The organism is Streptomyces sp. NPDC005141 (assembly GCF_053599975.1).
The window spans coordinates 1-55,367 of record NZ_JBSFYW010000053.1; the positions used below are offsets into that span (position 1 = coordinate 1).

General features: G+C 70.7%; 53 protein-coding genes and 6 pseudogenes (1 of these 59 running past the window's edge). 27 read left to right on the top strand and 32 right to left on the bottom strand.

The genetic code is table 11. The annotated features are described in order from the left end of the window. Nucleotides 1–934: pseudogene (locus tag ACWD68_RS31575) on the bottom strand (M4 family metallopeptidase); the annotation flags it as partial. A 349-nt stretch (nt 935–1,283) separates the two neighbouring features. After that, a complete protein-coding gene (locus ACWD68_RS31580; protein ID WP_451809872.1) occupies nt 1,284–2,135 on the bottom strand; it encodes an SMP-30/gluconolactonase/LRE family protein in 852 nt (283 codons plus the stop codon). Between the two features lie 201 nt (nt 2,136–2,336). Between ACWD68_RS31580 and ACWD68_RS31585 the strand changes: the two genes are divergently transcribed. Then, entirely contained in the window at nt 2,337–4,619 is a 2,283-nt protein-coding gene (locus tag ACWD68_RS31585; RefSeq protein WP_451809923.1) for an MMPL family transporter, read from the top strand. Nucleotides 4,620–4,776: 157 nt separating this feature from the next. Here ACWD68_RS31585 and ACWD68_RS31590 read toward each other — a convergent pair whose 3' ends face one another. After that, on the bottom strand, nt 4,777–5,328 hold the full coding sequence (locus tag ACWD68_RS31590) for a GlcG/HbpS family heme-binding protein (RefSeq protein ID WP_451809873.1): 552 nt from the start codon (nt 5,326–5,328) through the stop codon (nt 4,777–4,779). Between the two features lie 41 nt (nt 5,329–5,369). On the opposite strand from ACWD68_RS31590, the pseudogene ACWD68_RS31595 reads away from it, so the two are divergent. Together ACWD68_RS31595 and ACWD68_RS31600 are read left to right on the top strand one after the other, a co-directional pair. After that, nucleotides 5,370–5,940: pseudogene (locus ACWD68_RS31595) on the top strand (LuxR C-terminal-related transcriptional regulator). Nucleotides 5,941–5,988: 48 nt separating this feature from the next. Continuing rightward, the gene (locus tag ACWD68_RS31600; RefSeq protein ID WP_451809874.1) at nt 5,989–6,531 is read left to right on the top strand and encodes a GNAT family N-acetyltransferase; all 543 of its coding nucleotides are present in this window, start codon (nt 5,989–5,991) and stop codon (nt 6,529–6,531) included. Here ACWD68_RS31600 and ACWD68_RS31605 read toward each other — a convergent pair. Further along, a complete protein-coding gene (locus ACWD68_RS31605; RefSeq protein ID WP_451809875.1) occupies nt 6,503–6,739 on the bottom strand; it encodes a DUF6296 family protein in 237 nt (78 codons plus the stop codon). The two genes, ACWD68_RS31600 and ACWD68_RS31605, sit on opposite strands and share 29 nt — an antisense overlap. Nucleotides 6,740–6,923: 184 nt before the next feature. Between ACWD68_RS31605 and ACWD68_RS31610 the strand changes: the two genes are divergently transcribed. Continuing rightward, nucleotides 6,924–9,656: a SpoIIE family protein phosphatase gene (locus ACWD68_RS31610; protein WP_451809876.1), complete on the top strand. Its 2,733-nt coding sequence runs from the start codon at nt 6,924–6,926 to the stop codon at nt 9,654–9,656. A 340-nt stretch (nt 9,657–9,996) separates the two neighbouring features. Here ACWD68_RS31610 and ACWD68_RS31615 read toward each other — a convergent pair whose 3' ends face one another. From ACWD68_RS31615 to ACWD68_RS31630, 4 genes and pseudogenes are all read right to left on the bottom strand, one after another. Continuing rightward, nucleotides 9,997–11,619, bottom strand: coding sequence for an MFS transporter (locus ACWD68_RS31615; protein ID WP_451809877.1), 1,623 nt, complete (start codon nt 11,617–11,619; stop codon nt 9,997–9,999). A 127-nt stretch (nt 11,620–11,746) separates the two neighbouring features. Further along, nucleotides 11,747–11,983, bottom strand: a pseudogene (locus tag ACWD68_RS31620) (ABC transporter permease); the annotation flags it as partial. A gap of 180 nt (nt 11,984–12,163) precedes the next feature. After that, nucleotides 12,164–12,436, bottom strand: a pseudogene (locus tag ACWD68_RS31625) (DUF2252 family protein); the annotation flags it as partial. Between the two features lie 214 nt (nt 12,437–12,650). After that, entirely contained in the window at nt 12,651–13,139 is a 489-nt protein-coding gene (locus ACWD68_RS31630) for an SRPBCC family protein (RefSeq protein ID WP_451809878.1), read from the bottom strand. Between the two features lie 651 nt (nt 13,140–13,790). Here ACWD68_RS31630 and ACWD68_RS31635 point away from each other — a divergent pair. Continuing rightward, nucleotides 13,791–16,142 carry an arylsulfatase gene (locus ACWD68_RS31635; protein WP_451809879.1) on the top strand — a complete coding sequence of 784 codons (2,352 nt, stop codon included), beginning with the start codon at nt 13,791–13,793 and terminating at the stop codon, nt 16,140–16,142. Nucleotides 16,143–16,502: 360 nt separating this feature from the next. Here ACWD68_RS31635 and ACWD68_RS31640 read toward each other — a convergent pair whose 3' ends face one another. The 4 genes and pseudogenes from ACWD68_RS31640 to ACWD68_RS31655 form a co-directional block, all read right to left on the bottom strand. Next, complete coding sequence (locus ACWD68_RS31640; RefSeq protein WP_451809880.1) at nt 16,503–16,949, bottom strand: DUF6325 family protein; 447 nt, start codon at nt 16,947–16,949, stop codon at nt 16,503–16,505. A gap of 149 nt (nt 16,950–17,098) precedes the next feature. Continuing rightward, nucleotides 17,099–17,608 carry a DUF1269 domain-containing protein gene (locus ACWD68_RS31645; protein ID WP_451809881.1) on the bottom strand — a complete coding sequence of 170 codons (510 nt, stop codon included), beginning with the start codon at nt 17,606–17,608 and terminating at the stop codon, nt 17,099–17,101. Nucleotides 17,609–18,281: 673 nt separating this feature from the next. Further along, nucleotides 18,282–18,896: pseudogene (locus ACWD68_RS31650) on the bottom strand (ATP-binding cassette domain-containing protein); the annotation flags it as partial. Between the two features lie 119 nt (nt 18,897–19,015). Next, nucleotides 19,016–19,476 (bottom strand): annotated as a pseudogene (locus ACWD68_RS31655) (MarR family winged helix-turn-helix transcriptional regulator). 307 nt (nt 19,477–19,783) lie between these two features. Between ACWD68_RS31655 and ACWD68_RS31660 the strand changes: the two are divergent. Further along, nucleotides 19,784–20,140: an STAS domain-containing protein gene (locus ACWD68_RS31660; protein WP_451809882.1), complete on the top strand. Its 357-nt coding sequence runs from the start codon at nt 19,784–19,786 to the stop codon at nt 20,138–20,140. A 274-nt stretch (nt 20,141–20,414) separates the two neighbouring features. Here the strand turns inward: ACWD68_RS31660 and ACWD68_RS31665 are convergent, their stop codons facing one another. Next, nucleotides 20,415–20,846 (bottom strand): MarR family winged helix-turn-helix transcriptional regulator, encoded by a 432-nt coding sequence (locus tag ACWD68_RS31665; protein WP_451809883.1) that lies wholly within the window; start codon nt 20,844–20,846, stop codon nt 20,415–20,417. A gap of 197 nt (nt 20,847–21,043) precedes the next feature. Between ACWD68_RS31665 and ACWD68_RS31670 the strand changes: the two genes are divergently transcribed. The 6 genes from ACWD68_RS31670 to ACWD68_RS31695 all read left to right on the top strand — a co-directional run bounded on the left by ACWD68_RS31670 (nt 21,044) and on the right by ACWD68_RS31695 (nt 26,989). After that, nucleotides 21,044–22,216 (top strand): PP2C family protein-serine/threonine phosphatase, encoded by a 1,173-nt coding sequence (locus tag ACWD68_RS31670; protein WP_451809884.1) that lies wholly within the window; start codon nt 21,044–21,046, stop codon nt 22,214–22,216. Between the two features lie 187 nt (nt 22,217–22,403). After that, nucleotides 22,404–23,303: an STAS domain-containing protein gene (locus ACWD68_RS31675; protein ID WP_451809885.1), complete on the top strand. Its 900-nt coding sequence runs from the start codon at nt 22,404–22,406 to the stop codon at nt 23,301–23,303. Continuing rightward, the gene (locus ACWD68_RS31680; protein ID WP_451809886.1) at nt 23,300–23,719 is read left to right on the top strand and encodes an STAS domain-containing protein; all 420 of its coding nucleotides are present in this window, start codon (nt 23,300–23,302) and stop codon (nt 23,717–23,719) included. The genes ACWD68_RS31675 and ACWD68_RS31680 overlap by 4 nt, the downstream gene beginning before the upstream one ends. Before the next feature lie 47 nt (nt 23,720–23,766). Next, nucleotides 23,767–24,162 carry an anti-sigma regulatory factor gene (locus ACWD68_RS31685; RefSeq protein WP_451809924.1) on the top strand — a complete coding sequence of 132 codons (396 nt, stop codon included), beginning with the start codon at nt 23,767–23,769 and terminating at the stop codon, nt 24,160–24,162. Then, nucleotides 24,159–25,232 (top strand): SpoIIE family protein phosphatase, encoded by a 1,074-nt coding sequence (locus ACWD68_RS31690; protein WP_451809887.1) that lies wholly within the window; start codon nt 24,159–24,161, stop codon nt 25,230–25,232. The genes ACWD68_RS31685 and ACWD68_RS31690 overlap by 4 nt, the downstream gene beginning before the upstream one ends. Further along, nucleotides 25,229–26,989: a PP2C family protein-serine/threonine phosphatase gene (locus ACWD68_RS31695; protein ID WP_451809888.1), complete on the top strand. Its 1,761-nt coding sequence runs from the start codon at nt 25,229–25,231 to the stop codon at nt 26,987–26,989. Before ACWD68_RS31690 ends, ACWD68_RS31695 begins: the two co-directional genes overlap by 4 nt. Nucleotides 26,990–27,033: 44 nt before the next feature. On the opposite strand, the gene ACWD68_RS31700 is transcribed toward ACWD68_RS31695, so the two are convergent. Both ACWD68_RS31700 and ACWD68_RS31705 read right to left on the bottom strand, forming a co-directional pair. Next, complete coding sequence (locus tag ACWD68_RS31700) at nt 27,034–27,510, bottom strand: MarR family winged helix-turn-helix transcriptional regulator (RefSeq protein ID WP_451809889.1); 477 nt, start codon at nt 27,508–27,510, stop codon at nt 27,034–27,036. A 200-nt stretch (nt 27,511–27,710) separates the two neighbouring features. Continuing rightward, nucleotides 27,711–28,121, bottom strand: a complete 411-nt coding sequence (locus ACWD68_RS31705; RefSeq protein ID WP_451809890.1) for an ATP-binding protein — start codon at nt 28,119–28,121, stop codon at nt 27,711–27,713. Nucleotides 28,122–28,642: 521 nt separating this feature from the next. Here ACWD68_RS31705 and ACWD68_RS31710 point away from each other — a divergent pair. Continuing rightward, nucleotides 28,643–29,857 (top strand): phospholipase D-like domain-containing protein, encoded by a 1,215-nt coding sequence (locus ACWD68_RS31710; RefSeq protein ID WP_451809891.1) that lies wholly within the window; start codon nt 28,643–28,645, stop codon nt 29,855–29,857. A 55-nt stretch (nt 29,858–29,912) separates the two neighbouring features. On the opposite strand, the gene ACWD68_RS31715 is transcribed toward ACWD68_RS31710, so the two are convergent. Further along, nucleotides 29,913–30,617, bottom strand: a complete 705-nt coding sequence (locus tag ACWD68_RS31715) for a GAF and ANTAR domain-containing protein (protein WP_451809892.1) — start codon at nt 30,615–30,617, stop codon at nt 29,913–29,915. Nucleotides 30,618–30,882: 265 nt separating this feature from the next. Here ACWD68_RS31715 and ACWD68_RS31720 point away from each other — a divergent pair, with 265 nt between their 5' ends. The 4 genes from ACWD68_RS31720 to ACWD68_RS31735 all read left to right on the top strand — a co-directional run bounded on the left by ACWD68_RS31720 (nt 30,883) and on the right by ACWD68_RS31735 (nt 32,648). After that, nucleotides 30,883–31,143, top strand: coding sequence for a WhiB family transcriptional regulator (locus tag ACWD68_RS31720; protein WP_451809893.1), 261 nt, complete (start codon nt 30,883–30,885; stop codon nt 31,141–31,143). A gap of 112 nt (nt 31,144–31,255) precedes the next feature. Next, nucleotides 31,256–31,690 (top strand): ATP-binding protein, encoded by a 435-nt coding sequence (locus tag ACWD68_RS31725; protein WP_451809894.1) that lies wholly within the window; start codon nt 31,256–31,258, stop codon nt 31,688–31,690. 109 nt (nt 31,691–31,799) lie between these two features. Then, nucleotides 31,800–32,120: a hypothetical protein gene (locus ACWD68_RS31730; RefSeq protein WP_451809895.1), complete on the top strand. Its 321-nt coding sequence runs from the start codon at nt 31,800–31,802 to the stop codon at nt 32,118–32,120. A 168-nt stretch (nt 32,121–32,288) separates the two neighbouring features. Continuing rightward, nucleotides 32,289–32,648, top strand: a complete 360-nt coding sequence (locus tag ACWD68_RS31735) for a hypothetical protein (RefSeq protein WP_451809925.1) — start codon at nt 32,289–32,291, stop codon at nt 32,646–32,648. Between the two features lie 202 nt (nt 32,649–32,850). On the opposite strand, the gene ACWD68_RS31740 is transcribed toward ACWD68_RS31735, so the two are convergent. The 3 genes from ACWD68_RS31740 to ACWD68_RS31750 all read right to left on the bottom strand — a co-directional run bounded on the left by ACWD68_RS31740 (nt 32,851) and on the right by ACWD68_RS31750 (nt 33,980). Next, a complete protein-coding gene (locus ACWD68_RS31740) occupies nt 32,851–33,306 on the bottom strand; it encodes an ATP-binding protein (protein ID WP_451809896.1) in 456 nt (151 codons plus the stop codon). Nucleotides 33,307–33,389: 83 nt separating this feature from the next. Then, entirely contained in the window at nt 33,390–33,563 is a 174-nt protein-coding gene (locus ACWD68_RS31745; RefSeq protein WP_451809897.1) for a CsbD family protein, read from the bottom strand. Nucleotides 33,564–33,713: 150 nt separating this feature from the next. Beyond that, nucleotides 33,714–33,980 (bottom strand): hypothetical protein, encoded by a 267-nt coding sequence (locus ACWD68_RS31750; RefSeq protein WP_451809898.1) that lies wholly within the window; start codon nt 33,978–33,980, stop codon nt 33,714–33,716. A gap of 187 nt (nt 33,981–34,167) precedes the next feature. Between ACWD68_RS31750 and ACWD68_RS31755 the strand changes: the two genes are divergently transcribed. The 3 genes from ACWD68_RS31755 to ACWD68_RS31765 all read left to right on the top strand — a co-directional run bounded on the left by ACWD68_RS31755 (nt 34,168) and on the right by ACWD68_RS31765 (nt 36,255). Then, nucleotides 34,168–34,548, top strand: coding sequence for a DoxX family protein (locus tag ACWD68_RS31755; RefSeq protein WP_266755077.1), 381 nt, complete (start codon nt 34,168–34,170; stop codon nt 34,546–34,548). Then, entirely contained in the window at nt 34,545–35,012 is a 468-nt protein-coding gene (locus ACWD68_RS31760) for a peroxiredoxin (RefSeq protein WP_451809899.1), read from the top strand. Before ACWD68_RS31755 ends, ACWD68_RS31760 begins: the two co-directional genes overlap by 4 nt. Nucleotides 35,013–35,307: 295 nt before the next feature. After that, nucleotides 35,308–36,255 carry a TauD/TfdA dioxygenase family protein gene (locus ACWD68_RS31765; protein ID WP_451809900.1) on the top strand — a complete coding sequence of 316 codons (948 nt, stop codon included), beginning with the start codon at nt 35,308–35,310 and terminating at the stop codon, nt 36,253–36,255. Between the two features lie 31 nt (nt 36,256–36,286). On the opposite strand, the gene ACWD68_RS31770 is transcribed toward ACWD68_RS31765, so the two are convergent. The 5 genes from ACWD68_RS31770 to ACWD68_RS31790 all read right to left on the bottom strand — a co-directional run bounded on the left by ACWD68_RS31770 (nt 36,287) and on the right by ACWD68_RS31790 (nt 41,090). Continuing rightward, complete coding sequence (locus tag ACWD68_RS31770) at nt 36,287–37,753, bottom strand: FAD-binding protein (RefSeq protein WP_451809901.1); 1,467 nt, start codon at nt 37,751–37,753, stop codon at nt 36,287–36,289. A 175-nt stretch (nt 37,754–37,928) separates the two neighbouring features. Continuing rightward, on the bottom strand, nt 37,929–39,119 hold the full coding sequence (locus tag ACWD68_RS31775; RefSeq protein ID WP_451809902.1) for an SPFH domain-containing protein: 1,191 nt from the start codon (nt 39,117–39,119) through the stop codon (nt 37,929–37,931). An 11-nt stretch (nt 39,120–39,130) separates the two neighbouring features. Then, nucleotides 39,131–39,382: a hypothetical protein gene (locus ACWD68_RS31780; RefSeq protein WP_266755082.1), complete on the bottom strand. Its 252-nt coding sequence runs from the start codon at nt 39,380–39,382 to the stop codon at nt 39,131–39,133. A gap of 128 nt (nt 39,383–39,510) precedes the next feature. Beyond that, complete coding sequence (locus ACWD68_RS31785) at nt 39,511–40,389, bottom strand: hypothetical protein (RefSeq protein ID WP_451809903.1); 879 nt, start codon at nt 40,387–40,389, stop codon at nt 39,511–39,513. A gap of 464 nt (nt 40,390–40,853) precedes the next feature. Beyond that, nucleotides 40,854–41,090 carry a chaplin gene (locus ACWD68_RS31790; protein WP_451809904.1) on the bottom strand — a complete coding sequence of 79 codons (237 nt, stop codon included), beginning with the start codon at nt 41,088–41,090 and terminating at the stop codon, nt 40,854–40,856. Between the two features lie 196 nt (nt 41,091–41,286). On the opposite strand from ACWD68_RS31790, the gene ACWD68_RS31795 reads away from it, so the two are divergent. After that, nucleotides 41,287–41,493, top strand: coding sequence for a hypothetical protein (locus ACWD68_RS31795; RefSeq protein WP_451809905.1), 207 nt, complete (start codon nt 41,287–41,289; stop codon nt 41,491–41,493). 82 nt (nt 41,494–41,575) lie between these two features. Here the strand turns inward: ACWD68_RS31795 and ACWD68_RS31800 are convergent, their stop codons facing one another. After that, the gene (locus ACWD68_RS31800; protein ID WP_451809906.1) at nt 41,576–42,226 is read right to left on the bottom strand and encodes a DUF4360 domain-containing protein; all 651 of its coding nucleotides are present in this window, start codon (nt 42,224–42,226) and stop codon (nt 41,576–41,578) included. A 682-nt stretch (nt 42,227–42,908) separates the two neighbouring features. On the opposite strand from ACWD68_RS31800, the gene ACWD68_RS31805 reads away from it, so the two are divergent. Next, the gene (locus ACWD68_RS31805) at nt 42,909–43,451 is read left to right on the top strand and encodes a hypothetical protein (protein WP_451809907.1); all 543 of its coding nucleotides are present in this window, start codon (nt 42,909–42,911) and stop codon (nt 43,449–43,451) included. Nucleotides 43,452–43,481: 30 nt separating this feature from the next. Here the strand turns inward: ACWD68_RS31805 and ACWD68_RS31810 are convergent, their stop codons facing one another. From ACWD68_RS31810 to ACWD68_RS31825, 4 genes are all read right to left on the bottom strand, one after another. Further along, the gene (locus tag ACWD68_RS31810) at nt 43,482–44,318 is read right to left on the bottom strand and encodes a hypothetical protein (protein ID WP_451809908.1); all 837 of its coding nucleotides are present in this window, start codon (nt 44,316–44,318) and stop codon (nt 43,482–43,484) included. A 126-nt stretch (nt 44,319–44,444) separates the two neighbouring features. Beyond that, nucleotides 44,445–44,960 carry a hypothetical protein gene (locus ACWD68_RS31815; protein WP_451809909.1) on the bottom strand — a complete coding sequence of 172 codons (516 nt, stop codon included), beginning with the start codon at nt 44,958–44,960 and terminating at the stop codon, nt 44,445–44,447. Between the two features lie 189 nt (nt 44,961–45,149). Beyond that, nucleotides 45,150–45,734, bottom strand: a complete 585-nt coding sequence (locus ACWD68_RS31820) for a DUF6624 domain-containing protein (RefSeq protein ID WP_451809910.1) — start codon at nt 45,732–45,734, stop codon at nt 45,150–45,152. Beyond that, nucleotides 45,731–46,528 carry an ATP-binding protein gene (locus ACWD68_RS31825; RefSeq protein WP_451809911.1) on the bottom strand — a complete coding sequence of 266 codons (798 nt, stop codon included), beginning with the start codon at nt 46,526–46,528 and terminating at the stop codon, nt 45,731–45,733. The genes ACWD68_RS31820 and ACWD68_RS31825 overlap by 4 nt, the downstream gene beginning before the upstream one ends. A 144-nt stretch (nt 46,529–46,672) precedes the next feature. On the opposite strand from ACWD68_RS31825, the gene ACWD68_RS31830 reads away from it, so the two are divergent. Beyond that, nucleotides 46,673–47,494, top strand: coding sequence for an SDR family NAD(P)-dependent oxidoreductase (locus tag ACWD68_RS31830; RefSeq protein ID WP_451809912.1), 822 nt, complete (start codon nt 46,673–46,675; stop codon nt 47,492–47,494). 73 nt (nt 47,495–47,567) lie between these two features. Here the strand turns inward: ACWD68_RS31830 and ACWD68_RS31835 are convergent, their stop codons facing one another. After that, nucleotides 47,568–48,980, bottom strand: coding sequence for a hypothetical protein (locus ACWD68_RS31835; protein WP_451809913.1), 1,413 nt, complete (start codon nt 48,978–48,980; stop codon nt 47,568–47,570). Between the two features lie 255 nt (nt 48,981–49,235). Between ACWD68_RS31835 and ACWD68_RS31840 the strand changes: the two genes are divergently transcribed. The 4 genes from ACWD68_RS31840 (at nt 49,236) to ACWD68_RS31855 (ending at nt 51,822) form a co-directional block, all read left to right on the top strand. Continuing rightward, on the top strand, nt 49,236–50,102 hold the full coding sequence (locus ACWD68_RS31840) for a helix-turn-helix domain-containing protein (protein WP_451809914.1): 867 nt from the start codon (nt 49,236–49,238) through the stop codon (nt 50,100–50,102). Nucleotides 50,103–50,105: 3 nt separating this feature from the next. Next, nucleotides 50,106–50,342, top strand: a complete 237-nt coding sequence (locus ACWD68_RS31845; protein ID WP_451809915.1) for a DUF397 domain-containing protein — start codon at nt 50,106–50,108, stop codon at nt 50,340–50,342. Nucleotides 50,343–50,478: 136 nt separating this feature from the next. After that, entirely contained in the window at nt 50,479–50,976 is a 498-nt protein-coding gene (locus ACWD68_RS31850; RefSeq protein WP_451809916.1) for a hypothetical protein, read from the top strand. Between the two features lie 36 nt (nt 50,977–51,012). Next, nucleotides 51,013–51,822: an SAM-dependent methyltransferase gene (locus ACWD68_RS31855; protein ID WP_451809917.1), complete on the top strand. Its 810-nt coding sequence runs from the start codon at nt 51,013–51,015 to the stop codon at nt 51,820–51,822. An 18-nt stretch (nt 51,823–51,840) separates the two neighbouring features. Here ACWD68_RS31855 and ACWD68_RS31860 read toward each other — a convergent pair whose 3' ends face one another. Together ACWD68_RS31860 and ACWD68_RS31865 are read right to left on the bottom strand one after the other, a co-directional pair. Beyond that, nucleotides 51,841–53,238 carry an FAD-binding oxidoreductase gene (locus ACWD68_RS31860; RefSeq protein WP_451809918.1) on the bottom strand — a complete coding sequence of 466 codons (1,398 nt, stop codon included), beginning with the start codon at nt 53,236–53,238 and terminating at the stop codon, nt 51,841–51,843. A gap of 172 nt (nt 53,239–53,410) precedes the next feature. Continuing rightward, nucleotides 53,411–55,367 carry the 3' portion of an ATP-binding protein gene (locus ACWD68_RS31865; RefSeq protein ID WP_451809919.1) on the bottom strand. The gene runs 644 nt beyond the window's last position, so 1,957 of the gene's 2,601 nt are visible here — the last part of the coding sequence; its start codon lies off the right edge, out of view; the stop codon is at nt 53,411–53,413.

Sequence of the window (55,367 nt, forward strand, 5' to 3'; positions counted from 1 at the left end):
TGCCGCTGCGGCCGAAGGTGTTCTTGTAGAAGTCCCAGGTCTCCGCGGCGCCGTACGCGGCGTCCGCGCCGGCCGTCTGGGTGTTGGAGCCCGCGCCGGTGCCCCAGACGTCGTCGGCGTCCGTCATCAGGGTGCCGGTGCCGGAGGTGCCGTTGTTCAGCGAGTACGTCTTGTGGCTGCCGCGGGTGGAGTCGGTCAGCTGGTACGTCGAACCGGACAGCGTGGTGTTGAGGGTCACCGTGCCGCTGTACTGGGTGTTGCCGGTGCCGGTCTGGACGCCCTCGTACCGCGTGAGTTCCTTGCCGGTGGTGGCATCGGTGACGACGTGCAGCTTGCTCGGCGTGCCGTCGTCCTGGAAGCCGCTGATCACGGTCTCCCAGGCGAGCCGGGGTGTGCCGGTGCCGGCCCAGATGACCTTGCGGGCGCTGTCGGTGGCGGGCTTCTCCGCCTTGAGCGCCTTGGCGGCCTTGAGTGCCTGGGCCCCGGCGGCGGCCTTGGTTACCGACGCGGCGGTGCTCGCGACCTTGATGGTGTGCTTGTTGTTGAAGGTCGTGCTCACCGTGCCGGTGGCCTGCGAGGCCGGCGGGGTGTGGACGACGATGTCGCCGCCGAGCACCGGGAGGCCGGCGTAGGTGCGCTCGTAACGCGTGTGCAGGGTGCCGTCGTTGTCCTTGACGACGTCCTTGACGACCAGCTTCTCCTTCGAGCCGAGGCCGAGGGTGCCGGCGGTCGCCGTGGTCTGCTTGGATGCCTTCTTCAGCAGCGCCACGTGCTGGGCCGGGGTGAGCTCGGCCTCGAGTCCCCCTGTACGCAGGGGGGTTGTGTGGGGGGCGGGCTTGGCGGCTGCCGGGACCGTCTGTATACCGACGGCCAGGAAAGCGGCGGTGGCCACCAGGGCTCCGGCCGCGGTCGCCTGACGGGGGATACGTCTCACTCGTACTCCTACTGCTTCGGCCGCGGTCGGCGGCCGGCGACAGACCGGGCAGACGGGATGTGCTGTCCGGGACGAGCTGAGCAGGGGCGTGCGGGAACGCGACCGCGGGCAGGCCGTGCGCGACCTGCCCTACAGGTGGGGGAAGGATCGCACTCTTGACCTAGGCATGACATGCGCTTGCTGCCAATCGAGGGTTATCCCTACGCCCGGGTGCCGAAACACCTGCCTCGCGCCGCACCCCGGGCGACATCGCCGACAATCGGCCCACGGTCGCACCCCCGAAACGGCCTACGTGGCAAGGGAGTTCTCCGTCATGGACGGGGATCCCGCGGTCGGCCGTAGGCCGCCGTCAGGGCCGGCCCGCTCCCGGCACCTCGACCCGGATGGCGAGCACCCGCCCCGAACCGGGCGTCACCATCTCGGACTCCGTCATACCGCGCCAGTCGGCGGCCACGACGAACAGCGTCCTTCTGTCGTGGCCGCCGAGTACGCAGGCGAAGCCGCCGCGGTCGAGACCGACCCGGTCCAGCACGGCGCCGCCCTCGGCGACACGCACACAGCACCGGCCGGGGACGTCGGCGTACCAGACGGCATCGCCGGCGTCGAGGCAGATGCCGTCCGGGGTGCCCTCCCCCAGGTCGGCCCAGACGCGGCGGCCCGACAGAGCGCCGTCCGGGCCGATGTCGAAGGCGACCAGGCTGTGCCGGTAGGAGTCGGCGACGATCAGCGTGGAGCCGTCGGGTGTCACGGCCATCCCGTTGGGAAACGCGATGTCGTCGGCCACCTGGCGCACCGAGCCGTCCGGGGTGACCAGCGAGACGGTGCCCGGTCTGGACGCCTCGCCCGTCATCGGGTTGAAGTCGGCCCGGTTGACGTAGGTGTTTCCGCGGCCGTCGACCACGATGTCGTTCCAGCCCGGCCGGCCCAGGTCGGCGTACGGGGTCAGCGAGCCGTCGGGCTCCCGGCGCAGCAGCAGGCCGTCCGGGGAGGACACGATCAGCATCCGGCCATCGGGGTGCCGGTCGGTGCACAGGGGCAGCGACGCCACCCGGGCGACCACCTCGCTGTCACCCGCCACCGGATCGAGGGCGACGACCTCGCCCGCGGTCCAGTCGGAGAAGTACAGCCGATCCCCGTGCCAGCGCGGCGACTCGACCAGCCCGTGCCCTTCGAGCAGTGTCCGTACCTCGTACATCCTCATCACAGCCTTCGTTCCGGACCGGCACGACACCGGTGTCCCACCGACTGAACGAACGGGCACCGGCCGGATCGACAGGCCCCTGACCGGACGGCGGCCGAACGGCCGAGGGCTACGCCCACCTGAGGATCTCGGCAGGCCGCGATGATCGTCACATCGTTTAATGACGAAGTCGGAGGTCTCGTCTTCCAGCAGGAGCAGCGCATGTCGGCGACGCAAGCCACTCCAGAGAGCGGGCGGGACAAGCCCGGGAGACTGCGGCGGTTGGGCGAGTGGTGCGCCCGCCATTTCGTGATCGTCATCGTGGCCTGGCTCGTCGCGCTCGGCGTGCTGCAGGGGCTGAGCCGCTCGTTCGGCGGAGAGTACTCGGACAATTTCACCCTTCCCGGAGTCCAGTCCACCGAGGGGCTGGACGTGCTCAAGGAGCACGATCCGGCGGCGGGCGGCTACAGCAGCCAGGTCGTGCTGCGCGACACGCAGAAGCCCCTGACATCGCTGAGTTCCCAGATGAACGAGACGGTCGGCGATCTGCAGAAGCTGCCGCACGTCCTGTCGGCGCAGAATCCGCTGCCGCCCCCCGGGTCCCAGCCGTCCTCGGGCCAGTCCCAGCAACAGAACGTCGGGCCGCTGTCCAGCGACGGGAAGACCGGTTACATCACCGTCCGCTTCGATGTGCAGCCCTCGACCCTCGGCGACGACTACCTCCATGGTGTGGACAGCGCCGTCCAGCCACTGCGGTCGGCCGGCGTCGACGTCGAGTACGGCGGCCCGCTGGGTGAACTGGCCAGGCCCGCGCCGGACGACCGGGTCAGCGAGGCGATCGGCTTCGCGGTGGCGATCGTCGTCCTGCTCGTCGGATTCGGCAGTGTCATCGCGGCGGGTCTGCCGCTGGTGACCGCTCTGGTCAGCGTGGTGGGCGGCCTGGCCATCCTGGGCCTGCTGGCCGCCGCTTTCACCTTCGCGACGGTGTCGCCGACGCTCGCCACCATGATCGGGCTGGGCGTCGGCATCGACTACGCCCTGTTCATGGTCACCCGTCACCGGCAGAACCTCATCGACGGCGCCGATCCGGTGCGGGCGGCGGGCCGGGCCACCACCACCAGTGGCCGGGCCGTCCTCGTCTCGGGCTGCACCGTGATCATCGCCCTGGCCGGACTGTCCGTCTCCGGTGTCTCCTTCATCAGCCTGCTCGGCCTCGCGGCGGCCGTGACGGTCGTCTCGGCGGTCATCGGTGCGTTGACCCTCGTACCCGCGATGCTCGGGCTCATCGGCAAGCACATCGACCGCTATCACGTACGCAAGCCGGTCGCGGAGACGGACGCCGAGCCGGGAGCGCCCGTGCACGGCACCTGGCACCGCTACGCGCAGCGCGTCGAGAGGAACCCCTGGAAATTCCTGACCTGCGGCCTCGTCACGGTGGTCGTGCTGGCCATCCCCGTCTTCTCGATCCAGCTCGGACACATCGGTGACGGCGCGGACCCCACCTCGTTCACGGACCGGCGGGCGTTCGACATCATGTCGGACTCCTTCGGGCCGGGCTCCAACGGTCCGCTGACCGTGGTCATCGACCAGACCGATGTGCCGTCCGACAAGCGTTCCGCGCTGGCGTCGCAGGCTCAGAAGACGCTCAGCGGTGTGCAGGGGGCGGCCACGGTCACGCCGCTGACGGCCACCTCGGACGGAGACGTGCTGGTGGGCACCGTCTTCTCCAAGGTGTCCCCGCAGAACCAGGACACCACGGACCTGACGAACCGTCTGGTCGACGACACCCTGCCGCAGGCCGTGTCCGGCTACTCCGCCAAGGGCTATGTCACGGGAACCACGGCCGCGCAGGTCGACTTCCGCAACATCGTCGCGAGCCGGCTGCCCCTCATCATCGCCGTGGTGGTCGCGCTCGCCTTCCTCATCATCCTGATCGTCTTCCGCGGACTGCTCGTCGCGTTGAAGGCCGCCGTCCTCAACGTGCTGTCCATCGCCGCCTCTTACGGTGTCGTCGTCGCCGTCTTCCAGTGGGGCTGGGGCGGGCCCGCACTCGGGGTGTCGGGCAAGGTGCCCATCGAGAGCTACGTGCCGATGATGATGTTCGCGATCATCTTCGGGCTCAGCATGGACTACGAGATCTTCCTGCTGTCCCGGGTCCACGAGTTCTGGCTGCGCACCGGGGACGCGAAGGCGAGCGTCGCGCACGCCCTGGAGATCACCGCCCGGGTGATCACCTGTGCGGCCCTGATCATGGTGAGCGTCTTCGCCGCGTTCATCGTGAGCGACAACATCGTGGTCAAGATGCTCGGACTCGGACTCGCCGTGAGCGTCCTCATCGACGCGACGGTGGTACGGCTCCTGCTCGTTCCGGCGGTGATGACCCTGCTCGGGGCCCACGCCTGGTGGACACCCCGCTGGCTGGACCGGATCCTGCCGCACATCGACCCGGAGGGCGAGCAGAGCCCTGCCGCTCCCGATCCTGTACCCCCTCCGTCCGCCGGGTGACCCCGCCGGGCGCGCCGACGACCTGCTCGGAGACGCCGGAGACCGAGGTGACGGCCGAACCGCCCCATGAGGACCCCCGGACCTGGGCGCGCGGCCCCCACCGCTGCCGGAGCCGCGCCCCGGGGCCGCGCGCCGCGGCCGCGCGCCCGCCGGCGGGTCAGTGTCCCAGCGCCGCGACGCCCGCGGCGAACTTCTCGTCCAGGTCGCCCGAGGGGGCTCCGGCGACACCGATCCCGGCCACCGGGGCACCCTTGACGGCGACCGGTGTGCCGCCGGCGAGGAACAGCGTGCCGGGGATGTCCTTCAGGTTCGGCGCCTGTGCCAGACGCCTGGCGAGTTCCGAGGTGGGCGCGTTCCAGGAGACGGCCGTGTACGCCTTGCGCTGCGCGGACTCGTACGACTGCGGTCCCGCGCCGTCGCCGCGCAGGGTGACGACGGTGTTGCCGTTGCGGTCCACCACGGCGACGGTGACCTTCTGGTTCTCCTTCTCCGCGGCGTGCAGCGCGGCCTGCGCGGCCTTGGCGGCGGCGTCGACCGAGAGATGGCTGGACGTGACGGTGCTGCCGCTCTTCACGTTCGCCACGGGAGCCGCACCGGCGGAGGTGGCCGGGGAGGCGTTCGCGGACACCGTGCCGAACGTACCGGCGGCGACGGCGGCGATCACGGCACCGCCGGTGGCGATACGAGCGCGGCGGGAGAGCTTCTTCATGAGTCGACTCCAGGTCGGGGAGGGCGGTTCGCTTCTTCAGACTGCTCGCCCTGCTCGACAGCGCCCCGGACATCGAGGTCGTCGGCGAGGCCGGCACGGGTGAGGAGGCGCTCGCCCTGAGCACGAAGCTCACCCCGGACGTAGTGCTGATGGACCTCCAGCTCGGCGACGGCATCGACGGTGTCGAGACCACGCGTCGGCTGACCGCCGCTCCCGGCGAGGGCCCGCACGTGCTGGTCCTCACGACGTACCGACGCCGACATCACCCGCGCCATCGAGGCGGGAGCGACGGGCTACCTGCTGAAGGCCGAACGGCCGGAGGAACTGTTCGCCGCGATCCAGGCCGCCGCCCACGGCCGTACGGCGCTCTCGGCCCCGGTCGCCGGCCGCGTGATGGCCAGCATGCGCAGCCCGCGGCCCACCCTGACCGACCGCGAACGCGACATCCTGACCCAACTGGCCCAGGGCCTCGGGAACCGGGAGATCGCCAGGGCCCTCTTCATCAGCGAGGCGACCGTGAAGACCCACCTCGGCCGGATCTACGGCAAGCTCGGTGTCGAGACGCGAGCGAGCGCGGTGGCCGTGGCGAAGGAGCAGCGTCTTCTTCCGTGACGCGGACAAAGGGACCTGCCGGCGGAATCGGCGTCCTAGCATGGCCGGATGCCCCGACTCGAACCTCTCCGTCCCGATCACGCGCCCGCGCTGCTCGCGTTCGAGCGGGAGAACCGTGCCTACTTCGCCGCGTCGATCCCCGACCGCGGCGATGCCTATTTCGCCGGGTTCGACGCCCGCCATCGCGAACTGCTGGCCGAGCACGCGGCGGGACGGCATCTCTTCCATCTCGTGGTGGACGGAGACGGCTCGATACTGGGCCGGTTCAACCTGGTCGACGTGGCGGACGGCTCGGCGGAACTCGGGTACCGCGTCGCCGAGCGGGCCGCGGGGCGGGGTCTCGCCACGGCCGCCGTGCGGGAGGTCTGCGCCCTGGCCGCGACCTCGTACGGCCTGAGCACGCTGCGGGCCCGCACGACCGCCGACAACGCCGCTTCCCGGGCCGTCCTGGACCGCACGGGCTTCCTCGTCACGGGCGACATCGATCTGAACGGGCGTCCGGGCCTTCGTTTCGCACGGGACCTCCAGGCCGCCGGCAATGGTCCCGCCGGGGCGGACCCCGTCAGGGAATCGGTTCGACCGCGGGATTGATCGGCGACTGGTAGGCGCCGCTGGCCAGCATGCGCACCTCCCCCGCCGGGCTGATCTCGGCGCGGAGAATGCCGGTGGGATCGCTGTACACCGGGTTGCCGCCCGGCCCTTTGATACTCGTCCGTTCGACGACCACCTCGTCCGTCACCATGCTCGAATCCGGTCCGGGATGGGTGAAGGTCAGCCGGTAGCGGTCCACGGTCGTCATCAAGGCCTCCGCGCCGAAGCGACAAATGCGGGTGAAAGTACGTCTCCATGATGCGGCCGGACGCCCGCGACAGCAGCGTCGCCCACGCCGGACAGGCACCCGACCGGCCCGCGACAGCGACGGCAACCGCTCACTATGCGTGACGCCCCTCGCCACCGGACGCCGGGCAGTGTAGACATAGCACATGGTCGGACTATTGGGTCGAACCCGGGCTCAGTCGACCCGCCGCCCCAGTACAGCGCACCATCAGCGTGGGTCACACGAAGGCAAGCACAGGCAAGGCCCGTCCAACGGGCTTCGTTCCGCGCTCAGCGGGCGCAGTGTCGCCGGACAGGTGTTCGTCCTGCAGGTGGTGATCGTGCTGCTCCTGGTCGTCGCCGCGGTGGTCGCACTGGTGCTCCAGGTGCGGCACGACAGCACCCAGGAGGCCCGCAACCGCTCGCTCGCCGTCGCGGAGACGTTCGCCAACACGCCGGGCACCCGCGCGGCGCTGAGCGCCCCGAACCCCACGGCCCTGCTGCAGCCCAGCGCCGAAGCCGCCCGCAAGGCGTCGAAGGTGGACTTCATCGTCGTGCTGAACACCGACGCGATCCGCTACACGCACCCCAAGCCGGACCGGATCGGAAAGAAGTTCGTCGGGACGATCGCGCCAGTCCTGGCCGGGCACTCCATCACGGAGCAGATCAATGGGACCATCGGGCCGCTCGTCCAGGCCACGGTTCCCATCAAGGCACCCAACGGCACGGTCGTCGGCATGGTGTCGGCCGGGATCACCACGGAGAACGTGGGCGGCGCCGCCGACCGCCAGCTGCCGCTCCTGCTGAGCGCTGCCGCTGTCGCGCTCGCCCTGGCCACCGCGAGCACCGCGCTGGTGACCAGACGCCTGCTGCGCCAGACCCATGGCCTCGGCCCGTACGAGATGACCCGCATGTACGAACACCACGACGCGGTGCTGCACTCCGTCCGGGAGGGAGTGATCATCGTCGGCGCGGACGGGCAGCTGATCCTCGCCAACGACGAGGCGAACCGTCTGCTCGACCTGCCCGCGGACGCCGAGGGACGGCACGTCCAGGAACTCGGCCTCGACGCGGACACCGCCGAACTGCTGGGCTCCGGGCGCGTCGCCACGGACGAGGTGCATCTGGTCGGGGACCAGCTCCTGGGCATCAACCAGCGGCCCACGGACCTGCAGGGCGGCCCGGCCGGCAGCGTCGCCACACTCCGTGACTCGACCGAACTGCGCGCGCTCTCCGGCCGTGCCGAGATCGCCCGCGAGCGGCTCAAACTCCTGTACGACGCCGGCGTGGGCATCGGTACGAGCCTGGACGTCACGCGGACGGCCGAGGAACTGGCGGAGGTGGCGGTCCCGCGGTTCGCCGACTTCGTCACCGTGGACCTGGCCGACGCCGTACTGAACGGACAGGAGCCGGACGCGGGCGCCGACCTGCGCCGCACCGCCTCCGTCGGGGTCCGCAAGGACGCGCCGCTCTATCCGGTCGGCGAGCACATCGGGTTCATTCCCTCCACCCCCCAGGCCCACAGCCTCCGCACGGGCGAGGCCGTCGTCGAACCCGATCTCGGCGGCGCCCCGGGCTGGCTGGCCCAGGACCTCCAGCGCACCTCGCAGGTCGTCGACTACGGGATCCACTCCCTGATCACCGTCCCCCTGCGCGTCGGGCCCCTGATCATGGGCGTGGTCAACTTCTGGCGCTCCGAGAAGCCCGATCCCTTCGATGTGGAGGATCTGGCCCTCGCCGAGGAACTCGTCGCCCGCGCGGCGGTCTCCATCGACAACGCCCGCCGCTACACGCGCGAGCACACGATGGCCGTGACACTGCAGCGCAGCCTGCTGCCGCGCAATCTGCCCGAGCAGAGCGCCCTCGACCTCGCCTACCGCTACCTGCCGGCGCAGGCGGGGGTCGGCGGCGACTGGTTCGACGTGCTGCCGCTGCCCGGCGCCCGGGTCGCGGTCGTCGTGGGCGACGTCGTCGGTCACGGACTGCTGGCCGCCGCGACGATGGGGCGGCTGCGTACGGCGGTCCACAACTTCTCCGCGCTCGATCTGCCGCCCGACGAGCTGCTCGGGCTACTGGACGAGCTGGTCGGCCGTATCGACCAGGACGAGCTGCCGGAGGACAGCAGGGCCGCCGTCACCGGCGCCACCTGCCTGTACGCCGTCTACGACCCGACGACCCGGCGCTGCACCGTCGCGCGGGCCGGGCACCCGCCGCCGGCCGTGATCCGTCCGGACGGCAGCGTCGAGTTCCCCGAGGTGCCGGCCGGGCCACCGCTCGGCCTGGGCGGTCTGCCGTTCGAGACGGCCGAACTGGATCTGGCGGAGGGCAGCCGGCTGGTGCTGTACACGGACGGGCTGGTCGAGGACCGGGAGCGGGACATCGACGTCGGGCTCGAACTGCTGCGCACCGCGCTGGCCGGAGCCGACCGCTCGCCGGAGGAGACCTGCCAGGCCGTCCTCGACGCCCTCCTGCCGGCCCGGCCGAGCGACGACATCGCCCTGATCGTGGCCCGTACCCACGCCCTCGGTGCCGATCGGATCGCCACGTGGGAGGTGCCGTCCGAACCGGCCGCCGTCGGTGAGGTGCGCGCCTCGGTCAGCCGGAGGCTGGCGCAATGGGGGCTGGACGAGATGGCGTTCACCACGGAGCTGATCCTCAGTGAGCTGGTGACCAACGCGATCCGCTACGGCAATGGGCCCATCGGGGTCCGCGTGCTGCTGGACCGCACGCTGATCTGCGAGGTCTTCGACGCCAGCAGCACCTCTCCGCATCTGCGGTACGCGGCGACGATGGACGAGGGCGGGCGCGGCCTGTTCCTGGTCGCACAGCTCGCGGACCGCTGGGGCACCCGCTACACGCCCGAGGGCAAGGTCATCTGGGCGGAACAGCCCCTGCCCTGAGCCGGGCGAATCGGGCACAGGGCACAGGGCACACGGCACACGGCACACGGCACACGGCACACGGCACACGGCAGCTTCATCGGCGAGCGGTGGGCCAGGAAGCGAGTCGGAAGCAGGCAAGCGCCCGGTCGAGAGGGGGGCGAAGCCGGACCCGACTCGGGGACAGACCGTGGTTCAACTCGACCGAGGACGCGTCCGCGCCTACGCCGGACTCGACTCGCCCGAAGGCGCCCCGGCCAGGAGAGCGACGTCTCTCGACCGGACTCGACCATCAGGCAGGAACGAGGAACGGCGGGCCGGGACTTCGACCAGGCAGAAGTCGGCAGCGAACGGCCCGGGCTCAACCGGGAGGAGGCGGACCCTCCCGGGCGTCCGACTCCCCCACCGGTGCCGCGCGCGCCGACTCGCCCGCCGCGTCGTCGGATCCGTCCGCCGGGGTGAGGGAAGCGGCGCCTCCCTGGAGCCGCTCCAGGTCGGAGGGGCGCACCTGGATGACGATCAGGGCGACCAGCGCGGCGAAGACCGCGAAGATCGCGGCGGCGACGAACGCTCCCGAGATGCCGGACGTCAGCACCTGGTCGCTCCAGGGCGCCGGCAGCTGTCCCGTCCTGCGGAACTCCAGCCGCTGGGCGGGGGTCGCGGTCGACAGGAACTTCGCGACCTGGTCCGTGGCCTCGTTGCGGCTCGCCGTGCCGAAGACGGTGACCAGCACGGAGAGGCCGAGGGAACCGCCGACCTGCTGGGTGGCGTTGAGGATGCCGGAGGCGGCACCGGTGTCCTTGGGCTGGACTCCGGACACCGCCATCAGCGTCAGCGACACGAACTGCAGGCCCATGCCGAATCCGAAGACCAGGGTGGGTCCGAGGATGCTGCCGAGATACGTGCTGTCGACGTCGGTCAGGGTCAGCCAGCCGAGGCCCAGGGCGGACAGGATCGCGCCCACGGCCATGAAGGGTTTGGGACCCCACCTGGGCAGCAGGTTCGAGGCGACACCCGCGCCGACCGCGATGATCGCGCTCACCGGCAGGAAGGCGAAGCCGGCCTTGAGCGGGCTGAAGCCCAGGATGTTCTGCACGAAGAGGGTCAGGAAGAAGAACATTCCGAAGATCGCGGCGGAGAGGCTCAGCATCATCGCGTAGACACCCGAGCGATTGCGGTCGCGGAACATCCACAGCGGTGTGATGGGCTGTCTCGACCGGCGTTCGACTGCGATGAACGCGATCAGGAACACCAGCGCCGCCCCGAAGGCCGCGAGGGTGACGGAGTCGCTCCAGCCCTCCTCCGAGGCCCGGATGAAGCCGTAGACGAGCAGCACCATGCCCAGCGTCGAGGTGAGGGCGCCCAGGAAGTCGAAGTGGCCCGGGTGACGCTCGGACTCCTTGATGTAGCGGGGGGTGGCGAGCACGATCAGCAGGCCGATGGGGATGTTCACGAAGAACACCCAGCGCCAGTCGAGCCACTCGACGAGGATGCCGCCCGCGAGCAGCCCGATCGCGCTGCCGCCCGCGGAGACGGCGGCGAACACGCCGAACGCCCTGTTGCGCTCGGGCCCTTCACGGAAGGTGGTGGTGATCAGCGACAGGGCGGTGGGTGAGGCGATGGCCCCGCCGACGCCCTGCAGCGAGCGCGCCGCGAGCAACTGCCAGGATTCCTGGGAGAGTCCGCCGAGCAGCGACGCGAACACGAAGAGCAGCACACCGAACATGAAGACCCGGCGTCTGCCGAGGATGTCTCCGGAGCGTCCGCCGAGCAGCAGCAGTCCACCGAAGGTCAGCGTGTAGGCGTTGATCACCCAGGAGAGGTTCTCGGTCGAGAAGCCGAGCGAGGTCTGGATGTGCGGCAGTGCGATGTTCACGATGGTGATGTCGAGGACCACCATCAGCTGACACGAGGCGATGACAAGGAGTGCGATACCGCTGCCTCGTCCCCGCTTCGGGGATTCGGCAGACTCGGAGGATGTCATGTGATCGGCCGTCATGGGGGATGGCCCTGCATCTCGGGTCGCGGTGGACGTGGATGTCCACTCCATCGACGTTAAGCCTGACCGCTCCGCCTCACCAATCGATCAACGGGCCGGGCCCGGCCCTGTCTCACCTGGCCAGTCGGCCCAGCAGCGAGGAGGCGGACAGGATGCCGAGGGCGGCGGCCACGATCAGGACGCCGTAGTCGAGAGCCAGGTGCGCGGGCGTCCCGAGCAGCAGACCGCGCAGGGCGTCGACTTGGTGGCTCAGCGGGTTGACCCTGCTCACGGCCTGGAGCCAGCCGGGCATGACGGCCACCGGATAAAGGGCGTTGGAGCCGAAGAACAGCGGCATGGTGATGGCCTGGGTCAATGCCGGTCCACAAGGTATTCACTGTCGCCCGTTGCCCGGCAGCCAGAACTGCCAATGCATCTCAAGCGCGCACCAGCCTGCGTCCGAGGGACCACGAACGCGATCCGAACCTGCCCACCCGGTGTCAGTGCGTAGCCGGCCCGTGACTCTCCTGGATGCCGCCGTCCTCGCCCCTCAGCCCGCCTCGGCCGGAACCCGTCCGGTCCGGATGGCGTCGACCAGGGCCTGGTGGTCCTTCTCGTTCTGGTCCGCGTACAGCTCCGCGAACGTCGCCAGCGCGCGCTCGAAGGCGTCGCTGCTCCCCAGGTAGGCGGCGATCGCGATGCGGTCACCGGAGCGGGCGTGGGCACGAGCCAGCGTGGCACCGCAGAGCCGACCGAACAGAGCCATCCTCTTGGGCGACATGTTCTCGGCGGTGGCAATGCCTTTCCAGTCTCGCAACTGGCGGGCTGAATCGCGGTTCCCTGGCGCTGGACGGACTGATGCGCAGTCCACGTGCTCAGTCCATTGCGGATGCCAGTTCACGGCTTCGGCCTCGGTGAAAATCGCCGAAGACTCCCGACGGACCCGATGCGTTAACCGGTCCGACCGCTCTCAATGTCGGAAGAAATGGTCCAAGGATCCCTTCCCGGCCCACCGATCACGGCGGATGAACGAGGCGTCAGTTACTGACATGGGTACGGATGCTGTGCAGGGCGCGGCGTTTCACCAACCTGATTGCCGGGCCACTGATCCAAAGCAACGGGGTGACCAGCGGGACCGCCTCGATCGCCATCGTCCAGGTGAGCCGTGATCCGGTAGGTGTGGCCTCGACGATCCAATCCTCTGCAGCACGGCGGAGCCCAGGAGCAGAGGCCGCGAGAACACTGAACGTGTACCGATGCTCTTCTTCCCAGCGGAAGAAGCGTTCACGAACGGTGAATACTCTCAGCAGCGTGACATCGCGTACTGTCCCGACGCCGAACGGGCGCGGCGAACGCCAGCGCAGACCGGTGAACACCCGCACCCAGTGGACCAATTCCTCGCCCGTCAGAACTTCCCAGATTCGCCCTACAGATGCTCCTGTTTCCACAGAATTCGAGTAGCGGAAGGTGGTGGACGTCAGAAATTTGTCTCCGCTCTCCGCGAGTGGGTGCCAGTGCCGATCCATGGAATGCGACCTTCCCTCGCGTGCGCGAAGCACAGATCAGAGATCTTGCTTCTGGTCGCTCGAAGTCTCACACGACCTGGAAAAGAGTCGGCGACATCACCTTCACCTGTCCCAACTCTCATGATGCTCCACGGGGCTCGAACCGGCGCGGGTCGGGGCCATCTTCCCTGGGCAGCCGAAAAGCACTTCCGCGTCATTCCCGACTCCGCATCTGTGATGCAACTCGCCCGCCCCGGGTACCGGTTGGGTCGCCAGCGAACCACCGGAGCCCCAGTGGCAGCAACGGGGTCGCGAACCTAGCATGAAGAGAGTGCTGCCACGCCCAGCAGGTTACGACCGGGCTGTGCAATCGACCGTGAACCCTCTTCAGTGCATGCCGAAACGAATTCGCTTCACCGGGGAGGGGCCGCAGCAACTATTTGGAACGCACACTTTCCCGAGCAGCCCCGTACGCATCTCGCACGGGCGTAGCCGAAGAGCGTCCTAGGAGACGGACCAGCACGGTGCGCGGCGGTCGACATCGCGCATGTCAACCGGGACGCGTGCCTTCCCACCCCAGCCGATCACGAGGGAAGGCACGGGTGGATCCACCGAGCACAGGGCCATCCGCCGAACCGCCCAGAGACTCGGCGGGAAGAGAGGACACGCACGATGCCAGTCAACGAGTACAAGCCGGGGCATCCTTTTCCTGGAGTGATCGGGCGTACCACGGATCTCTCCAGCCCCGCGTGGCCCGAGCCGCCGGGAGCCCCGGCCGGCTCACCCAACGTGCTGACGATCGTGCTCGATGACACGGGTTACGGACAACTGGGCTGCTACGGCAGTCCGATGAAGACGCCGCGCCTCGACGGGCTGGCCGCCAATGGGCTGTTGTACAACAACATGCACACCACCGCGCTGTGCTCCCCTTCGCGTTCGTGCGTCATCACCGGCCGCAATCATCATGCGAACGCCATGGCGGCGATCACCGAGCTGGCCACCGGCTACCCCGGCTACAACGGCAACATCCCGTTCGAGAACGGGTTCCTCTCCGAGATGCTGCTGGGGCACGGATACAACACCTACATGCTCGGCAAGTGGCACCTGATGCCCTCGGCGCAGGAGTCCCCCGCCGGCCCCTACACCCGCTGGCCACTCGGTCGCGGCTTCGAGCGGTTCTACGGCTTCTTGGGCGGAGACACGAACCAGTGGTATCCGGAGCTCGTGTACGACAACCACCAGATCGATCCCCCCGCCTCGCCGGAAGAGGGCTACCACTTCACGACAGACCTGACGGACAATGCGATGCTCTTCGTCTCCGACGCCAAGCAGGTAGCGCCCGACAAGCCGTTCTTCCTTCACTACTGCCCCGGAGCCACCCACGCCCCGCACCACGTACCGCGGGAGTGGGCCGACCGCTACCAGGGCCAGTTCGACGACGGCTGGGACGCCTACCGCAAGGTGACGTTCGCCAACCAGAAGCGGCTCGGGGTCGTACCCGCCGACGCGGTTCTCTCGCGCCACGATCCGGACGTCCCCGAGTGGGACTCCCTGTCCCCGGACGCCCGTCGGCTCTCCGCCCGCATGATGGAGGTCTTCGCCGGCTTCCTGTCCCACACCGACTACGAAATCGGGCGATTGCTGGACTTCCTGCAGGAGATCGGGGAACTGGACAACACGCTGATCATGGTCGTCTCCGACAACGGAGCGAGCGCCGAGGGTGGCGTCACCGGGACGACCAATGAGGCGCAGTTCTTCAACAACGCTCCCGAACCGATCGAGGACAGCCTGGCGGCGATCGATGAACTCGGCGGTCCTACCACCTTCAACCACTACCCCTGGGGCTGGACGTGGGCAGGCAATACACCGTTCCGCCGCTGGAAGAGGGAGACCTACCGCGGCGGCGCCAGCGACCCGTTCATCGTGCACTGGCCGCGCGGCATCAAGGCACGCGGGGAAGTGCGCACCCAGTACGCACACCTCGTGGACATGGTCCCCACCGTGCTCGACGTCCTCGGGATCGAGCCCCCCGACACCATCAAGGGCGTTACCCAGTCGCCCCTGCACGGTGTCAGCTTCGCCCACACCTTCGACGACCCTGCTGCGCCGACACGCCACCGCACCCAGTACTTCGAGATGCTCGGACACCGTGCCATCGACCACGACGGATGGCGCGCCGTATGCCCCTGGCCGGGTCCCTCCTTCACCGAGGCCTCCCGGCCATTCGGCACGCCCATCAGCTCGGAGACGCTCTCCGAGCTGGACGCGCACGCCTGGGAGCTTTACCACATCGACGAGGACTTCGCGGAAACCCGTGACGTCGCCGCGGACCACCACGCCAAGACCATCGAGCTGATCTCCCTGTGGTACGTGGAGGCCGGCAAGTACGGCGTGCTGCCGATCGATGGCAGCGTCCTCGCAAGGATGTCCACAGAACGTCCCCACATCGGCAAGGAGCGGACCAGCTACACCTTCCGGCCCGGCACCCAGTCGCTGCCGCCCTCCGTCGCCCCTCGCGTACTCAACCGTCCGCACAGCATCACCGCCGAAGTGGAGATCCCCGCCGACGGCGCCGAAGGCGTACTGATGAGCCAGGGTTCGATGGCCGGCGGCTGGAGCTTCTTCATCAAGCACGGCAAGCTGACGTACGTTCACAACTACGTCTCGAGGGCCCTCTACATCGTGTCCTCCGAGGGCCCGGTGCCCACAGGCCGTCATGAACTGCGCTTCGAGTTCGAACCGACGGGCAAACCCGACCTCGCCGCGGGCAAGGGCACACCAGGACGTGCCGAGCTCTACGTCGACCGGCACCTGGTCGGAGCGGCCGAGTTCCCCGTGACCACACCCGTCATGTTCAACCCCGGCGGCATGACCTGCGGCGCCAACCCCGGCCAACCGGTCACGGCCGACTACCAGTCGCCGTTCCGGTTCACCGGGTCGATCCACACGGTGACCATCGACCTGTCGGGCGAGCTGATCACCGATGCGGACAGCGAGATGCGTATGCACATGGCCCGGCAGTGAACCGGCTGGGAGGAGCGCGCGCCGCCGGCTCGGCCGAGCTACCCGGCAGCTCTTCATGACCTCAGCATCTGTGCCGCCGCCCACCTTGGTCACTCGCCGGCGTGTGGCTTTACAGCGGGCAGCTCGGCTTCGTCATGTCCCTTCTCGTGCGTGTCGGGCCGACAGCGAGGCTCGGATCAGCGCCGGTCCCGGCGGTCCTCGCGTCGGTCCTCCCGGTCGTCCCGGCGGTCCTCGCGTCGGTCACTGCGGCGACCGACCCCGTGGGCGACGACAGCTGCCGTACCCGCGACAGCCGCGGTGCGAGCAACGGGGGCGCCGATGACCCCACGTCGTCCTCTGCGCATGGGTCCGATGGGCATCTCACTCTCCTCCTTCGTCGGCTTCGATCGAGGCCAGGATGGCCTGAATCGGAATACGTCCGTTAGCGATGAGCTGGCCTCCCGAGCGGCGAGCGGCTGCGGCGAAGGGCCCCGCCCACACGTTCTCCCAGACCAGCACCCCGGCTGTCGTGCCGGGCTCCATGGCTGCGGCCAGATTGACGACGTCCTCTTCGGCGAGCAGGCCGGCCAGCTGCGCCTCTGCAGCGCGCAGTTCGCCGACGTTGTCGAGGTCATCGACCTCCAGTACGTCCAGCTCGCCGTCCGCCCCCTTCGTCAGGATGATCAGGTCCAGGACCCGGATAGTCCCCGAGGCGACCAGCTTGTCGATCTCTGCGGCCATCTCGCCGGTGAAGTGCGAAGTGGCCGGTGGGAACTCGACGACGAGGTAGTCGACCGGTCCCAGTTCGTCAGTGTCAGGTGAGGTCATGTCCGTGCTTCCGTTCTCTCGATGGGCACCCGTCCGACTTCAAGGGCCTTGCCGGTGGCCGGTAGGTTGTGCGACCTCACGTTCGGACCTGGCGGCCGCACCCGGTTGTTCAGGATCGCGCCGGGTGTCCTGGGACCGGCCGCCGGACGTCAGCCGACATCGCCTGCGGCTTCCCGGACGGCCTTGTCGATGTCCTTCGAGCTCACGTCCAGTTCCTTGGCGACCTTCTTCTCCGCCTTCAGCTCCGCCTTCTCCACGGCCTGTGCGACGGTGCTCTCGCCGACGATCACCAAGGCGGCCTGTCCGGCGTCGATGATCTCCCCGAACTCCTTGACGTCCGACCGGGACATGCCGCGCCACAGGTGTCCGCTCACCCCGCCCACGGCCGCCCCGACGACGGCGGTACCGATGATCGCCGGCGGGAACAGCAGGCCGACGAGAGCACCGACGCCGGCACCGCCCCACGCCCCGCGCCGGGTGGCCGTTTCGTCCTTGTCGACGTGTACCTTCCCCTTGTCGTCCTTGGTGACCACGGAGGCGTCGTAGGTTCCGACGGCACCGATCGCGTGGAGGTCCTTGACAATGTCGTAGTCGGCTCGCGCCATGGCCTCGTTCGGGTAGGTGCCGATGTAGATGAATACTGCGTCGGGCTTCGCCACTGTGTCCGTCCTTGTCTGCCCTCACCGCATCGGGAAGATCGCGGCGATGGGTGTGAACCCGCAGCACGAGTCCCGTGACGGCAGAAACCTGCGGCGATCGGGGTCGTGAGGTCTCGTCCAGCAGCACCAGGATGCACGCCGTCCGCCGAGCGAGCACGCCGGGAAACAGGTGCGGAGAGGCGACGGCGGCCCGGCTCAGGCGGAGTCACACGGTGCAGCCCGTCCTGCCGCCTGGACCAACCTCACCGGCCGGCCCCTTCACCCACTGCCGTTGAACCGCCTCGGCCATCAGCCTTCCGTGGTTCGCCCCTGTGTCATCCAGCGCAACCAGGAGGGGCTTTCCACCCTCTGTGCGAGTCCGCCGACAGAGTGAACGTTGCCTGACGCTGCCGAGGGGCTTTTCCGTGCGCCCGCTCAGCGTCGTCGGGAACGGGGCTCAGCCGGCCGTGCTGTTGGCGGTGAGGCGGGGCCGCCGCGAAGGCCCCGCCAAGGAGAACCGGCCCACACAGGAAAAATTCCACTGCATCGCCTGCCGACATAGTGCGCGCCGACACAGTGGGAGCCACCAACGTTCTACGGGCCGGGCTGGTCCGTCGCAACGCCAACCCGGCGTAACGAGAAGCCCCCGGCTTCAGCCGGGGGAGGAGTCACGGAGTGGGTCGTCACAAGGACGGACGAGGACGGTCATGCCGGTGCCGGCCCGAACGGCGTTGATGTGCTCCCACACGTTCGTGCGGGCGATCGGGTCGAGGCCGATGGTCGGCTCGTCCAGGATCAGCAGCCGGGGTGCGCTGACCAGCGCCTGGGCGGGTTCCAGGCGGCGGACCATGCCTCCGGAGTAGGTCTTGGCGAGCCGGTCGGCCACGTCGGTGAGGTCGACCGCGGCGAGGGCCTGGCCGACCCGGGCCGCACGCTCGCGACGGGACACGTCGAAGACGCGGGCGAAGAGGGCCACGTTCTCCCGGCCGGTGAGTCCGGAGTCGGCGGACAGTTGCTGCGGCACATAGCCCAACAGGCGCCGTACGGCCATGCGTTCACGGGTGGCGTCGTGACCGAAGACGCGGACCTTCCCGGCCGGGACCGGCAGGAGGGTGGTGACGCACCGGATCGCCGTCGTCTTGCCCGCGCCGTTGGGCCCGAGCAGTCCGAACACCTCGCCGTCCGCGACGGCCAGGCCGAGCCCGTCGACGGCGGTGGTCCCGCCGAAGGAGTAGACGAGTCCGGCACAGGACAGGGCGTCCGGGGCGGCGCTCGCCGTCGAAGCCGTCGGGGCCGCCGAAGCCGTCATGCCGGCCGGCTCGGTCGGGCCGGCGCCCTTCGCCCCGGCGCCGTCCGCCGGCGTCCCTCTCCCGGCGGGCGCCGGGCTTCCCCTTCGTGCGGGGTCCGTCCAGCCGCTCTCGTGCCGCTTCATGTCTCCTCGGCCTCCTTGTGCAGGTTCGCCGCCAGCTTGCGCAGGGCCGGCAGGGCGGCCTCCAGGGCGGCACGGTCGGCCTCGTCGAGACGTGCCACCTGGTCGCGTACGAGCACCGCGCGCCGCCGCCGCCAGTCACGCAGCCGGGTGTCGGCCGCGGGTGTGGACGGCAGACGGGCGGCGCGCCGGTCGGCCGGATCCGTCTCCCGGACCAGATAGCCGTCCCGGACCAGCTGGTTGACCGCGTCGAGACCGAATTGCCCGCCAGATAGGACTCCTTGGCGGCCTCCGAAACACCGATGCCGGGCCGGTCGACGACCAGCCGCAGCAGGTCGACCTCGGCGCCGCGCAGCCGCGGTCCGGTCGTGCCGACGCGCAGCCGCCGCCTGATCAGCCTCTGCAGTCCGGCCAAGGTGTCCGCCAGGGCCTCGGGGAAACGCTCCGGTTCCGGTTCCACCTTCCGGCGATAGCTCTGTGTCGAAGGTAATTGCGAAAAGGGAGGGTCAAGAGGTTGCAAGCAGTGCCCGCGAGCCGTTCAGCCGCCCCTGCCGAGGCCGGAAAGGCGCATCCGAACCCGCCCCCGCCGGCGAAGCCCAGGGTGTGTCCGTCATCGAAGCCCGAGGTGTGTCCGTCGTCGAAGCGCAAGGTGTGCACCTCGATTCGGCGGGTAACCGTTGACCTGCTCGCCGGCGTTCCCCAGCGCCGGATGGAACCCGACGGGTCAGTGCCCCTTGGAGGTAACCGTGCCGGCCGAACCAGCTCCTGTGTCCATCGACGTGACCCCGTACGGCGAGGGCATCGCCCTGGTCACCGTCGCGGGGGAACTGGACGTCGAGACGGCCCCCGAACTGCGCAACCGGCTGGCCGACCAGATACGCGGCGGACATCGGCACCTGCTGCTCGACCTGTCCGCGGTCCCCTTCATGGACTCCTCCGGCCTCAACGCCCTCCTCAAGGCGCACGACGAGACCGGACGCGCGGGAGGCAGCGTCTGTCTCGTGTCCCCGGCGCCGGTCGTCAGGCGTGTCCTGGATCTCACGGGCGTCAGCCTCACGATCGCGTCGGTGGACGGTGTCGACGCCGCACTCGCCCACATCGGCGAGGGGACCGCCCGGCACTAGACCGGGACCGCCCGAAACCCCCGAACCCGGTAGCCCCGCCGGCGACGCCAGCGCACCGGAGTCGTCGGACCTGCGAAGAAGGACATGACAGCGAGATCACGCGCGTGACAGTTGTCATTTGACAACTATGAACGTGAGGCAACAAAGTGATCGCCCTCGGACAGGGGAAAGGACCTGAGATGGTGCGGTGGGTGAGGCAGAGCGCCCGCGCGCGGCGACCGCGCCGCGCGGGCACGCCGCGGCGACCGGCTCGCGACCTGGGCCGACGCGCGGGTCAGGCCGAACGGGCGTCCACCGCGTCGCCCTCGTGGAGCTGCGCCGCCGCGGCCGCGCAGAAGGCCGCCAGCCCCTCCACCAGCGCCGTCCGCCCGGCGGCCGGCATCTGCGCGAGCACCGCTTCCACGGCGTGCTCGCGACGTGCCCGCAGCTCCGTGAGGAAGGTCCGGCCCCGGGGGCTCAGGAACAGCCGCAGTTCCCGGCGGCTGATGGCACTCGGCGTCCGCTCGATGTACCCCACGGCCTGCAGCCGGTCGCAGAGCCTGCTGGTCGAGGGAGGCGTGGAGCCCAGCGCGTCGGACAGCGTCTTCAGGTTGATGCCCTCGTCGTGTTCCAGGATGAACAGCACCCGCAACTGGGAGGCGGAGACGGGAGCCGTCGAGGCGCGCCCCCAGAGGATTTCCAGCAGCTCGGCCGCCTCGGCGGTCACGCGAGCCACCTCACCGGGGTGCGGACGCGGGCCGGAGGAAGTCACCGTCTCACTCTCCCAGTCTTCTCTGGCACTGGCAGCCCGTCGGGGCGGCAACAGGGACAAAACAATAGATACCGTCACCCACGCGTGATGGACCGGCTCCCCGGAGCGTGGACCCGGCATCGTACTAGTCGAAGATTGGCGTATCCGACATCGTGAACAGATTCGTCGCCGCGGAGCGGGCTTTGCGCACCGCGGCACCCCACCAGTTGCTGGACGCGGTCCGTGACGTGCTGTGCGGTCGCTACGCGGCCGAGTCCGTCGAACTCTTCATGGCCGACTACGGGCTCACCGTGCTCCAGCCCGTCTCGGTGCTTCCGCACACCCTGGAACCCATTCCGGTGCACAGCAGCCCCGCGGGCCGGGCCTTCGGGGCGCAGGAACCCTTCGTCGAGGAAGGCGCGGGCGACGGCGTACGGGCGCACCTCCCGGTGACGGTGCGCGGCGACCGGCTCGGCGTCCTGTCCGTCACCCTGCCCTCCACGGCGCGCGACGAGGAGACGCTCACCGAACTCGCCGACATCGCGGAGATCCTCGGCCACGAGGTGCTCGTGGCCGAGCGCGACACCGACCTGTATCTCCAGGCCCGCCGGAAGGACCGGCTGACCCTGGCCGCGGAGATGCAGTGGCAGCTGCTGCCCGGCCGCTCCTGCGCGCGGCCCGAGTACGAGCTCGGCGCGCAGCTGGAGCCCGCCTACGCGATCTTCGGCGACAACTTCGACTGGTCGGCCAGTGCCGACCGGCTGCTGCTCTACGTCACCAACGGAATGAGCGAGGGCATCGAGGCCTCGCTGCTCACCAATCTCGGCATCAACGCGCTGCGCAACGCACGCCGCGCCGGCATCTCCCTCCAGGACCAGGCGGCACTCGCCGACCAGGCGATCTACGCCCACTACCGCGGCCGCGCCTATCTGTCCGTGCTCATGATCGACATCGAGCTGTCCACCGGCCGGATGCGCGTGATCGACGCGGGATCGCCCCAGATGCTGCGGCTGCGCGGCCGGACCGTCGAACGTGTCGACTTCGAGGCCCAGTTGCCCCTCGGCATGTTCGAGGAGACCGACTACATCGTGCAGGAGTTCCAGGTGGAGCCCGGCGACCGGCTCCTCTTCGTCAGTGACGGCGTCTACGCGGTGGCCGGACCCGGCGGGGAGCAGTACGGGGAGAAGGCCCTGGCCATGGCGATCACCTCCACCCAGCTGCTGCCCGCGACAGAGGTGCCCCGCGCCGTCCTGAGGGAGCTCACCGGCCACCGGGGCAGGCCCAAGCCGGAAGACGACGCCCTCGTGGTGTGTCTCGACTGGCACGGGCCGACCTCCACGGACTAGCCCATCGACGATCCCCCGAAGGCGGGCCGGCCCAGGTCGGCCGGACCGGTGCCGGGCCGCGGGCCTCGCGACGAGAGCGGGTGCCGTAGGCGAGCGGACCATGACTACAGTTGTCGTACGACAATAGATCGCGCCGAATGGCGGATCGCGGATGTCGGCACGGCGCACGGACCAAGGAGAAGAACACGTGGCGGACCACCAGGCAGCGGTACAGCAGGAGTCACCGGCTCAGGAGGTCGGTGACTTCCTGAGCCGGCGCCGCGAGCAGATCGCCCAGCGCTGGGCCGACGAGGCGCTGTTCCGCACCGTCTTCACCGTCTCCCGGGACGAGGCCGTGGAGGCGGGCCGGGCCGTCGTGGAGGCGCTCGCCGCGGTCGCGGCCACGGGCCGGGTCGAGGACCTCGGGGCCGCCGGATTCGCCACCGTGCGCGAACAGCTGGGGCGCATGGCTACCTCCCGCGCGCGCACCGGTGCCACCTCCGCCCAGATCGCCGACGAGGTCGCGGCCCTGCGCCCGGCGGCCTCCGAGCTGCTGAGCGCCGATCTCGCCGATGGCCCGCGCGAGAACGCCGAGGCGTGCGCGGTCACGCTCACCGCGCTGCTCGGAACGCTACGGCTCGTCGTGCTGGAGACGTCTCTCAGCGCCGGACAGGAACTCATCGACCGCCAGCGCCTCCAGCTGCTGGAAGTGGCCACACCCGTGATCAAGCTGTGGAACGGTGTGGTCGCCGTCCCCCTGATCGGCACTCTCGACAGCGCCCGCAGCCAGGTGGTGATGGAGAGCCTGCTCGACGCCGTCGTCAGCCAGCAGGCCCGGTTCGCCATCCTGGACATCACCGGAGTGCCGACCGTCGACTCCCTGGTGGCCCAGCACCTGATGAAGACCGTCGCCGCGGCGCGCCTGATGGGAGCGGAGTGCGTCGTCTCGGGCATCCGGCCCGCGATCGCGCAGACCATCGTCCACCTCGGCATCGACCTCGGGTCCGTGGTCACGCGTGCCAGCCTCGCCGACGCCCTCGCGTACGCCCTGCACCGGCAGGGCATAGCCATCGTCGACCAGGACCGTACCGGCCCGAGCGCGCGGTGAGCGCCCCGATCGCCGGCCCCTCGGGTGCCCATGTGCCCGTCCTCAAGCTCGGCAACGTCCTGATGGTCACGCTGCAGGGCGACCTGCACGACGAGGCGGCCGAACGGCTGCAACGGGACATCGGTGAGGCCATCGCGGCCAGTTCCGTCAGCGGTGTGGTCATCGACATCTCCGGGGTGGAGATCGTCGACTCCTTCCTGGGACGGGTGTTCGCCGAGGTCGCGGCGCACGCGAAGCTGCTCGCCGCGCGGACCGTGGTCGCGGGCATGCGCCCCGCCGTCGCCATCACCCTGGTCGAACTGGGCCTCACCCTGCCCGGGCTGCGCACCGCGCTCGACGCCGAGGAGGCCATGCGGCTGCTCAGCCCGGCGTCGACGCCCCTTCATCACAGCCCCGTACGCCAGGAGAGCCCGTGACGGACACTTCCGGCCGCGTCACCGCCTGCCTGCCGATCCGCACCGACATGGATCTCGCGTGGGTGCGCCAGCACGTGCGCCAGGCTGCCGCACAGCTCGGTTTCGGACTCGTGGATCAGACCAAGCTGGTGACCGCGGCCAGTGAACTCGCGCGCAACACCCTGGTGCACGGCGGAGGAGGCCAACTCGATTCCACCGTCCTGGCGACCGGGGCCGCACGGGGCCTGCGTCTGACCTTCTCCGATCAGGGCCCCGGCATCCCCGACATCGAGCGGGCGCTCGGCGACGGCTACACCTCCGGCGGCGGTCTGGGCCTCGGACTGGGCGGAGCCCGGCGCCTGGTGCACGAATTCTCCGTCGAGAGCCGTCCCGGCGAGGGCACGGCCGTGACCGTGATCTGCTGGACCGCCGGTCCCCCGCGCCCCCGCGAGGAGAGCCGATGACTCGCGTCTGGGACGTACCCGTCCACGACTCCACCCGTGTCCGGGACGTCCGGGTGGCGGCCGAGGACGCCGCCGACCACACCGGGCTCGGCCGCGACCGCCGGGCCGTCGCCGCGCTCGTCGCCACGGAGCTGGCCACCAACCTGCTCAAGCACGGGGGCGGCGGACAGATACTGATCGACACCGTGGACGCGGACCTCGCGGAGCCCGGCACCGGACGCGGCCCGGCTCTCCAGATGGCGGCGATCGACCACGGCCCCGGCATCGCCGACCTCACGACCGCGCTGCGCGACGGGTTCTCGACCACGGCCTCGCTCGGCGCGGGGCTCGGCACCTGCCGCCGTATCGCCGACCACTTCGAGGTGCACACCGTGCCGGGCCGGGGCACCGTCGCCCTGGCCCGGGTCCACGCGGCCCGCAGGGACCGGCCCGGGCATCGCCTCCCGGACACGAGCGCACCGGTGCGTGCGGGAGGCATCAACATCCCCCTCGCGGCCGCCGCGTACTCGGGCGACGCCTGGGCCTGTGCCCGTTCCGGCGACCGGATCACGCTCCTTCTCGCCGACGGCCTCGGTCACGGCCCGGCCGCCGCGAAGGCGTCCGGAGCGGCCGTGGAACAGCTGCACCGCTGCGCGCATCTGCCGCCGGCGGAACTGCTCGGAGTACTGCACACGGCACTGCGTGACACCCGGGGGGCCGCCGTCGCGGTGGCCCGGCTCGACCTCGCGACCCAGCACCTCGACTTCGCCGGGATCGGCAACATCGGAGCCCGGCTGCGTTCCGGCGACACCTGGCGTCCGCTGCTGTCCCACCCCGGGATAGTCGGCGCCCACCGTCCGGCCCGGCTACCGCAGTGCCGGCTGCCCTGGACCCCCGACAGCCTGCTCGTGCTCCACAGCGACGGCCTGCCCAGCCGCTGGGCTCCTCCGCCCGTCGAACCCCTGACTTCCTGGGACCCCGCGGTCACCGCCTCCGTGATCGTGCGGGATTCCAGCAGTGCCGCCCGTCCGGTGCGGGACGACACCACCGTGGCCGTGCTGACCTCCACCCCGCAGGATCACCGATCATGACCCATACCTGGCAGATCACCACGGTCGACGACGCCGCCCGCGCCCGCATCGCCGCCGCCCGGATCGCCGCGGCGCACGGCGTCTCCACGGTGGAGCGCACCCGCCTGGTCACCGCGCTGAGCGCGCAGCTGCGGCAGTGCCTCGTCAAGGGAGGCAGCTGGCTGCTGACCCTGCGGACGACCGCGCCCCCGGAGACGCAGCGCCCCGGCCTGCTCACGGTCACCCTCGACGCGGAGGCGAACGGGGCGGGGAACCGGCCGAGTTGGCGGGTGAGCGTCGGCGTCCCGGACCCGGAGCACGACGACGGTGATCGCGCGGCCCGGGTGCCGCGCGACCGTACGGCCTTCGCCGACGCGCTGCTCAGCGCCGACGAGGACACCTCCCGTGTCCTCGACAAGCTCACCGAGCAGGAGCAGCTGGTCGCCTTCCACCGGGAGGAACTGCACCAGACCAATCAGGGTGTGCTGGCGCTGCACGCCGAACTCGACGCGGCCGGCCGGGTCCAGCGCGAGCTGTTCGGCGCCGAGCGCACGGCCCGTACCGAGGCCGAGAGCGCCCGGCGCAGACTGACCTTCCTCGCCGACGCGAGCGCGACCCTCACCGCCTCGCTCAACCACGAGGAGATCCTGAGCCGTCTGCCGGGGCTGCTGGTGCCGGACTACGCCCGGAGCGTCGACATCTGGCTCTTCGCCGACGACGACAAGTCCCGCAAGCAGACGCCCCGTCCGGCGGCCGCCGTCGTCGCCGCCCGCACCGGCCGCCCGCAGTACGCGGCCGACCACGCGGGCGGTCTGCCGGGCGTCGACGACCAGCCTCCCTCCGCGCTGCACCCGGAGCAGCCCCTGCTGTGCATCCCGCTGCCGGCCCGGCACACGCCCCTGGGAGTGGTGACGCTGACGCCGCCGCGGGACCGGTGGGACGCGGACGACGCCGTGATGCTCGTCGAGCTCGCCCGCAGGGCCGGCATCGCGATCGACCACGCCCAGCGCTACGAGCACAACCGCGACATCGCCGAGACCCTGCAGCGCGCCCTGCTCACGGATCTCCCCACGACACCGGGGCTCAGCCTCGCGGCGCGCTACCTCCCCGCCACCCACGGTCTGAACATCGGCGGTGACTGGTACGACGCGTTCCGCCAGCCCGACGGAGGTCTGGTCGCCGTCATGGGTGACGTCACCGGACACGGACTGCACGCGGCCGTGATGATGAGCCAGCTGCGCACCGCCCTGCGGGCGTACGCCGTCGACGGCGGCACACCGGGCCGGCTCCTCACCCGCCTGCACGTGTTCCTCCACCATCTCCAGCCCGACCTGTACGCCACCGCGGTCATCGCCCGCTTCCACCCGGACGAGACCACCGTCACCTGGGCCGCCGCCGGGCACCCGCCACCGGTGCTGCGGACTCCGGACGGCGATGTGCGCGTCCTGGACGCCAAACCCGGTGCCATGCTGGGCATTCCGCTGCACCAGGAGATCCGCGACCATACGGCGCAGCTTCCGCCGGGATCCACGCTCGCGCTGTACACGGACGGTCTGGTGGAGCGGCGGGCCCAGGGCATCGACCCGGGCATCCAGCGGCTGGCCGAGGCACTGTCCGGCGAGCGCGCGGCGGATCTGGACCACGATCTGGAAGGCTCCGCCGACCGGATCCTGGATCCGATGCTCCGCGATTCACAGCGGGACGACGACGTCTGTCTGCTGCTCTGTCACATCGGCGACTCGGCGAGGCCCCGTATCCCCGAGCAGGCGTCCGCCTGACACCCCGCCGGGCCGCGCGCCGCCACGCGGTCGCCCACCCCTGCCTACTCCCCCGGCCGACGCTCGGCGGCCGTCGTACGGCGTACCCCATGGAACGCGCGCAGCCCGTCCTCCAGACATGTCCGCTGGAGGGGGGTCATCGCCGCCAGTACGGCCGCCAGGTCCAGGGTGCGCCGCTCGCCGATCTCCGCGAGCACCCTGCTGCCCTGCGGTGTGAGCAGCAGGTGGAGGGCACGCCGGTTGTGCGGGTGCGGGATCCGTTGCAGCAGACCCGCGGCCTCCAGCCGGTCGCACAGGCGGCTCGCGGCCGGCAGGGCGATGCCGACGCTGTCCGCCAGGCCGGTGAGGGTGAGTCCGGAGCGGCGGCTGACGGCCTTCAAGGCCTTCAACTGGTGGGCGGACAGCCGTGGGTCGACCGACTGGCCGGCCGAGACCCACAGCTCCACCAGCCCCTCGACGGCGTCCGCCATCCGTGCGGCGGCCGTCTCGGGGCGGGGGCCGGGTGCCGCTGCGCGGTTCACGTCGCCGTCATCCGCCACGGGTCATCACGCGCTCCCCCGGGGCCTGTTCACCACACGCCCGCGGGACGGGCGGAGGGCCTCGCCGCGCGGACGGCGAGCTCCGTCGCGGTCGGCGGTCGCAGCTGGATCGCGGATGATGCTCTTCCTCGGAATCGTCAGAGGCTGCTCTGTCAGAAGCGGGATGCTCAGAGGCGGGATTCTCAGAAGCTCACGACAGCGCGGACGGTCTTGCCGTCCGGGCGGGACAGCACGGTCAGTTCGGAGGAGAGCCGGCGTACCAGCGGCCAGCCGAAGCCGCCCCGTCCGGTCAGGTCGAGCCGCCGCGGACGCGGAGGCTCGGGGTCGTCGTCGGAGACGGAGATGCCGATGCCGTGGCCCTCGTCCCACAGATCCACGCTGCACAGCCGTCCGCGCGCGTGGCGCACCACGTTCGTGACCAGTTCCGAGACCACGAGGGCGACGGCCTCGGCGGCCTCTCGTGGCACCTGGCGGGGCAGGCCTCCGAGAAACGTCCGGGCCATCCGCCGGGCGTGCACAGCGGCCTGCGGATCTCTCTTCAGCCTCGCACCGGATACGGGGCCGAAGTCGCAGGGCGGTTCGACGGTCGTCATCCCTTCACCTCCCATGCCGTGCTTCCCGCCCGTACGCCGCTCAGCGGCGCCACTCCGGGTCCGTCCGGCGTGTCGGGCAGGCTGTCCCCCTTCTTCCCGGACCGCCGGAGCCCATGTCACGGGTTCCCCCACCTTCACACCGTGGTCACAGGAGCCCTCGCCGGGCACCGGACCGGGAGTCGGCCGAACGGTCCTCGTGGCCCGCCGAAGTGACCGGTGCCGATGCGCACGGGCCGCATGCGCAGAGCCGAACACCCAGGGTCCGAAGTCGCGGAGGCCGCACGGGACTGCCTCGGCGGATCGGGGGCACGAGAGCACGCGTCGCGAACGCCCACGGGCGCTTCGGCGACGCGGCTCCCGTGGCGGTCGAAGGGCCGGGCGACCCCGAGGCCGACACGGTCGAGCGGGAGGAGTGGTGGCCCAGCCGGGCAGGTCCCGGCAGGGGCCACCACTCCGCCACGACTCCTCACACGCCCGGAGTGACGGGGGCGGAACACGGCACGGACAACAGGAGACGGCGGATGTCCCAGACCATCACGGCACGAGTCGAGGCGAACGGACCGGTGGACCCGGAAGAGGCGCGACGGCGCAAGCAGCGTCTGCGCAGACGCCTGGAGCGGCTCCTCGGCATCGCCGCGACCGAGGGGAACGAGCTCGTCCCCCTGCGCAACGGCGACCGGATCTTCGCCGCGATGCTCGAAGCGGTGCGGTCCGCCGAGCACACCATCGACATGATGACCTTCGTGTACTGGCGCGGACAGATAGCCCGCGACTTCGCGGCCGCCCTGGCCGACCGGGCCCGGGCGGGTGTCCGGGTACGGCTGCTGCTGGACGGCTTCGGCGCGAAGCGCATCGAGGGGGACCTGCTGCGGTCCATGACCTCCGCGGGCGTACAGGTCGCGTGGTTCCGCAAACCGCTCTGGCTCTCGCCCCTGAAGCAGAACCATCGCTGTCACCGCAAGGCACTCGTCGTCGACGAGCACACCGCGTTCACCGGGGGCGTGGGCATCGCCGAGGAGTGGTGCGGGGACGCCCGCGGTCCCTCCGAGTGGCGGGACACCCACGTCAAGGTACGGGGGCCCGCCGTGGACGGCATCGCCGCCGCGTTCGCGCAGAACTGGGCGGAGTGCCACGACGAGCTCTTCGACGACCGGGACCGCTTCACCGAGCACGACCAGCCGGGTACGGCGACCGTCCAGGTGGTGCGGGGTTCCGCGAGTTTCGGCTGGCAGGACATGCAGACCCTCATCCGCGTGATGCTCGGCTCCGCCGAGGAACGCTTCCGTCTCGCCACCGCCTACTTCGCCCCCGACACCTACTTCGTGGACCTCCTGTGCGCGACGGCTCGCCGCGGTGTCCGGGTGGAGATCCTGCTGCCGGGTCCGCACACCGACCAGCGAGCCTGCCAGCTCGCCGGTCAGCACCACTACAGCGCGCTCCTGGACGCCGGTGTCGAGATCCGCCAGTACCAGCCGACCATGCTCCACACCAAGATCATGACGGTGGACGGGGTGGCCTCCCTCATCGGCTCGACCAACTTCAACCGCCGGTCCATGGAGCACGACGAGGAGGTCATGCTCGCGGTGCTCGACGAGGCGTTCACCGCGGCCCTCGACCAGGACTTCGACGAGGACCGGGAGCACGCCGTGGGCATCGAACCGGGCCGCTGGCGGCACAGGTCCGTGCTCCAGCGCGCCAAGGAGCTGGCCGTCGCCCCGCTGCGCCGCTTCCTCTAGAAGGGGTGGGCGGGCCGCTTCGCCCAGAACGGTCGGGCGGGCCGCTCGAAGCGGGTCAGGTGGGTCGCTCGCCGGTCTCGCAGACCTTGCGGGCGATCTCCCGCAGTTTGATGTTGTGGTCCTGGGAGGCCTTCTTCAGCACGCTGAAGGCCTTCTCCTCGCTGAGGCCGTGGCGCTCCATGAGGATGCCCATCGCCTCGCCGATCTCGTGGCGGGTCTCCAGGGCGTGGCTGAGCTGCTGATGAGTACGGGACGCGGAGAAGGCGACGGCGGCGTGCGAGGCCAGGATCCAGCCGGCGCGCCGGGCCATCTCGTCGAACATGTTCGGGCGGTGCGAGTACAGGTTGAGGGCGCCGAGTTCGTCGTCGTCGGTGAACAGCAGGAAGCCCATCATGCTGCCCATGCCCAGCTTCCTCAGCTCGGGGGCGAAGCGGGACCACCGCTCGTGCGGCTCACGCAGGTCCTCGATCGCATAGACCTGCTGCCGGTCGGTCACCGCGTCGAAGCACGGCCCCTCCCGCAGGTCCTGCTGGATCCGGTCCGCCATGCGCACGACATCGCTGGTCGCGGCCAGCGCGCTGACCTCGCCCCGGCGAACCGTGAGGATGCCGCCCTCGTCGCACCCGTTGATCAGCACTGTCGCGTGCTCCACGATCCGGTCCAGGGTGGCCTGCACCGAGTCCTGCGCCAGCAGATCCCGTGCCATGTCCGCCAAGGCGACGGCAAATTTCTCCCAGACCTCGCCCGACTCCTGCGCCATGGCCCACCCGCTCATTCGTCGATACGCATCCGGCCTTCACCTGGGATTCCATCTTGCCACCCCGGTGCGCCCACCGCGCCGACCGGGTTACGCCGTTCCCTGACGGGCGATATTTCCCCGTGACTCGCTGTGATCGCCCCCCGCGGCCGATCCCACGTCCACGGGATCTTTGCATGCCCGGCCCGTTTCATCCGGGGGATCAAGGGTGACCCGGGAGAGGACCGAACCTCGAAGCACGCGTCCGAATCGACCACAGGAGGCCCTCATGGACAACTGGCGTGATTCCGCGGCTTGCCGCACCGTCGACCCCGATCTGTTCTTCCCCATCGGCAGCACCGGCCCCGCCCTGCTGCAGATCCAGGAGGCGAAGGCCGTCTGCGCGGGCTGCCCGGTCCGCGACGCCTGCCTGACCTGGGCCCTGGACACGGGCCAGAGCGTCGGCGTCTGGGGCGGTGCGAGCGAGGCCGAACGGCGCACACTGGCGCGACGCCGTTCCCGTCGGCGTTCCCAGGACACCCCGGCATAGGCGAGACAGCGCAGAGCGCCGGGCCCTCGCCCTGGGCGGGGCTCGCATCCAGGTGACCGGGTCGCGAGGCAACGAGAGACATTCCGCCGACGAGATCCGAACGAAGGGCGCGATGGACATCGATCCGAATCGGAACAAGAAGTCGTCGTTCGAGGAGTTCGGGACCCTCACCAGCGCGTTCGGCGGAGAGCTGCGCAACGTGACCGACGCGCGGCTGGCCGCGGACGGCTATCTGCGCGCCCTCGCGCGAACGGCACCGCCCTCGGCGCCCGAGCACTGGGACGACATCCTGCTGGTGGTCACCGAGCTGGCCGCGAACACGATCCAGTACGCTCCCGGCCCCTTCGAGCTGCAGATGCGTCCCACCTTCGACGGCGTGCACGTGACGCTGCGCGACAGCAGCACCACCCGCCCCGCGCCCCGCCGCTTCCGCCCCTCGCAGGGCGGGGGCGGCATCGGCTGGCATCTCATCCAGGCGCTCTGCGACCAGGTGAGTGTGATCGTGCGGCCCGGGGGCAAGGACATCCACGCCTTCCTACCCTGGTGAGGGAACGACGTCCGCGTCCGCGAGCGCCGACGCGCAGGTGTCGTTCCGTCCGAGGTGGGCACACGGGTCCGATGAAGGAAGCGTCCCGTCGCACGATCGAGGTGGAGCGTTGAGTCCCGAGCCGGAACCGTCCGAGCAGGAACCGTCCGAGCAGGAGCACGCCGTGTGGGACCGGGTGCGCCGCGCCGCCACCGGGATGAACCATCACGAGGCGAAGGCGGCTCTCGAGGAAGCGCGGAAGGTGACCGAGGACAGTTCACCCGGCGACGGGCAGGCACCCGACGCTCGGACGGAGGCGGACGAGTGGGAACGGATCACCGACACACTCGCCGACCACGCGGGGTCGTACGACCCCGCCACGGACCCCTTCGTCCAGGGGCAGCTGGCCGCCCGGACTCACCGCGCACGGGTGCCGCTGCGACGCGACTGAACACCGCCCGCCCGCGCTGTCAGTGCCCTGCGGAACAATGTTGATCAGCCGGAACGTCACCGCCCCGGCGATGCGTGATCCCACCCGTCCGTCGAAAGGCCGCATGCACATGACGCCGACCTCGCACCGCCGCGCCGTGCCGCGGACCCCGATCGGAGGCCGGTGACCATGCTGCGGCCGCTGCCCCGCACCCGCGCCCGCACCCCGCTCAGCCCCGAAGGCGCCGAGGTCCTGCGTCTGATCACGCAGCGGCGGTTCCCCGTCCGCCTCACGGTGCACGTGAACGGCCGCCGCCGGTACGGCTATTGGCTCCCGCTGGATTCCGCCACCGGGCGCGGCGGTTGCTATGTGGCCCTTCCCACCGGCGAGTGCGACGCCCTGCACGCGGCGGGCCGGATCGTCCTCGGTGACCCTCTCGTCGACCCGGCGAAGACGACGTATCCGGTCCAGGCCGCCGCGCGGACCGCTGCGACGGGTCCGAGTACGCCGACGGGTCCGAGCGCGTCCCGGCACGCCCTGACGGCCTGAGTCCTCGCGTGGACAAGCCCTGAGTCGTCGCGCGGACAAACGAGGTCGTGACGCAATCGGGCCGGCAGGACCGACGGACAGTCGGGCAGTCGGGCAGTCGGGCAGTCGGACAGCCCATAGGACTGGGATTCACTTCCCTGCGGCGAAGGTGTGCCGTCGTCGCCCGCTCTCGTCGAGGTCGAACGAGGCGGGTGCCGCGCGTTCAGCCCCTCGGGCCTGTCGAGAGGGGGACCACGGCCGTGATGCGCTTGCCCCCGTCCCGCAGATTCGAGATGGCGACATCGCTGGCCAGGGTGCAGACGATCATCCACCCGTGGCCGCCGACCCGCAGACGGCCCGCGTCGTCGGTCCGCCGCACGGGCACGGGCAGTCGATCACTTCGGTCGCTCACGGACAGGTGCACCTCCCGCTCGGTCGGTGTCACCTCGAAGGCGGTGACACCGCCGCCGTGGAGCATCGCGTTGGTGACCAGTTCGGAGGCGACGAGCAGGGCGTCGCCGACGGCGGCGTCCTCGTCCCGCGTGTGGCCCCCGGACCGCCCCGCGAGGGCGTGCCTGACCGCCTGCCGTATGTCGGCGGGACTGCCGGGCCCCGACGAGACCACCTGCCGTGAAACGGCCACCGTGCCGGTGGCGGACCTCTGATCCTGCCCGCGCATTCTTCGTTCCTCCGCTCCTGCCCGGAATTTCGCAGGGCCCGTCGCGTAATCCCGCGGCGGGCCCTGTGGAAATGTGGCGGTCATCAGTGCCGGAATACGTCCTTGGCCTTTTCCTTGGCCTGCCGCGCGTCGCCCTCGGACCGCTCGGCCCTGCCCTTCGCGGCCATCCGCTCATTGCCGAGCGCACGTCCGAAGGCCTCCTTGGCCTTGCCCTTTGCCTGTCCCGTCCTGGCACGGGCCTTCTCGTCCTCAGCCATCGCGGTTCACGTCCTCACTGCCCGACCACACGATTCACTTCTACGGCTGACCGTGAATCGAATTCCCAAACCCGAACGCTCGCCCATTCACCGGACTTCACCCGACGGACCGAAATCGCGTCCCTTCTTCGGGCCGTTCCCACGGGCGGCTCAGAGGTCCTTCGGCCCGTCGATACGGACCGGACCTCCCGCGACGACCGACGGGATCGCGGCGAGGGCGACGGACAGGGCAGCGACGGCGTCCTCGCCGGTCACGGCGGGCGGCCGGCCGTCGCGGACACGGGCGGTGAAGTCGGCCAGTTCGGCGACGTACGCGTCGTCGAAGAGATCCTGGTCGTATCGGACGGACTCGGCACCGACACCGTCCGCTCCGTACGAGGAGAGGTGGGTGCGGCGGATGTCGCCGACGGTGAGCATGCCGGAAGGACGCGGGACGACGGCCGCCCCCCGGCGGATAGAACGCCGGGCTTCTCCCCGTACGGGCGTTCGGTCCCCCAGGGGCGACGCGCGTGCCCGAGAACGGCACGCAATCGACGCGTCCCGGCCGCACCACGGGCACTTACCCTCCAGTAATATCGCGCGACAGGCCCCCGGAGGAGGAACCGTGCCACGGTCCGAACGATCACCCTTGTTGCTCGCAGGCCTCTTGGCCACCGCGGGCGTCGCCCACTTCGCCGCACCACGGCAGTTCGACGCCACCATCCCGCGCGCCCTCCCGGGAGCGCCGCGGACCTGGACGTACGCGAGCGGTGTCGCCGAACTCGCCCTGGCGGCCGGGGTGGCACTCCCCCGTACACGCCGGGTCGCCGCACTGGCCACCGCCGCCTTCTTCGTCGGCGTCTTCCCCGCCAACGTCCAGATGGCCGTGGACTGGCGTCACCGTCCCGCGCCGCTCAAGGCGGCGGCGCTGGCGCGGCTCCCGCTCCAGGTGCCGCTCGTCCTGTGGGCCCGCGGGGTCGCGCGGTCCGGGGAGGGACGGTCATGACGTCTCCGCTGAACGTGGGCGACCAGGTCGAGGACTTCACGCTGCCGGACGAGACCGGGGCGAGCCGGAGCCTGTCCGAGCTGCTGTCCGAAGGGCCCGTGGTGCTGTTCTTCTATCCCGCGGCCCTCACCAGCGGCTGCACCGCCGAGGCCTGCCACTTCCGTGATCTGGCCACCGAGTTCACCGCCGCCGGTGCGCGCCCGGTCGGGATCAGCGGTGACTCGGTCGACCGGCAGCAGGAGTTCGCCGACCGGCACACGCTCGGCTTCCCGCTGCTGTCCGACGTGGACGGCACCGTACGGGAGCGGTTCGGGGTGAAGCGCGGCTTCTCGCTGGCCCCGACGAAGCGGGTCACCTTCGTCATAGCGCAGGACCGTACCGTCCTGGAGGTGGTCCGCAGCGAACTGCGCATGAGCGCGCACGCCGACCGCGCGCTCGCCGCCCTGCGCGAGCACCGGGACTGAGGGCCTCCACGGCGCTGCCGCACGGGGCCGTTTCCGGGTAAACGGGCCCCGCCCCTATGCGGATGGAGGGCGGGCCCCGTTCACTGCGCAACATTCTCGGCACCGACCACGCCCTCGAACAGGGAGTGCGACCCGGCAAGTGCGCGACGCGGTACACACCCCGTGTGCGCGCCGCGCTTCCCGTGCGCGGAGTCCGCCGCGCCGGATCCGTCCTCCCCGCGAGGCGCCCTGTCGGGCGCCCCGCCCAGCGGTCATGCTGGACCCGACGAGCCGACGGACGATCAACGGAGCCCCCATGACGGACCAGGTCACACGCCTCGAAGTGAAACCGGCGGCCGGACACATCGGCGCCGAGGTCACGGGAGTCGACCTGGCGGAGGATCTGACCGGCGAGGCCGTCGCCGCGATCCGGGCGGCGGTGCTGCGCTGGAAGGTCGTGTTCTTCCGCGGCCAACGGCTCGATCACACCTCGCACGTGGCCTTCGCGCGCCGGTTCGGCGAACCGATCCGCCTCCGTTCCCGCGGCAGCGCGTCGCCCAAGGACTTTCCCGAGGTCGAGACGACGGCCGACCGTCTCGAGCTGGGCGGGCGGTACGGAATGGAGCACGAGGAGTGGCTGCGCCGGCGCCGCCACTCGCTGCTGCGCGGATGGCACTGCGACCACGGCGCCCGGATCGATCCACCGGCCGCGACCGTCCTGCGCGCCGAGACCGTTCCTCCGTACGGCGGTGACACGACCTGGTCGAACCTGGCCGTCGCCTACGCGGGCCTCTCGGCTCCCGTGCGCGCCTTCGTCGACGGTCTGCGCGCCGAGCACCGGCTGGGGGTCGGGTACCAGTCACGGCCGGGCGACGACGCGTACGCCCGTCATCTGCTGGACCGTCAGATCGCCACCGACCACCCCCTGGTGCGGGTGCACCCGGAGACGGGCGAGCGGGTGCTGTTCGTCAACGGCTACTACGTCGAGCAGATTCTCGGCGTGTCCCGGCCGGAGAGCCGGGCGCTCCTGGACATGCTGCTCGAGCAGGCGACCCGGCCCGAGTACACGGTCCGCTTCCGGTGGGAGCCGGGCAGCGTGGCCTTCTGGGACAACCGGGCCACCATCCATCTGGCACCGAGCGACACCGCCCATGTCGACCACCCCCGGGTCATGCACCGTGTGATGCTGGCCGGTGATGTCCCGGAGGGCGTGGACGGGAAGCCGTCGGCACCGATCGTGGGCAGCGAGCCCGGACTCTGGTGAGCCCGGGCCCTGCAGCGGGAGCGGGGGCTCCTCAGAAGATGCCCTGCCCCGGGACCAGGATTCCTCGCGGGTCGTAGATGTGCCGGGCCGTGGCGAGCCGCCGCCAGGCGGGGCCGAAGTGCTCGCGCCAGTCGGCCGCTCCGAAGGGGACCGAGCCGACCGGGTAGTGGGTGCCGCCGGCCGCGTGGACGGTTTCGTAGGCGGCGCGGTTGGCGGCGAGGAGACGGTCCACGGTCGCGGTGTCGTCCGGCGGGGTCGTGCGCAGGACGGCCAGCAGGTACGACACCGGGTCGTCGGGAGTGCGCAGCAGCGGGGTGTGCAGACTCTCGCGCAGCACCGGGTACAGGAGGACGACGCCGGGGCCGAGGTCGGCCGGGGTGAGGTCCTCCAGCAGGGACTCAGCGAGCGCCGCCGCCGAACGGCCGGGCAGCAGGAGGTTCAGCCACGGGTGGGCGAAGGCCCACAGCCCCGCTGCCTTGAGCGCGGCGACTCCGGCCGCGAGCCGGTCGAGGAAGTCGTAGTACCCGAGGTCGCTCGTCTGCACGCCCGCGGGGTCGTGCCGCAGTCCGCGGAGCAGCGCCGTGTCGTCGGGCGCGGGACCGGCGGGCGGCCCGTAGGCGACGGCTTCGATGACGTAGCCGCGGAAGGCTCCCCCGGCGTCGGGGTTCACCTGGCCCTCGACGTAGTCGAAACGGCCCTCCTCGACGAGCAGGCGCTGGTCCTCGAGGAAGGTGCGCAGGTCGTCGTACGGAAGGAGGTAGTGGCGTACGGTCTCGGGCGCGCGGGCCAGGCGCAGGGTGGCGCCGACGATGATCGCGCACTGGCCGAGTCCGGCGAGCACGGCGAGGAAGAGGTCGCGGTGGCGGGTCGGGGAGCAGCGAACGAGGTCGCCCGCGCCGGTGACGACCTGCAGTTCCCTCACGTTGTCGACCTGGGCGCCCTGCTGGTGGGTCTGGCCGCCGATGCCGCCGACCGACAGGGTGCCGCCGACGGAGAGTTCGAGATAGTCGGTGAAGGTGGGCGGGGTGAGTCCGTGGGCCAGGGTGGCCCGGGCGACCTCGCTCCACTTGGCACCCGCGCCGACGGTGACCGTGGTGCTCCGCGGCCCGACGGAGCCGATGGACGCGAGCGGTGTGGTCTCGATGATCAGGCCGCCGTCGACCTGCGCCTGTCCCTGCGTGGCATGGCCCTGGCCGCGCGGGGCGACCGAGATGCCGTGACGGTTGCAGAAGCGGACCATGGCGACGATGTCGCGGACCGAGCCCGGGCGCAGTACCGCGACCGGACGCCGGTGGACGATGTGGCCGAAGTCGTCGGCGGCCGCCGCGCGCGAGGCGTCGTCGGTGTGCACGCTCCCGTCCAGCGGCGGGAGTCCCGCGAGCGGCCGGTCGCCGGCGGTGGCCGCCCAGCTCCGGGTGAAGGGATCGAACCCGACGACCGCGGCGCCGGCGACGGCGAGGCCCTGCAGTGCGGTACGTCGCGAGGGTGTCCGGGGCATGCGCTCCTCCTGGGGCGACCACGTCAAACGATCAACTTTCGCAGAGTGTAAGGGACTTGAGCGACATCCGAGCCGATTGATCCGATCGGGGGTCCTGCTGCGCCGGTGCCGTGCGCGAACGACGGCGTCCGCCGCCCCGGAGGGACGGCGGACGCCATGGACCGCGGATCTCGGCTCAGTTCGCCGACGGCGAGCCGCTCTCCGGCTCGTCCCCCTTGTCCGGCGTACGGGTGTACCCCTGGAGTTCGAGCGGGCCGTTCGACTTCCCGGCGCTCCTCTCGGAGTTCTGGCCGCCCAGGTTCTGGCGGACCGAGTCGAGGATGGTCAGGCCCTGGGCGACCAGACCGGCCGCTATCTCGCCGAGGCCGTCGGCACCGTTGAGGACGTTGACGTTCGCACCCGCGAGACCGCCCGCCGCCTCCTTGACGATGAGGGGGAGCTGGTCGATCAGCATCCGGTCGAGCGCGACCCGGTCGTGCGACGCAGCCGCCTCGGCCTGGATCTTCATGCGCTCGGCGTCCGCGATGGCGAGCACCTTGATCCGCTCGGCCTCCGCCTCGGCCGGCCTGACGATCTCGGCGACCAGCTGCTGCTGGCGCAACTGGGCCGCGCGCTCGGCGAGTTCGGTCTGCGCGGCGAGGACCTCCTGCTGCGCGTGGGCCTGGGCGAGTGGGCCGGCCTGGGCGGCCTGCGCCTGCGCCCGGTCCACCTCGGCCGAGTACTCCGCCTTCACGATCGCGGTCTGCCGGGCGTACTCGGCCTGGTTGCGCGCCGCGACCTGCTCCGCCTCGACGGAGGCCTGCGTGGCCTGCGCCTGGGCGATCTGGGCCTGGCGCTGGATGGCGGCCTTGTGCGGCGCGGACATCGCGTCGATGTATCCGGTGTCGCCGTCGTCGATCGACTGGATCTGGAGCGAGTCGACGATCAGGCCGATCTTCGCCATCTCCGTCTTCGAGGTGTCGAGCACCTCGGCAGCGAGCTTCTGGCGTTCGGTGACGATCTCCTCGACCGTCATCGAACCGATGATGGAGCGCAGATGGCCCGCGAAGATCCGGCCCGTCAGGATCGACATCTGGTCCTGGTCGGAAAGGAACCGCTGCCCCGCGTTGATGATGCTCTCGGTGTCGTTGCCGACCTTGAACGCGATCACGGCGCGGACGTGCAGCGAGATGCCCTGCCTGGTGACGCAGGTCTCGGTGACCTCTGATTCGCACATCGACAGTGTCAGGAAGCGGGTCTTGCGGAAGACCGGCAGTACGAACTTGCCGTGCCCCGTCACCACCCGGAACGGCGCGCCCCCCAGCCCCCGCCTGCCACCCGAGATCAACATCGCCTCATCGGGAGCGGGCACGCGATAACCGAACATACTTCTCCTCCTCAGCCTGCGCCGACGGCGTCGCCGTCCAGCGCGTCCAACGGATCGGCCCACTCGATGACGTCGACCTCACGACATCCCCGGGACTCGATCACCAGCACGGTCGCCCCTGTCGGCAGGGGCTCCCGAGACCAGGCGAGGAAGGTCTCGGATCCGCCTCTCACTCGCACCAGGATCTCGCCGGGACCGGCGGATCCCCGGGTGCCGATGAGCAGTTCCCCCGTGCAGCCGATCACGGCTTCGTCCTCCACCACAGCCGGCCACCCCCCATCACTCTGAATCTGCCTCTGACCTTAGACCTATCGTCCGTGGGCGCGTACGCCGCCCGCCGCTCCGGAGCCACCGGCGAGGTACGCGCCCGGGTCCCACAGGAAGTGTGTTCTCAACTCCTGGTGAAGCGATAGGTCTTGCTGTCGGTCAGCACGCAGAAGCCGGGTGAAACGACGATCACGCGCAGGGTTCCGGTGCGCCGGTCGTAGTCGATCCCCTCCGCCTCGAACGTGCCCGAGCAGGAGCTGCGCAGCGGCAGTTGACGCAGCGCGGTGACATGGCCCGAGACGTCCGAAACGCCCGGTTCGCCGGACAGGTCGATCTGGAGCAGCGGCTTGGTCATGCCGAAGAGCGTGCCGGCGGGGTCGTCGGAGGAGCACAGCAGCCGGGTCGCCGTGACGAAGTCGCAGCCCTGTACGTCGCGTACGGCGTGGTCGAGGTTGATGGTGGACGCCTGCGGGAGGTTGGCGGCGGGCGAGGTGGCGGGGTTCACGCCGGGGGTCGGGAACACCAGGAGCCGGTTCATCGTGCCGTACTCGCCGGACACCATCCACGAACCGCTCGGCGCGATGGTGACGAAGGAGTTGTTCAGGGTCTCTCCGGCGCTCAGCGCGTGGACGTACTCCGACCAGGCGCCGCCCGGCGCCTGCACCCGGAACATCTTCGAGGCGCCGGAGTCGCTCTGGTACGGCTCGATGTAGTAGCCGTTGTAGGAGGCGTCCGGGTCGCCGACGTGGTTCCAGCCTCGGCTGCTCACGCCGGTGGGGATCGTGCCGATGCCCGTGTAGTGGTTGGGGCTGCCGGCCGGGACCTCGACGGACGTCAGACCCTGGCTCTCGGTCAGCGGGTCGGCGCGGTCCGAGCCCACCTCGTTCCAGGTGTCGGCGGCCGAGGCCGGTGTGCCGGTGGCCACGGACAGTACGGCGGCGGTGGTGAGCGTGACGAGACCGGCCAGGACCGCGTGACAACGTTGCCGTGCGGGCATGCGCATGAGGTCTGCTCCTCGATGGGGGGTGTCTGGTCGGCGCACAGTCTGGCCCGCCATCGATGGTCATGTACAGACCAATGAAGGCACGCCGGGCATCGACTCCTGATCCGGGAGACGCCAACCGGGCCCGCGGTACGGAGGATGCGCCCACCCGCTCGGCGCCCCGCTCGCCCTCCACCCCGTCACCCCGCCACCCCGTCACCCCGTCACCCCGTCGCCCGCCCCGTCGTCGCCGCCACCGCACTCGGCGCCCAACGGCCGACGCCGCCCCAGGCGTGGCCGGTCCGCATTTCCTTCCGTCCCCCGCTCGGCTCGGACACCTCACGCGCCGCACGTCCCGCGCAGGCCGGATCACCCGCCCCCGGACGCACCCCGGCCCGGCGGCTCACCCGGGAGGATGGGTGAGCCGCCGGGCCCGGACGCGGATCCGCCGCGCGGAGAGACCCCCGCCCGGCGGACCACGAGCGTCAGTAGTTCACGCAGACGTTTCCGGCCGCCGGGTTCAGCAGACCCACCACGTTGACCGAGTTGCCGCACGCGTTCAGGTCGACGTCGATGGGGATCTGGACGACATTTCCGGACAGGACTCCGGGGCTGCCCACCGCCACGCCCACCGGGTTGGGGTCGTCGGCGGCGGCGGTCCCGGCGGTGGCCAGCAGGGCCACGCTGGCAAGTCCGGCGGCGGCCATCAGACGAATACGCATTCCAGGCTCCGTTCATTCGCAGGGGTGCGAGTTCCTCCACCATCACCTCACCGAGCGATTGTCGACATCCCAGGACAGCCGAACGGGGGTTCGCGCGCCGTGCCGGCCCGTGGGCCGAGGCCGACACGAGTGCGTCGCGCGGGGTGTACGGAATGCCCGTAGCGTGAGAACAGATCCGGTGGAACAGGGAGAGACCATGTCAACCAGCCAGTCCGACGCGTTCACGCCCTCCGACGACAGGGCGACCCCCGACACGCTTCTGCACACCGGGACCGAAGGCCCGGTGACGGCCGAGGACCTGGTGCTCGCCGCCGGCCGCGATGTCACTCCGCAGAACCTCGCCTGGGCCGAGCGCAAACTCCAGGAGGAAGGCTCCGCGGCGATCGACAAGCTGCTGCCCTGAGGACCTGCCCACGGGACGACACCGCCGGCTCGGCCGGCTCCGATGCGGCGGAGCCGGCCGACGAATGTGCGTGGAGCGGCGGTCAGGCGCCGGGGCACTCCTTCCAGGCCAGGTGGTAGACGGTGCTGATGTCACCGTCCGTCGAGTCCATGGTCATGAAGCTCGTGCTGCCGGGCGCCGACGTTCCCGCGCTGACGCGGAGTTCCGTGTTGATGTTGAAGTTGCGCTGGACACCGCAGGGGGCCCAGACCAGTTGGGCCCAGTCCGTGGTGTCCGTGGCCTGCCAGTTGTCGTCGTAGGGGCCACGGAAGGGGTGGGTGATGGCGGCCGTGTTCGGGGAGCCCTGGAAGTAGTACGAGGCCTTCTCCGTACTGCTGGCCCCCTGCTTGAGCGAGGCGAAGCCGCGGTAGTCCGCGCTGGCGATGGCGTACGTGAAGCCCTGCGGGACGTGGACGATCAGGTTGAGCTGGCAGTTCTTGCGGAACGCGGTGGGGTCGGAGTTGCCTCCGACCTGGGCGAGGTACTGGCTGTAGGTCACCGTGAAGGCGGTGTTGTCCGGGGAGACGGCGACCGCGGCGGTTCCCTGGGGACAGCCGGAGCCGTTCACCGTGGCGACCTTGATGACGATCTTGTCCGGGGGCGGGTCGACGAACCCGGAGGACGGGTCCGACAGGGGAAGCGCTGTGGTGAACAGGGCGGCGATCGCGCCACCCAGAAGCAGCCCACCAGCCATGGTGCTCCAATCCGTTGCGTCGGTGTTCCGGCGGCAGCCCGAAGGCGCCGCCGTGAAATGGGGGGTGCGGTTCCCCGAACGGACGGGGAACCGTCGCAGACCAGTGCGTTGGATCAAGCTCGGCAATTAAGACATGCGCATGACAAATACCCATGCGCGGCCCGCTCCCGGTTGTGAAGGAGCCGTGAAGGCCGGGAGTGACGAAAGCGTACGTACGGGCGGTCGCGGGCGACAGGGCCATCTCCGGCCATTCGACGTACGCCGTTCACACCTGCCACCACGCCCGCGAGGCCCGTTCACCACGGTTCTCCCCGCCCACGGCCGTCGCCGCGAGGGCTCGGGTCCGCCCGCGACCGTCACGGCGTGTGCCCGTCACCGCGGCGCCGGGCGACCTCTGGGGCATCTCCGGCCCCTTCCCTGTGACGGACCGTGGGGCGCGCCCCCGTCCGGCCGCCCCATGGCACCCACACGCATCTCGCGGCCCACGGCCCCCGTGGCATGGCCAAAAGACGCACAGTGGGACGGGGTTGAGCCGGTGGCACACGGTTTCGCGGGTCGTGCCGCTTTCCGTACGTCCCGAAGCGGGCATTCCGGTGCCGGACGGCGGGCCGAAAGGCGACGGGGCCGCGCGAATCGCCCGCCGCCTCCTCGTGTCCCGCACGCCCCTGCGACACTGAGGCGCATGGATCCACGACACCTGAGAATCGGCCGCCGTCGCATATGGATGAGCAGTGCCGTCTGCTTCCTGGTGCTCGGGCCGATCGGCTGGTTCCTCGGTGGCTGGATTCCCTTCGCGCTGCTGGCCGTTGCCCTGACCCTCGCCACGGCGGTCTCGCACTGGCGGGCACCCACCTGGCTCGCGCCCGCCATCGCCAAGGGCCAGTCGGAGAGCCGCCGGGACGTCGCCACCTTCTGCGTGGTCATCGCGGTGAGCGGCTACGCCCAGCCGCCCGCGGAGCCCACTCCGCCGGCCGCGGACCTGACCGCCCTGCGTCTGGAGGCGTACCGGTCCGCCGCGCACGACGACCTCTCCGAGGAACTGCGCCTCCTCGCGGCCGACGCGCTGTCCGCCGCGGACCAGGCCCACGCCGAGGACACACCGGCGGGCTGGCGGGCGGCACGGGCGAGCGCCGAGCGGCTGGCGCACGCCGCCCAGGAGGGCAATCCGTACGTACGGCAGCTGCTCATCCAGTGGGTCGAGGGCAACCCGGCCGGCGACCGCTAGAACGCCGGTCACCGCGTCCCACGGCACCCCTCAGGGACGTTCGAAGAACTGGATCACGCCCCCGGCCGAGAAGCTCAGCGCCCCCACGAGGGTCCCCCAGTTGGCGATGTCGACGTTCACGAGGCTGCCGGTCTCGGGGCGTGTGAAGGCGGCCAGTGCCGAGACGAAGAAGAGCACGGATCCGAACTGGTTGACCGCGACGATCCACCAGCCGAGGTCGCGGGCCAGGACGCGCGGACGGCCGTGGCAGACCTCGACGATCGCGAGGTGGCCGGAGACCAGGAACAGGACGCATCCGACCAGGTCGGGCGCCCAGATCAGGCGGTTCACCTGCTGCGCCGAGAGCCCCTTGAGCAGCGAGTCCAGCAGATTGACGCCGAACACGAGCGTTCCCACGAACAGCAGGAAGGTACTGAGCCAGTCGATCCGGCCGGGCTCGTAGCTCCACCACCGCCAGCGCCGACCGGCCAGCGAGCCGGACTCGCTGTCCCGGCGCGGAGCGTTGACCGCCTGGAGCAGGGAGGCGTAGCCCCCGGTGTTGAAGAACAGGCCGCCCGTGAAGTAGATCCAGGCTCCCGTTTCGCCGCCCGAGCCGAACTGGGCGACCCCGGCCCCGAGAGCGAAGAGGAAGCCGCCGACCGTGAACGCGGCCGCGGCGATGGTGTTCAGTCTGCGCAGCCGGCCGATCGACACGGTGTCGGCCCGTCGGGAGCGGGCCTCCGGTTCACCCGGGGCGCGCACCGTGAGGAGGCCACGCTTGCGGGCCAGGCGTGATTCCCAGACCGCGGTGCGCCCGTCCATGAGGCGCCAGGTCAGGCGGGTCGTGAACGGACCCGCCCCCTCGGAGCGCGCTTCGGTTCGACTCACCTGCCGACCTTAGCCCGCGGAGGCGAAAAGCACCGTTCACCCGCCCCGTCACCGTTTGAGTGGTTCAGGAGGCAGGACGGCAGGTGCCGCGCCGACTCCGTGCCCGGCGGTGTCAGGCCCGCGGGCTCAGGACTCCGCCTCGCGCCTGAGGAAGTTGCTCACCTGGGAGGCGAGGCTGTCCCTGGCCGGGTCGGGACGAGTGCCCGCCTCGGCGGCCGCGTCGTTCTCGACGCCGCCCGCCCAGAGGTAGCGCTCGGTCCATTCGTCGTCGACCTTCAGCTGGATCTGGATGTCCATCCGGTGCAGGACGGCGTCGGGGCCCGCGGCGAAGAGGACCGCCGTGGCCCGGCGCAGGGGATAGATGTCGAAGCCCTCGATGAACTGCGAGTTCCGCCAGTCGAGGAAGGCGCTCTCGCCCTCGGTGCCGACGCGGATGTCGATCTGGCCGTCTTCGAGGTGGATGCCGAAATGCTCGGTGGCGCGGTTCTCGACGGTCACCCGAAATCTGAAGTAGGTGAGTTCGTCGGCGGCGTCGTCGCGCCCTTTCGGGGGTTCCGCCTTCTCCACACCATGGACGCGGACACGCAGGCCGGCCTGCTCGTCGTACTCCTGCCAGTCCCCGACCACGTTCGGCTCGCGCACAGTTCACCTCTCCACTTCAGAGAGTTGTTCCTATCTGTGCCCTCAACGAAGTGTCAAATGCGCGGAACATGCCGTGGCCAGGGATTTCCCCTTTCTTGATCGGCGATCAAGCCGTGCCCAGCCAGAACCTTTCCGCGGGCCCGTAAGGGGCATTTCCGTGCGTGCTGTACATCACGTTCCCCAGACGTGTCAGAAGTCGTCACGCAGGAACCGCAGCTGTTCGTCCAGCGGACCCAGGCCGACATCACGGCGGCGCTCGTCGACGGTCCCCGGCCGGCGGACCGGGTACGGGCGCAGGGTGACGGGGTCGACGCGGGTGCCGTAGAACTGCGGCCGACCCAGTTCCACGGCGCAGTGGTCGGCGATGTAGGCGTGGTGCAGGGCGGGACAGCGCCCGTCGGCCGCGGCCTGGGCGATCAGGTCACGGCATCCGAGCTGCAGGGCGAGGTCGGGCGCGTGCAGCAGGATCATCAGGGCCGCCGTCGAGGCGGGTGCGCCGACCCGGTCGACGGTCGGCCAGCCGTGCCGTCGGACGATCGTCCCGAGCGCTTCGGCGTTGTTCGCGCGGCATCCGACGAGGAGGTCTCGCCACTGCCCGGCGGGTTGGTCACGCACCTGTCGCATCAGGCTCCGCTCCTCGTCGGCCCGGCGCACGAGCTCCGTCGCGAGGGCCGTCGCGAGGGCCGTCGCGAGTCCCGGGACCATCGGCGCGGCGCCCTGGCCCCCGGGGCGCGCCGCGGCCTCCCTGGCCAGGTGCCCCGGGGAGACGTTCATGGCTCCCCCCGGAGCACGATCGAGAACCACACCTTCTTGCCCTGGATGCCCGGGTCGGCCGGCGCGATGCCCCAGTCGTCGGTCAGCGCGGCGATGATCGCCAGTCCGCGTCCCGACTCCTCGGCCCCGCCCGCCGTACGCGCTCCGGGGAGGGCGGACGAGCGGTCGGCGACGGACACGCGCAGCTCGCGCGGGCCGCATTCGACGATGACGGTGACGGTGTCTCCGCGGTCCGGGCTGCCGTGCTTGAGCGCGTTGACGAAGAGCTCTTCCGTCGCGAGAACCGCGTTGTCGACGCACTCGGACGGCAGCCGCAGGCGTCTGAGGTGCTCGGTGACCATGCCCCGTACTCCGGACGCCCGCGAGGGGTGGGCCGGGACGGTGGTCCGCACGAGGTGGGCTCCGGAGACCGGGATCAAGGGGGTGGCCCGGGGCACGGTGGTACCGGAGGGCGCGGGAACCACGGGAAGGGCGGGGGCCGCGTGCGGTACGGGACCCGCGGCGGGGCCAGGGCCCGAGGCGGGAGCGGGAGCCGCGGGAAAGGCGGAGGCCTCGGACGCGAAACCCACGGGACGGCCGGGGGCCGGTGACGGCTGAGAAGTGGCCGGCGAGGCGGGGAGCTCGGTCGGTGCCGGTGCGGGGGTGTCGGTCGCTTCGGCGGGACGGGCGCGGTCCGCGTGGTCGTCCGCCGTGCGCACCGCCTGCTCCGCCGCCCGCGTGTCGTGCCGCGGCGCCGGGACGTCGGGGTCGGGTGAGGGCGACAGCCCGCGGCGCTGTGCCCTGGATGCCGTCATCGGTCCTCCTTCGGGTGCAGCGCGGGGGGAGGCTGTCTCGATGGCTGCCCGTGCAGCCAACAGGTCGGACTGGCTCGGCGACCAGGGGGTATTCGGGTTGTCCGGTTGCAGGCACGTAGTGGCGTGGGATGTATGTTCGATCTTGTGAGGAACGGGAGCGGGGGCCGGGCGACGGCACCCCCTGACGGTGACACCGGCTGGCCCGGGCTGCGCGGAAAACGCGTGCTGGTCACCGGGGGTACGCGCGGGCTCGGCGAGCAGATCGTGCGGCTGCTGTGCGCCGAGGGCGTGCGGGTGGCCACCTGTGCGCGGACCGCGCGCGATCTGGAAACGCTGGCCGCCGCGACGAGCCCCGAACTGTTCACCCGGCCGCTCGATGTCACCGCGCCCGGACGACTGGAAGAATTTGTCACGGACACGACGAATCGTTTCGGCGGCCTGGACGGCGTGGTCGCGTGCACGGGCGGTTCCCGCGGGGGCGGCTTCGAGCAGGCCACCGCGGAGGACTGGGCGGCGACCTGGGCGGTGAACGTCGCCCACGCGGCGCGGCTGGTCCGGGCCGCGGTCCCGCATCTGCGGGCGGCGGGCGGCGGCTCCGTCGTGGTGATCTCCTCGATCTCCGGCTGGAAGCCGGGCCCGCCCGCGCAGTACTCGGTCGCGAAGTCCGCGCAGATCCAGCTGGCCGCGTCGCTGGCCCGCGAGCTCGGTCCGGACGGGATCCGGGTGAACGCGGTCTCCCCCGGTTCCATGCTGATCCCCGGCAGGCGCTGGGACCGGATGCGCCGGGAGGAACCCGAGGCGTTCGCCCGCTTCGTGGCCGCGGAGCTGCCGGGCGGTGCGCCGGTCGCGCCGCAGGAGGTCGCCCGGGTCGTGGCGTTCCTGTTGTCGGACTGGTCGAGCGGGATCTCCGGCGCACACCTCCCGGTCGACCGGGCCCAGAACGCCCCGTCCCCCGAAGGGTATTGAGCCCCGTGGCGGATCGGCGGCGCCGTTCCCCGTCATGACACCGCGCCCGCCCCGTCGGCGACTCCCCCGCCACTCATGCCGCCGCCCCGAGGACACCGCGGGACCGGCGTTCGAACTCCTGCACAACAGGCTCGCCGCGGCGGGGTTCGAGGCGCCTGCGGAAATCGCGCAGGGCCTGGATGGAGCGTTCACTGTGAACGGCACTGAGGGTTTCCAGAGCCAGTGTCGCGGTGCCGACCGCCTCGTCCAGGCGGTCCTGCTGGAGGTGCGCGGTCGCCAGCACGGAGCGGCTGATGGCCTGGCGCCTGCGCCGGTCGGCGCCCGAGCCGAGCGACTCGCTCGCCGTGCGCTCGGCCTGACGGGCGAGCCCCAGGTCGCGGAAGCACAGGGCGGACTCGGCCTGGAGGTAGTGGTGGTCGAGATAGCGGACCCACACCGACTCCTGCGCGGCCCCCTTGCTCGCCTCCAGCTGTCGCTCCGCCAGCCGCAGTGCCTCGGAGGCGTCGTCCGGGCGGCCCTGCGCGGCATGTCCGCGCGCCGACATGGCGTACAGGCGCATCAGTCCGAGGGGGCTGCCCGCCCCCTGCGCCGTGACGATTCCGGCACGCGCCAGGGCCACGCCCTCGTCGGGGCGTCCGAGGTTGGTGGCGAGGTGGGACAGCCCCGCGAGGATCTGGCCGCCCAGCACACGGTCGCGGCCCTCGGCGCACAGCCGCAGCCCTTGTGTCATGTAGCGCTGGGCGAGGCCGTACTCCCCCGCGTCGTACGAACTCCAGCCGGCCATCGCGGCGAGGCGCGCGGCGGCCGCGTACAACTGGCGGCGCTGGCGGGGCGGTGTGCCGCGCTGCTGGAGCATGGGGACGACCTCGGTGGACAGGTAGTGCACGATGCTGGTGCGGACTCCGCCGCCACCGTAATGGTTGTCCATCTGGTCGAACACGGCGATCATCGCGTGCACCTGCTCGACCGGACCGCCACTCACGGACAGGGTCGAGGACACCGCGTCCTGATGCTCCAACAGCCAGAGCAGCCACTCACGTTGAGGGTTCGTCAGAGCGGCCGCGACGAACGGGACCGCGCCGAGAAGGCTGCGGCGGGAGATGTCGGTGGAGCCCAGTTCCGCCAGGGTGTGAAGGGTCTCCGCCACATCCTCGCCGTAGACGAGCGCCCTGCTCGCGACCGGGCGCTGGTGATCGGAGGAGAAACCGAGGTCCGCGGGAGACACCGCGCGGCCGAGCCGCTCGGACAGCACGGTGGCGATCAACTCCGGTGTACTGCCCCGTGGTTGCTGGCCCTGGAGCCAGCGGGTGACCGACGCCTTGTCGTAGTGGGAATCCGCGCCCTGGCGGCGCCCCAGCTCATTGACCCGCAGCGCGAGGGAGGCGTAGGAGCAACCGGCTTCCTTGAGCGCGGCCGCCAGCACCCGATTGCCCCCGCCAGGGGTTTTGCCGGCGTTGGTCGCTTGCCCGTCGGTCACGGTGGCCATCCCCGAATCGCCTCACATCATCGTGCGGCTGCGCCCCGACCCATACCTGCCGAAACATCAACTCCGGTACGAACGAACGCAGTTGAGCATGATCGTCGCCGAATGTGCGACAGGTCACTCGATCACTATGGTCGCTCGCGCACTCCCCGTGCAACCTGCGTTCTGATAATTTCAGAACGAACCGCGACGCTCTGTCACTGTCATCCACCGCGTGGCACACTGCACGCTGTGACGGCCGTTACCGGGAGGTAGGACGTGAGCGAGAACCGCTCTGGCGGCAGCGCGCCGACCGTCCTGCGGATGGTTCTCGGGAAACGGCTGAGGCAGCTGAGGGAACGGGCGGGAGTGTCCTTCGAGGAGGCGGCACGCTCCATCGAGGTCACGGCCCTGACGGTCCGCAGGATCGAGAAGGCCGAGGTCGGCCTCCGCATCCCGTACGTCAGGGAGCTGCTCCGCGCCTACGGCGTCCCGCCGACGGAGGTCGACGACTTCCTCGCCCTGGCCAGAGAGGCCAATCAGCCGGGCTGGTGGTACAAGTACCGCGATGTCCTGCCGGAGTGGTTCAGCGCCTATGTGAGCCTGGAGAGCGAAGCCAGCGTCATCCGTCTCTACGAACCCCACTACGTTCCGGGCCTGTTGCAGACCCACGACTACGCCACCGCGCTGATGCACGTCGGCTTTCCCAACGCGTCGGAGGAGGACGTCGCCCGCCGTGTCGCCCTTCGGATGAAGCGTCAGGACCTGCTCGCCGGATCGGAGGCCCCGGCCGTCTGGGCGATTCTGGACGAGACGGTGCTGCGCCGGCCGGTGGGCGGACCCGCGGTGATGCGGGCGCAGTTCGACCGGCTGAACGAGGTCCTGGACATGCCGAAGGTCCGGATCCAGATCATGCGCTTCGGCGTGGGCGCCCACCCGGGCGCGTTCGGCCCGTTCCACCACTTCCGCTTCGGCTTCTCCGAACTCCCCGACGTCGTCTACACGGAGAGCCTGGCCGGCGCGGTCTACGTCGACCGGCCGGACGACGTCGTCAGCTACCTCGAAGTACTGGACCGGATGTCCGTGCAGGCGGAGCCGGTCGCTCGGACCAGGGCCATCCTGGGTGAACTGCGTAAGGAGTTGTGATCCATGGGATCCGTGCACAACGGCATGTCCGCGGTCGATCTGGGAACCGAGGGCTGGCACAAGCCCTGGAGCGGCACCAACGGCGGAAGCTGCGTCGAGGCCAAACGGCTTCCCGACGGGAGCGTCGCCTTCCGTCAGTCACGAGACCCCGAGGGGCCCGCGCTGATCTACTCCCGCGAGGAGATGACCGCGTTCATCGAGGGCGCCAAATCCGGACAGGCGGACTTCCTGATCGCCTGAGCGTCGGCGGCCCCGCGACTCCCGCGCGGGCGCCACTACGCCCCAACAACCGGACAACCCGCACGCACTCTCCCGCCGTGCGGGTTGTCCCCCCACACTGGGCAAGCCGGTCGTCCTGGAGGGAGGGGGTACGGGCATGCTCCTCCACCAGGCCCTCACGCGGTGCCGGACCCTCGTCCTGGAGGGCCCCGACGGTCTCGACAGAAGCGCTCTGCTCGCCGAGCTGACCCGTCATCAGTTCATGGTCCGCCGCTCCTACGAGCACCTTCATCATGTGGATCCCACTCAGCCGTACCGCGAACTCCTCTCCGCACCAGGCCGGTTGGCCGTCGACGGGGGTCTCGTCCACGAGCTGGTCTACGGACCGCTGCGCCGCGGGCGGTCCCGGGTGACCTGGATCCAGGCGCTCGACTTCGCTGAGGCGGTGGCCGAGCGTGAGGGTGCGCTGGTCCATGTGACGGGCGAGACGGACGACGCCGAGGCGGTCGGCGCCTACGAACGGGTGCTGCGCACCCTGGCCCAGCACGTTCCCGTCATCACCCTCGACACCGCGGAAGCGAGCCACCCTCTCCGTGCCCCGGTTCCTCCGATCCATCAACTCGGCTTATATGTACGTATGTTGACGATAGGTTAGAGATCCGACCGCGTGACGCACGGCAGGAGAACTCTCATGGCAGACGGCCGACCCACCCCCGACCAGGACGCGTTGTCCAAGATCGACACCACGGTGCCGCACTCGGCTCGCATCTGGAACTACTGGATGGGCGGGAAGGACAACTACGAGGTGGACCGGGTGGCCGGTGACGCGTACCGCGAAGTCGCCCCGAACATCGAGACCATGGCCCGCGCCTCGCGCGACTACCTGATCCGTACCGTCACCTTCGTGGCCGGTGAGCTCGGCATCCGTCAGTTCCTCGACATCGGCACCGGTCTGCCCACGTACGACAACACCCACCAGGTCGCCCAGCGCGTGGCACCCGAGTCCCGCATCGTCTACGTGGACAACGACCCGCTGGTGCTGCGCCACGCCCAGGCGCTGCTGACGAGCACGCCCGAGGGCGTCACCGACTACATCGACGCGGATCTGCACGAGCCCGGGAAGATCATCGAGGCGGCCTCCCGGATTCTCGACTTCTCGCAGCCCGTGGCCCTGATGCTGATGGGCATCCTCGGCCACATCCAGGACTACGAGGAGGCCAAGTCCATCGTCCGGAGACTCCAGGAGGCACTGCCCTCGGGCAGCTACTTCGTGCACTACGACAGCACGGACACCGACGCGGCTCTCAAGGAGGCCCAGCAGGGCTACGACGACACGGGCGCGATCCCGTACGTGCTGCGCAGCCCCGAACAGATCGGCGCGTACTACGAAGGCCTCGAGCTGGTCGAGCCCGGCATCGTGTCCTGCCCGCTGTGGCGTCCGGAGCCCGCTTCGTCACCCGGGCCCACGGACGTCCACGGAGGCGTGGCCCGCAAGCCGTGAGCGGGCCCGCCCGGCCTGTCAGTCGGACGACGCCGGCTCGATGTTCTGGTTGAGGCGGAACAGGTTGGCCGGGTCACGGTCGGCCTTCACCCGTGCCAGGCGCGCGTAGTTGTCGCGATAGCTGGCCCGGACGCTCTCCTGACCCTCGTCCATCATCATGTTGACGTACGCGCCGCCCGCTGAGTACGGGTGGAGCGCGTCGGAGTAGTCGACACTCCACCGCTTGATGACGTCGGCGTTGGCCGGGTCGGGGTCCACACCGGCGAAGACGGAGGCCCAGTTGGAGTCGCGGTAACTCCAGGCGGTGTCCGTCGGTGCGTGATCGTGGACGGCGCCGTCGATGGGATACATGTGCATCGTCGACTTCCATGTCGGCAGTTCGGCACCGAACTTGGCGTGCAGGTCGACGGCCTCGCCGGGGATCTCGTCGACGAAGTCCGCCCGCCAGTACCACTGGTCGCCGGGCGGGTAGACGCCGTCGAACGCGGACTGGATCGCTGGGAGCGGCATCGGCGCGGGGCCGTGCAGCAGGGGCGCGGGCAGGGCGTCGAGCAGCGGTGCCATGTCCCGGGCCGCCGCGTCGGTGTCGTCGCCGATGCGGCACCACACCACACCGCAGACCTTCTGCAAATGGATCTCTTCCGGGAACGGCGGTCCCGGCGGGACCGAGCCGAAGAGGAAGAAGCCGCCCAGCTCGCGAGGCGCGTGCAGAATGAAGTCGCGGTAGGCGGCCAGCACTTCGGCGCCGAGTTCGACGGGCCAGAAGGTGGGCCCGGCGACGACCGTGCTCACCTCGTGCAGCCGGAACAGGAACGAGGTGACGACACCGAAGTTGCCGCCGCCGCCGCGGATCGCCCAGTAGAGATCGGTGTTCTCGTCGGCGTTCGCCCGAACGCGCTCACCGTTCGCCAGGACCAGTTCGGCCTCCAGCAGGTTGTCGATGGCCAGCCCGCACTTGCGGGTGAGGTGACCGAGGCCCCCGCCGAGGGTGATGCCGCCGACCCCCGTGGTGGAGATGATGCCGCTCGGTGTGGCCAGGCCGTGCTCGTTGGTGGCGCGGTCGACCTCGCCCAGGAGACAGCCGCCGCCGACGCGTACCGTGCGGGCGGCCGGATCGACGTCGATGTCCTTGAGCAGGGAGAGGTCGAGGACCACGCCGTCGTCGCAGATGCTCAGGCCGGCCCCGTGGTGGCCGCCGCCGCGCACCGCGAGCGGGAGACCGTGGTCGCGGGCGAAGCCGACGACCAGGGCGACGTCCTCCGGATCGGTGCAGAGCGCCACCAGGGCGGGCCGCCGATCGATCATCGCGTTGTAGACGGTACGGGCCTCGTCGTACCCGGAGTCCTCCGGGCCGATCAGCTGCCCCTTGAACCCGGACAGTTCCTGACGTGCCGCTTGTACCGGTGAGATGGACATGTGCATCCCCGTATCTGAGGACCGCTCCAGGTTGCCGGTGTCCGGGCCCTTGGCCGGTCCCCGCCGATGGGTCCGATGTGCCCGTTCTAGCCCGATTCAGAACCAGCGTACATCCGTGTCTGTCACCCAGCTCGGCGACCCGGACTGCCTAGGTTTCCGCCCAGGTCCCCACCTAGGCCTCACGGCCGGGCAGCAGGCCCAGCTCCACGGCTCGGGCGGCGGCCTGCCGTCGGGTGCGTACGCCGAGCTTGTCCAGGACGGCCGAGACATGGTGGTCGACCGTGCGCACCGAGACGACCAGGCGTTCGGCGATCTCGCCGTTGGTGAGCCCCTGTGCCAGCAGCCGCATGACCTGGACCTGCCGTTCGGTGAGGCCGGCGGGGTTCTCACGGGTCACCGCGAGCGGGCCGCGCGGTATCCGGCGCAGTCCCAGCGCGCGCAGCTCGGCGCGGACCAGCCGGGCGAGCGGTCCCGCGCCGAGGGCGTCCAGTGCGGCGAGGGCCGCGAGCTTGTCGTCCGGGTCGGGGCTCTCGGCGAGCGCGGCGGCATGCTCGTACGGGCACCCCGCGGTCTTCCAGGCGAGTGCCGCCGCCCGCCGGCCGCCCGCGGCCTGCAGCGCGTACGGATGGCCTGACGAGTCCGCGGGAACGGACTGCCCGGCCTTGGTCAGCCAATAGCCCAGCTCGGCGCGGTAGGTGACCGCGGACAGCCGGCACGCCTCCTCGAACACCGGCCCCGCCGCCGCGACGACGGCGCCGGGTTCACCGCGCAGCCAGGCCGATTCGGCCCGGGCCGCCGCCACCGGAGCGGTGCGCTGGAGCTCCGCGCTGCGCTCCGCGATCTCCCCGGCCTGCGCGAGCAGTTCGTCCGCGCCACCGGTGCCGCGGCGCACCCGCACCCGGGCCAGCACGGTCAGCGCGGGGCAGCGGGCGGGAACGAAGTCGTGCGCGCCCAGCTCGGCGTACTTCTCGGCCTCGTCCCATGCACCGGCGGCGAAGCGGCGCAGTGCCAGCTCGACATTCAGGTAGCTGAGGAAGCCGAGGTGTTCGGCGCGGTCCGCCAGCTCCATGGCCGGGGCGAGGAAGCGGTCCGCCTCGGCGTACTCGAGGTTCTCCAGCAGGGACCAGATGATGTTGGCGTACGCCCGGCAGGCGTGCTCGACCTCGCCCGCCCCGAGGGCCACCTTGAGACTCTCCTCCAACTGGGCCCGGCCCAGCGGGTCTCCGGCCCGCCAGCGCGCGGTGCCGACGTTGTTGAGGGCGTGGGCGAGGATCTCCACGTCCTCGGCCCGGCGGGCGAGTCCGATGGCGCGCTCGCCGAAGGAGACTGCCTGTGTGTGCCGGTCGGACAGCATGTGCAGCTGGGAGGTGTTGCTGAGGGCGAGCGCCAGGAGCCGGTCGTCGCCCGCGTCCTCCAGGACGCTGATGGCCTCCCGCGCGGCGGCACGCGCCTCCCCGGCGTCCCCGGCCCACCAGTGGATGCGCGAGAGCCAGCGCAGATCGGCGCCGAGCGCCCGGACGTCCCCGAGCGACCTGCGCAGGGCGACCGCCTCCCGTTCGGCGCGCAGCGCGGCCGCGGAGTCCGCGACGGTGTAGCTCTCGATGGCGTACCGCTCCAGCAGAGCGGCCCGTTCGGCCGGGCCGAAGAGGTCGCTCCGTTCCAGCACGAGGCGCAGATGGGCGGCCGCCTCGCGGTGGGCGCCCGCGCGGGAGGCGTCGCCGGCGGCATCCGGACCGTAGCGTGCGACGGCCTCGGCGTCGCCCGCCTCCGCCGCGTGGTGGACGATCCGGGAGGCATCGGAGCCAGGTGTGGCGACGAGCGCGGTGAGCACCTCCTGGTTGAGCTCGATCCGTCGTGCGGCGGGCAGCGAGTCGGCCACGGCACGGCGTATCAACTCGTGCCGGAAAGAGGCTCGTTGGGGAGTGACGATGAGAAGGCCGCGTTGTTCGGCGGCCGCCAGGGCGGCCATCCCGTCCGGCAACAGCGCGTCGGCCAGGGGGCGTTCGACTGCGGACGGCACCACCGCCAGCTGCTCCAGCGCGTCCCGGGTGTCGTCGTCCAGTCCCCGGAGCCGGGCCAGCACGGCGTCGACGACCGTCGGCGGCACTCCCCCGGTGCCACCGGCAGCC

Excerpts from the sequence above, each read along its gene's own strand:
- ACWD68_RS31825 (WP_451809911.1), bottom strand. The coding sequence starts at position 46,528 with ATGACGGCATCCAGGGCACAGCGCCGCGGGCTGTCGCCCTCACCCGAC.
- ACWD68_RS31720 (WP_451809893.1), top strand. The coding sequence starts at position 30,883 with ATGGACAACTGGCGTGATTCCGCGGCTTGCCGCACCGTCGACCCCGAT.
- ACWD68_RS31705 (WP_451809890.1), bottom strand. The coding sequence starts at position 28,121 with ATGACGACCGTCGAACCGCCCTGCGACTTCGGCCCCGTATCCGGTGCG.
- ACWD68_RS31805 (WP_451809907.1), top strand. The coding sequence starts at position 42,909 with ATGGATCCACGACACCTGAGAATCGGCCGCCGTCGCATATGGATGAGC.
- ACWD68_RS31715 (WP_451809892.1), bottom strand. The coding sequence starts at position 30,617 with ATGGCGCAGGAGTCGGGCGAGGTCTGGGAGAAATTTGCCGTCGCCTTG.
- ACWD68_RS31605 (WP_451809875.1), bottom strand. The coding sequence starts at position 6,739 with ATGACGACCGTGGACCGCTACCGGCTGACCTTCACCCATCCCGGACCG.
- ACWD68_RS31615 (WP_451809877.1), bottom strand. The coding sequence starts at position 11,619 with ATGACATCCTCCGAGTCTGCCGAATCCCCGAAGCGGGGACGAGGCAGC.
- ACWD68_RS31845 (WP_451809915.1), top strand. The coding sequence starts at position 50,106 with ATGGGATCCGTGCACAACGGCATGTCCGCGGTCGATCTGGGAACCGAG.
- ACWD68_RS31600 (WP_451809874.1), top strand. The coding sequence starts at position 5,989 with ATGCCCCGACTCGAACCTCTCCGTCCCGATCACGCGCCCGCGCTGCTC.
- ACWD68_RS31860 (WP_451809918.1), bottom strand. The coding sequence starts at position 53,238 with ATGTCCATCTCACCGGTACAAGCGGCACGTCAGGAACTGTCCGGGTTC.
- ACWD68_RS31770 (WP_451809901.1), bottom strand. The coding sequence starts at position 37,753 with ATGCCCCGGACACCCTCGCGACGTACCGCACTGCAGGGCCTCGCCGTC.
- ACWD68_RS31695 (WP_451809888.1), top strand. The coding sequence starts at position 25,229 with ATGACCCATACCTGGCAGATCACCACGGTCGACGACGCCGCCCGCGCC.
- ACWD68_RS31750 (WP_451809898.1), bottom strand. The coding sequence starts at position 33,980 with ATGCTCACCGTCGGCGACATCCGCCGCACCCACCTCTCCTCGTACGGA.
- ACWD68_RS31790 (WP_451809904.1), bottom strand. The coding sequence starts at position 41,090 with ATGCGTATTCGTCTGATGGCCGCCGCCGGACTTGCCAGCGTGGCCCTG.
- ACWD68_RS31590 (WP_451809873.1), bottom strand. The coding sequence starts at position 5,328 with ATGAAGAAGCTCTCCCGCCGCGCTCGTATCGCCACCGGCGGTGCCGTG.
- ACWD68_RS31785 (WP_451809903.1), bottom strand. The coding sequence starts at position 40,389 with ATGCGCATGCCCGCACGGCAACGTTGTCACGCGGTCCTGGCCGGTCTC.
- ACWD68_RS31835 (WP_451809913.1), bottom strand. The coding sequence starts at position 48,980 with ATGGCCACCGTGACCGACGGGCAAGCGACCAACGCCGGCAAAACCCCT.
- ACWD68_RS31585 (WP_451809923.1), top strand. The coding sequence starts at position 2,337 with ATGTCGGCGACGCAAGCCACTCCAGAGAGCGGGCGGGACAAGCCCGGG.
- ACWD68_RS31690 (WP_451809887.1), top strand. The coding sequence starts at position 24,159 with ATGACTCGCGTCTGGGACGTACCCGTCCACGACTCCACCCGTGTCCGG.
- ACWD68_RS31630 (WP_451809878.1), bottom strand. The coding sequence starts at position 13,139 with ATGGATCGGCACTGGCACCCACTCGCGGAGAGCGGAGACAAATTTCTG.
- ACWD68_RS31640 (WP_451809880.1), bottom strand. The coding sequence starts at position 16,949 with ATGACCTCACCTGACACTGACGAACTGGGACCGGTCGACTACCTCGTC.
- ACWD68_RS31725 (WP_451809894.1), top strand. The coding sequence starts at position 31,256 with ATGGACATCGATCCGAATCGGAACAAGAAGTCGTCGTTCGAGGAGTTC.
- ACWD68_RS31820 (WP_451809910.1), bottom strand. The coding sequence starts at position 45,734 with ATGAACGTCTCCCCGGGGCACCTGGCCAGGGAGGCCGCGGCGCGCCCC.
- ACWD68_RS31710 (WP_451809891.1), top strand. The coding sequence starts at position 28,643 with ATGTCCCAGACCATCACGGCACGAGTCGAGGCGAACGGACCGGTGGAC.
- ACWD68_RS31580 (WP_451809872.1), bottom strand. The coding sequence starts at position 2,135 with ATGAGGATGTACGAGGTACGGACACTGCTCGAAGGGCACGGGCTGGTC.
- ACWD68_RS31800 (WP_451809906.1), bottom strand. The coding sequence starts at position 42,226 with ATGGCTGGTGGGCTGCTTCTGGGTGGCGCGATCGCCGCCCTGTTCACC.
- ACWD68_RS31760 (WP_451809899.1), top strand. The coding sequence starts at position 34,545 with ATGACGTCTCCGCTGAACGTGGGCGACCAGGTCGAGGACTTCACGCTG.
- ACWD68_RS31635 (WP_451809879.1), top strand. The coding sequence starts at position 13,791 with ATGCCAGTCAACGAGTACAAGCCGGGGCATCCTTTTCCTGGAGTGATC.
- ACWD68_RS31765 (WP_451809900.1), top strand. The coding sequence starts at position 35,308 with ATGACGGACCAGGTCACACGCCTCGAAGTGAAACCGGCGGCCGGACAC.
- ACWD68_RS31855 (WP_451809917.1), top strand. The coding sequence starts at position 51,013 with ATGGCAGACGGCCGACCCACCCCCGACCAGGACGCGTTGTCCAAGATC.
- ACWD68_RS31775 (WP_451809902.1), bottom strand. The coding sequence starts at position 39,119 with ATGTTCGGTTATCGCGTGCCCGCTCCCGATGAGGCGATGTTGATCTCG.
- ACWD68_RS31740 (WP_451809896.1), bottom strand. The coding sequence starts at position 33,306 with ATGCGCGGGCAGGATCAGAGGTCCGCCACCGGCACGGTGGCCGTTTCA.
- ACWD68_RS31850 (WP_451809916.1), top strand. The coding sequence starts at position 50,479 with ATGCTCCTCCACCAGGCCCTCACGCGGTGCCGGACCCTCGTCCTGGAG.
- ACWD68_RS31610 (WP_451809876.1), top strand. The coding sequence starts at position 6,924 with ATGGTCGGACTATTGGGTCGAACCCGGGCTCAGTCGACCCGCCGCCCC.
- ACWD68_RS31795 (WP_451809905.1), top strand. The coding sequence starts at position 41,287 with ATGTCAACCAGCCAGTCCGACGCGTTCACGCCCTCCGACGACAGGGCG.
- ACWD68_RS31745 (WP_451809897.1), bottom strand. The coding sequence starts at position 33,563 with ATGGCTGAGGACGAGAAGGCCCGTGCCAGGACGGGACAGGCAAAGGGC.
- ACWD68_RS31735 (WP_451809925.1), top strand. The coding sequence starts at position 32,289 with ATGCTGCGGCCGCTGCCCCGCACCCGCGCCCGCACCCCGCTCAGCCCC.
- ACWD68_RS31685 (WP_451809924.1), top strand. The coding sequence starts at position 23,767 with ATGGATCTCGCGTGGGTGCGCCAGCACGTGCGCCAGGCTGCCGCACAG.